Source organism: Pseudoalteromonas sp. L23 (assembly GCF_021728455.1).
In the GTDB taxonomy this organism is placed as follows: Bacteria; Pseudomonadota; Gammaproteobacteria; order Enterobacterales; family Alteromonadaceae; genus Pseudoalteromonas.
This window is the reverse complement of sequence record NZ_JAKKCW010000018.1, coordinates 1-57,671: the sequence shown is the minus strand read 5'-3', so window position 1 is coordinate 57,671 and position 57,671 is coordinate 1. Positions and strand designations below refer to the sequence as shown.

At 44.5% G+C, this 57,671-nt stretch carries 54 protein-coding genes (1 of these 54 running past the window's edge); 22 read left to right on the top strand and 32 right to left on the bottom strand.

Annotation, left to right across the window (positions count from 1 at the left end):
• On the bottom strand, nucleotides 1–131 hold the 5' portion of the coding sequence (locus L3V43_RS20995) for a hypothetical protein (protein ID WP_017219379.1). 16 nt of this gene lie to the left of the window's left edge; 131 of the gene's 147 nt are visible here — the first part of the coding sequence; the start codon lies at nucleotides 129–131; its stop codon lies off the left edge, out of view.
• 285 nt (nucleotides 132–416) lie between these two features.
• On the opposite strand from L3V43_RS20995, the gene L3V43_RS20990 reads away from it, so the two are divergent.
• On the top strand, nucleotides 417–1,259 hold the full coding sequence (locus L3V43_RS20990) for a YegS/Rv2252/BmrU family lipid kinase (protein WP_237117337.1): 843 nt from the start codon (nucleotides 417–419) through the stop codon (nucleotides 1,257–1,259).
• Between the two features lie 41 nt (nucleotides 1,260–1,300).
• Here L3V43_RS20990 and L3V43_RS20985 read toward each other — a convergent pair whose 3' ends face one another.
• Nucleotides 1,301–2,215, bottom strand: a complete 915-nt coding sequence (locus tag L3V43_RS20985; protein ID WP_237117336.1) for a DMT family transporter — start codon at nucleotides 2,213–2,215, stop codon at nucleotides 1,301–1,303.
• A 106-nt stretch (nucleotides 2,216–2,321) separates the two neighbouring features.
• Here L3V43_RS20985 and L3V43_RS20980 point away from each other — a divergent pair, with 106 nt between their 5' ends.
• A complete protein-coding gene (locus L3V43_RS20980) occupies nucleotides 2,322–3,773 on the top strand; it encodes a PLP-dependent aminotransferase family protein (RefSeq protein ID WP_026345634.1) in 1,452 nt (483 codons plus the stop codon).
• A gap of 38 nt (nucleotides 3,774–3,811) precedes the next feature.
• Here L3V43_RS20980 and L3V43_RS20975 read toward each other — a convergent pair whose 3' ends face one another.
• Entirely contained in the window at nucleotides 3,812–4,597 is a 786-nt protein-coding gene (locus L3V43_RS20975; protein WP_102055818.1) for a YggN family protein, read from the bottom strand.
• A 288-nt stretch (nucleotides 4,598–4,885) separates the two neighbouring features.
• Between L3V43_RS20975 and L3V43_RS20970 the strand changes: the two genes are divergently transcribed.
• Nucleotides 4,886–5,071: a hypothetical protein gene (locus L3V43_RS20970; RefSeq protein ID WP_010604204.1), complete on the top strand. Its 186-nt coding sequence runs from the start codon at nucleotides 4,886–4,888 to the stop codon at nucleotides 5,069–5,071.
• 178 nt (nucleotides 5,072–5,249) lie between these two features.
• Here L3V43_RS20970 and L3V43_RS20965 read toward each other — a convergent pair whose 3' ends face one another.
• The 3 genes from L3V43_RS20965 to L3V43_RS20955 all read right to left on the bottom strand — a co-directional run bounded on the left by L3V43_RS20965 (nucleotide 5,250) and on the right by L3V43_RS20955 (nucleotide 6,787).
• Nucleotides 5,250–5,696 carry a cytochrome c gene (locus L3V43_RS20965; RefSeq protein ID WP_102055819.1) on the bottom strand — a complete coding sequence of 149 codons (447 nt, stop codon included), beginning with the start codon at nucleotides 5,694–5,696 and terminating at the stop codon, nucleotides 5,250–5,252.
• 101 nt (nucleotides 5,697–5,797) lie between these two features.
• Nucleotides 5,798–6,262: a DUF2721 domain-containing protein gene (locus L3V43_RS20960; RefSeq protein ID WP_017219384.1), complete on the bottom strand. Its 465-nt coding sequence runs from the start codon at nucleotides 6,260–6,262 to the stop codon at nucleotides 5,798–5,800.
• Between the two features lie 12 nt (nucleotides 6,263–6,274).
• Nucleotides 6,275–6,787 carry a thioredoxin-like domain-containing protein gene (locus L3V43_RS20955; protein ID WP_235368783.1) on the bottom strand — a complete coding sequence of 171 codons (513 nt, stop codon included), beginning with the start codon at nucleotides 6,785–6,787 and terminating at the stop codon, nucleotides 6,275–6,277.
• A gap of 106 nt (nucleotides 6,788–6,893) precedes the next feature.
• Between L3V43_RS20955 and L3V43_RS20950 the strand changes: the two genes are divergently transcribed.
• Entirely contained in the window at nucleotides 6,894–7,322 is a 429-nt protein-coding gene (locus tag L3V43_RS20950; protein ID WP_235368784.1) for a YqaA family protein, read from the top strand.
• Between the two features lie 44 nt (nucleotides 7,323–7,366).
• On the opposite strand, the gene folX is transcribed toward L3V43_RS20950, so the two are convergent.
• From folX to L3V43_RS20920, 6 genes are all read right to left on the bottom strand, one after another.
• Entirely contained in the window at nucleotides 7,367–7,729 is a 363-nt protein-coding gene (folX, locus tag L3V43_RS20945; RefSeq protein WP_095727082.1) for a dihydroneopterin triphosphate 2'-epimerase, read from the bottom strand.
• 7 nt (nucleotides 7,730–7,736) lie between these two features.
• Nucleotides 7,737–8,291: a GTP cyclohydrolase I FolE gene (gene folE, locus L3V43_RS20940; RefSeq protein ID WP_010604208.1), complete on the bottom strand. Its 555-nt coding sequence runs from the start codon at nucleotides 8,289–8,291 to the stop codon at nucleotides 7,737–7,739.
• 6 nt (nucleotides 8,292–8,297) lie between these two features.
• The gene (gene folM / locus L3V43_RS20935) at nucleotides 8,298–9,014 is read right to left on the bottom strand and encodes a dihydromonapterin reductase (protein WP_235368786.1); all 717 of its coding nucleotides are present in this window, start codon (nucleotides 9,012–9,014) and stop codon (nucleotides 8,298–8,300) included.
• Nucleotides 9,015–9,086: 72 nt separating this feature from the next.
• Nucleotides 9,087–9,923 carry an ammonia-dependent NAD(+) synthetase gene (nadE, locus tag L3V43_RS20930; protein WP_010604210.1) on the bottom strand — a complete coding sequence of 279 codons (837 nt, stop codon included), beginning with the start codon at nucleotides 9,921–9,923 and terminating at the stop codon, nucleotides 9,087–9,089.
• Between the two features lie 60 nt (nucleotides 9,924–9,983).
• Nucleotides 9,984–10,613, bottom strand: coding sequence for a DUF480 domain-containing protein (locus L3V43_RS20925; RefSeq protein WP_102055823.1), 630 nt, complete (start codon nucleotides 10,611–10,613; stop codon nucleotides 9,984–9,986).
• Nucleotides 10,614–10,708: 95 nt separating this feature from the next.
• Nucleotides 10,709–14,065, bottom strand: a complete 3,357-nt coding sequence (locus L3V43_RS20920; protein ID WP_237117335.1) for an ATP-binding protein — start codon at nucleotides 14,063–14,065, stop codon at nucleotides 10,709–10,711.
• 188 nt (nucleotides 14,066–14,253) lie between these two features.
• Here L3V43_RS20920 and L3V43_RS20915 point away from each other — a divergent pair, with 188 nt between their 5' ends.
• Nucleotides 14,254–16,539 (top strand): penicillin acylase family protein, encoded by a 2,286-nt coding sequence (locus tag L3V43_RS20915; RefSeq protein WP_102055825.1) that lies wholly within the window; start codon nucleotides 14,254–14,256, stop codon nucleotides 16,537–16,539.
• 27 nt (nucleotides 16,540–16,566) lie between these two features.
• Here L3V43_RS20915 and L3V43_RS20910 read toward each other — a convergent pair whose 3' ends face one another.
• Nucleotides 16,567–17,637: a GGDEF domain-containing protein gene (locus L3V43_RS20910; protein ID WP_237117334.1), complete on the bottom strand. Its 1,071-nt coding sequence runs from the start codon at nucleotides 17,635–17,637 to the stop codon at nucleotides 16,567–16,569.
• A gap of 405 nt (nucleotides 17,638–18,042) precedes the next feature.
• Here L3V43_RS20910 and L3V43_RS20905 point away from each other — a divergent pair, with 405 nt between their 5' ends.
• Together L3V43_RS20905 and L3V43_RS20900 are read left to right on the top strand one after the other, a co-directional pair.
• A complete protein-coding gene (locus tag L3V43_RS20905; protein WP_010604215.1) occupies nucleotides 18,043–19,569 on the top strand; it encodes a bifunctional GNAT family N-acetyltransferase/carbon-nitrogen hydrolase family protein in 1,527 nt (508 codons plus the stop codon).
• A 1-nt stretch (nucleotide 19,570) separates the two neighbouring features.
• Nucleotides 19,571–19,885 carry a multidrug efflux SMR transporter gene (locus tag L3V43_RS20900; protein ID WP_010604216.1) on the top strand — a complete coding sequence of 105 codons (315 nt, stop codon included), beginning with the start codon at nucleotides 19,571–19,573 and terminating at the stop codon, nucleotides 19,883–19,885.
• Here L3V43_RS20900 and L3V43_RS20895 read toward each other — a convergent pair.
• Nucleotides 19,872–20,741: a DMT family transporter gene (locus L3V43_RS20895; protein ID WP_235368789.1), complete on the bottom strand. Its 870-nt coding sequence runs from the start codon at nucleotides 20,739–20,741 to the stop codon at nucleotides 19,872–19,874. The genes L3V43_RS20900 and L3V43_RS20895 overlap by 14 nt on opposite strands.
• Nucleotides 20,742–21,045: 304 nt before the next feature.
• On the opposite strand from L3V43_RS20895, the gene L3V43_RS20890 reads away from it, so the two are divergent.
• Nucleotides 21,046–21,432, top strand: coding sequence for an MAPEG family protein (locus tag L3V43_RS20890; protein ID WP_010604218.1), 387 nt, complete (start codon nucleotides 21,046–21,048; stop codon nucleotides 21,430–21,432).
• A gap of 23 nt (nucleotides 21,433–21,455) precedes the next feature.
• Here the strand turns inward: L3V43_RS20890 and L3V43_RS20885 are convergent, their stop codons facing one another.
• Entirely contained in the window at nucleotides 21,456–22,148 is a 693-nt protein-coding gene (locus tag L3V43_RS20885) for a pseudouridine synthase (RefSeq protein WP_029215736.1), read from the bottom strand.
• Nucleotides 22,149–22,229: 81 nt separating this feature from the next.
• Between L3V43_RS20885 and L3V43_RS20880 the strand changes: the two genes are divergently transcribed.
• Nucleotides 22,230–22,535: a DUF6482 family protein gene (locus L3V43_RS20880; RefSeq protein WP_010604220.1), complete on the top strand. Its 306-nt coding sequence runs from the start codon at nucleotides 22,230–22,232 to the stop codon at nucleotides 22,533–22,535.
• Between the two features lie 3 nt (nucleotides 22,536–22,538).
• On the opposite strand, the gene L3V43_RS20875 is transcribed toward L3V43_RS20880, so the two are convergent.
• On the bottom strand, nucleotides 22,539–23,408 hold the full coding sequence (locus L3V43_RS20875) for an SDR family oxidoreductase (RefSeq protein WP_102055828.1): 870 nt from the start codon (nucleotides 23,406–23,408) through the stop codon (nucleotides 22,539–22,541).
• A gap of 115 nt (nucleotides 23,409–23,523) precedes the next feature.
• Here L3V43_RS20875 and L3V43_RS20870 point away from each other — a divergent pair, with 115 nt between their 5' ends.
• On the top strand, nucleotides 23,524–24,858 hold the full coding sequence (locus tag L3V43_RS20870; protein WP_102055829.1) for a hypothetical protein: 1,335 nt from the start codon (nucleotides 23,524–23,526) through the stop codon (nucleotides 24,856–24,858).
• Nucleotides 24,859–24,887: 29 nt separating this feature from the next.
• Here the strand turns inward: L3V43_RS20870 and L3V43_RS20865 are convergent, their stop codons facing one another.
• The 7 genes from L3V43_RS20865 to L3V43_RS20835 all read right to left on the bottom strand — a co-directional run bounded on the left by L3V43_RS20865 (nucleotide 24,888) and on the right by L3V43_RS20835 (nucleotide 31,119).
• A complete protein-coding gene (locus L3V43_RS20865; protein ID WP_237117333.1) occupies nucleotides 24,888–26,399 on the bottom strand; it encodes a peptide MFS transporter in 1,512 nt (503 codons plus the stop codon).
• 84 nt (nucleotides 26,400–26,483) lie between these two features.
• Entirely contained in the window at nucleotides 26,484–27,185 is a 702-nt protein-coding gene (locus L3V43_RS20860) for an HAD-IA family hydrolase (protein WP_237117332.1), read from the bottom strand.
• Between the two features lie 2 nt (nucleotides 27,186–27,187).
• Nucleotides 27,188–28,111, bottom strand: a complete 924-nt coding sequence (locus L3V43_RS20855) for a tyrosine recombinase XerC (RefSeq protein ID WP_039491009.1) — start codon at nucleotides 28,109–28,111, stop codon at nucleotides 27,188–27,190.
• Nucleotides 28,108–28,734, bottom strand: a complete 627-nt coding sequence (locus L3V43_RS20850) for a DUF484 family protein (RefSeq protein WP_235368794.1) — start codon at nucleotides 28,732–28,734, stop codon at nucleotides 28,108–28,110. Before L3V43_RS20850 ends, L3V43_RS20855 begins: the two co-directional genes overlap by 4 nt.
• Nucleotides 28,731–29,561 carry a diaminopimelate epimerase gene (dapF, locus tag L3V43_RS20845; protein WP_039491011.1) on the bottom strand — a complete coding sequence of 277 codons (831 nt, stop codon included), beginning with the start codon at nucleotides 29,559–29,561 and terminating at the stop codon, nucleotides 28,731–28,733. Before dapF ends, L3V43_RS20850 begins: the two co-directional genes overlap by 4 nt.
• Nucleotides 29,562–29,687: 126 nt before the next feature.
• Nucleotides 29,688–30,941 (bottom strand): diaminopimelate decarboxylase, encoded by a 1,254-nt coding sequence (lysA, locus tag L3V43_RS20840; protein WP_102055833.1) that lies wholly within the window; start codon nucleotides 30,939–30,941, stop codon nucleotides 29,688–29,690.
• Nucleotide 30,942: 1 nt separating this feature from the next.
• Nucleotides 30,943–31,119: a lipoprotein gene (locus L3V43_RS20835; RefSeq protein ID WP_010604229.1), complete on the bottom strand. Its 177-nt coding sequence runs from the start codon at nucleotides 31,117–31,119 to the stop codon at nucleotides 30,943–30,945.
• 155 nt (nucleotides 31,120–31,274) lie between these two features.
• Between L3V43_RS20835 and cyaY the strand changes: the two genes are divergently transcribed.
• From cyaY to add, 7 genes are all read left to right on the top strand, one after another.
• A complete protein-coding gene (gene cyaY, locus L3V43_RS20830; protein WP_010378141.1) occupies nucleotides 31,275–31,595 on the top strand; it encodes an iron donor protein CyaY in 321 nt (106 codons plus the stop codon).
• Nucleotides 31,595–32,251, top strand: coding sequence for an alpha/beta fold hydrolase (locus L3V43_RS20825; protein WP_237117331.1), 657 nt, complete (start codon nucleotides 31,595–31,597; stop codon nucleotides 32,249–32,251). The genes cyaY and L3V43_RS20825 overlap by 1 nt, the downstream gene beginning before the upstream one ends.
• Nucleotides 32,252–32,296: 45 nt before the next feature.
• Nucleotides 32,297–33,184 carry a DUF2914 domain-containing protein gene (locus L3V43_RS20820; protein WP_237117330.1) on the top strand — a complete coding sequence of 296 codons (888 nt, stop codon included), beginning with the start codon at nucleotides 32,297–32,299 and terminating at the stop codon, nucleotides 33,182–33,184.
• Between the two features lie 103 nt (nucleotides 33,185–33,287).
• Nucleotides 33,288–34,226, top strand: coding sequence for a hydroxymethylbilane synthase (hemC, locus tag L3V43_RS20815; protein WP_102055836.1), 939 nt, complete (start codon nucleotides 33,288–33,290; stop codon nucleotides 34,224–34,226).
• A complete protein-coding gene (locus L3V43_RS20810; RefSeq protein ID WP_237117329.1) occupies nucleotides 34,227–36,044 on the top strand; it encodes a uroporphyrinogen-III C-methyltransferase in 1,818 nt (605 codons plus the stop codon). It abuts the gene before it with no gap.
• Nucleotides 36,041–37,144 (top strand): heme biosynthesis HemY N-terminal domain-containing protein, encoded by a 1,104-nt coding sequence (locus L3V43_RS20805; RefSeq protein ID WP_237117328.1) that lies wholly within the window; start codon nucleotides 36,041–36,043, stop codon nucleotides 37,142–37,144. Before L3V43_RS20810 ends, L3V43_RS20805 begins: the two co-directional genes overlap by 4 nt.
• Before the next feature lie 132 nt (nucleotides 37,145–37,276).
• Complete coding sequence (gene add, locus L3V43_RS20800; RefSeq protein WP_237117327.1) at nucleotides 37,277–38,272, top strand: adenosine deaminase; 996 nt, start codon at nucleotides 37,277–37,279, stop codon at nucleotides 38,270–38,272.
• A gap of 20 nt (nucleotides 38,273–38,292) precedes the next feature.
• On the opposite strand, the gene L3V43_RS20795 is transcribed toward add, so the two are convergent.
• The 3 genes from L3V43_RS20795 to ubiD all read right to left on the bottom strand — a co-directional run bounded on the left by L3V43_RS20795 (nucleotide 38,293) and on the right by ubiD (nucleotide 41,119).
• Entirely contained in the window at nucleotides 38,293–38,700 is a 408-nt protein-coding gene (locus L3V43_RS20795) for a CBS domain-containing protein (RefSeq protein WP_010604237.1), read from the bottom strand.
• A gap of 155 nt (nucleotides 38,701–38,855) precedes the next feature.
• Nucleotides 38,856–39,569, bottom strand: coding sequence for an NAD(P)H-flavin reductase (gene fre / locus L3V43_RS20790; RefSeq protein WP_095727054.1), 714 nt, complete (start codon nucleotides 39,567–39,569; stop codon nucleotides 38,856–38,858).
• 77 nt (nucleotides 39,570–39,646) lie between these two features.
• Nucleotides 39,647–41,119 (bottom strand): 4-hydroxy-3-polyprenylbenzoate decarboxylase, encoded by a 1,473-nt coding sequence (ubiD, locus tag L3V43_RS20785; protein WP_174170991.1) that lies wholly within the window; start codon nucleotides 41,117–41,119, stop codon nucleotides 39,647–39,649.
• A 316-nt stretch (nucleotides 41,120–41,435) separates the two neighbouring features.
• Between ubiD and L3V43_RS20780 the strand changes: the two genes are divergently transcribed.
• Nucleotides 41,436–44,048, top strand: coding sequence for an EAL domain-containing protein (locus L3V43_RS20780; RefSeq protein WP_102055840.1), 2,613 nt, complete (start codon nucleotides 41,436–41,438; stop codon nucleotides 44,046–44,048).
• Here the strand turns inward: L3V43_RS20780 and L3V43_RS20775 are convergent.
• Together L3V43_RS20775 and L3V43_RS20770 are read right to left on the bottom strand one after the other, a co-directional pair.
• Nucleotides 44,045–44,815, bottom strand: coding sequence for a tetratricopeptide repeat protein (locus tag L3V43_RS20775; RefSeq protein WP_102055841.1), 771 nt, complete (start codon nucleotides 44,813–44,815; stop codon nucleotides 44,045–44,047). The genes L3V43_RS20780 and L3V43_RS20775 overlap by 4 nt on opposite strands.
• A gap of 89 nt (nucleotides 44,816–44,904) precedes the next feature.
• On the bottom strand, nucleotides 44,905–46,299 hold the full coding sequence (locus tag L3V43_RS20770; RefSeq protein WP_010604242.1) for a M20/M25/M40 family metallo-hydrolase: 1,395 nt from the start codon (nucleotides 46,297–46,299) through the stop codon (nucleotides 44,905–44,907).
• Nucleotides 46,300–46,491: 192 nt separating this feature from the next.
• On the opposite strand from L3V43_RS20770, the gene dbpA reads away from it, so the two are divergent.
• Nucleotides 46,492–47,874 (top strand): ATP-dependent RNA helicase DbpA, encoded by a 1,383-nt coding sequence (gene dbpA / locus L3V43_RS20765; RefSeq protein ID WP_237117326.1) that lies wholly within the window; start codon nucleotides 46,492–46,494, stop codon nucleotides 47,872–47,874.
• Here dbpA and L3V43_RS20760 read toward each other — a convergent pair.
• Nucleotides 47,863–48,447 carry a DNA-J related domain-containing protein gene (locus L3V43_RS20760; protein ID WP_010604244.1) on the bottom strand — a complete coding sequence of 195 codons (585 nt, stop codon included), beginning with the start codon at nucleotides 48,445–48,447 and terminating at the stop codon, nucleotides 47,863–47,865. The two genes, dbpA and L3V43_RS20760, sit on opposite strands and share 12 nt — an antisense overlap.
• Before the next feature lie 71 nt (nucleotides 48,448–48,518).
• Between L3V43_RS20760 and L3V43_RS20755 the strand changes: the two genes are divergently transcribed.
• Nucleotides 48,519–51,350: a response regulator gene (locus L3V43_RS20755; RefSeq protein WP_237117325.1), complete on the top strand. Its 2,832-nt coding sequence runs from the start codon at nucleotides 48,519–48,521 to the stop codon at nucleotides 51,348–51,350.
• On the opposite strand, the gene L3V43_RS20750 is transcribed toward L3V43_RS20755, so the two are convergent.
• The 3 genes from L3V43_RS20750 to trxA form a co-directional block, all read right to left on the bottom strand.
• A complete protein-coding gene (locus L3V43_RS20750; RefSeq protein ID WP_102055845.1) occupies nucleotides 51,347–52,609 on the bottom strand; it encodes a methyl-accepting chemotaxis protein in 1,263 nt (420 codons plus the stop codon). The two genes, L3V43_RS20755 and L3V43_RS20750, sit on opposite strands and share 4 nt — an antisense overlap.
• A gap of 138 nt (nucleotides 52,610–52,747) precedes the next feature.
• Nucleotides 52,748–54,007, bottom strand: a complete 1,260-nt coding sequence (gene rho, locus L3V43_RS20745; RefSeq protein ID WP_010604247.1) for a transcription termination factor Rho — start codon at nucleotides 54,005–54,007, stop codon at nucleotides 52,748–52,750.
• Nucleotides 54,008–54,212: 205 nt separating this feature from the next.
• Nucleotides 54,213–54,539, bottom strand: a complete 327-nt coding sequence (gene trxA, locus L3V43_RS20740) for a thioredoxin TrxA (RefSeq protein WP_010378172.1) — start codon at nucleotides 54,537–54,539, stop codon at nucleotides 54,213–54,215.
• A gap of 91 nt (nucleotides 54,540–54,630) precedes the next feature.
• On the opposite strand from trxA, the gene rhlB reads away from it, so the two are divergent.
• Nucleotides 54,631–55,911, top strand: a complete 1,281-nt coding sequence (rhlB, locus tag L3V43_RS20735) for an ATP-dependent RNA helicase RhlB (protein ID WP_010604249.1) — start codon at nucleotides 54,631–54,633, stop codon at nucleotides 55,909–55,911.
• A 52-nt stretch (nucleotides 55,912–55,963) separates the two neighbouring features.
• Nucleotides 55,964–57,472 carry a guanosine-5'-triphosphate,3'-diphosphate diphosphatase gene (gppA, locus tag L3V43_RS20730; RefSeq protein WP_010604250.1) on the top strand — a complete coding sequence of 503 codons (1,509 nt, stop codon included), beginning with the start codon at nucleotides 55,964–55,966 and terminating at the stop codon, nucleotides 57,470–57,472.
• Nucleotides 57,473–57,671: the final 199 nt, after the last annotated feature.

Here is a 57,671-nt window from a genome sequence, read left to right as displayed (position 1 = left end):
ACGTCTTTTAACGCTAAGTGTTGACCACATACTGCCAACCACTTCGTCCAATTGATACGACGTTGTTTAGTTGGTTGTGTTTGGTTAAACGTGTTTTGTGATGGGCTGCAAGGTGCAGCTGAATTAAGCATGTCTGGCTCCTAATAAGCTATGATTGAAAACAAGGCTATTTTGCACGCAATTTGTTTAAATTTAAAACGATAAAAATTGATGTTTTCGGATAAAAATAACTAATGAATTAATGGTTTGTTCATTTTTGTTTTAATGGGTTCTTTGCATGTTTATGCATGGTTGCGATTGTCTTGATTAGGCTGCAGACCAATTAATATGTGTGTTTGTGGTTTTTGTTTTTGATTTTTGGTTTTAGTTTTGGTTTTTTATTCATATAAGTTGAGTTTTTGTATTTAAGGGTTTTTATGCTGGTGGTGGTCAACCCTTTAGCGGGTGCTGAGGGGAAAGCGCAAATTGCATGGTTAAAGCAACAATTAACACAACAACAGTTGACGGCAACTTGGTTTAATACCACTGGAAACTTTGTCGCAGATAGGGACGCAATCGCTCAAGCTGCTACGGCGGGAGTTAGCGTGGTGGTGATTGGGGGAGATGGCACTTTGCACCTAGTCGCCAATGCCATTGCTGAACGGGATAACACGCTTGCGCTGCTGCCAGCGGGGACTGGCAACGATTTTGCTCGGCAGTTTCATTATTCCAAAGCACAGTGGCGAGCAGCTGTATTTGCAGATCAGGTCACAACTATTGATTTGGGTAAAGTGGACGGGCGCTGGTTTGTCAATGTTGCTGGGATTGGCTTTAACGCGCATGTCATGAATAACTTAGGACAAACCAAACGGCTAGGAAAGCTGAGCTATACCTATGCGGGATTAATGTCGCTATTTACTGCCAAACTCATTCGCTATCACGGCAATACGTGGCCTGAGCAGGGTATGATGTTGTTACTTGCGAATGGCAAACACTTTGGGGCAGGGTTAACTCCTGCTCCTATGGCTTGCCTTGATGACGGTCAGCTGGAGCTACTATGGTTCACGCCGCAAACGCATTGGCAGCGGATGGTATTGTTTGTCAATATGCTACTTAAACGCCATATGGGTACAAGAAATGTGCACCACGGCCGCATTGCAGAGCTTTATATCGCACAAGAGGGGTATGACATTGAGGCTGATGGCGAGATTGTTGGGCGCACGCCTGCGACGATAACTTGCTGTCGCCGAGCTCTGAACATAAAAAAAGCGCCATTATAAAATGGCGCTGAAAAGTAAGAAGCTAAAGCATTGGTAAGACTTCAACTTCTAACTGGGGACCGAATGGACAACCAAGCGTAGACGCGATCTAAAGGCGTGAGTACAATCGCATTACCTAGGATGACCAAAATAAATCCAATAAAGGTGTTTTGCTGCCACTCAAAGCCTTCAAATAAGGTACTCAAGGCCACGGCAACAAAAGGAAATAACACTATCAAATAACTCGCTTTCTCAGGCCCAATATTCTTGAGTAGTGAGAAATAACAACCAAAGGCAATGACGGTGCCAAACACGCTAAGGTAAATCAGAGACCACCAATATGATGCCGGCGCTTGGTTGATAAACTGATGTTCACTAAAGGCGACATAGGTTGCTAACATGACAGCGCTGTAAAGCATGCCCCACGCATTTCCCGCCATAACATCAATTTGCTGATTAGAATTGCGTACGCTCACCATATTACCGAGTGACGCGACCACCGTTCCTAATAGAGCTAATGATAATCCCAAGAAGGCCTCGCTTTGCAAATCAAATGCGACCAAGTCGTGCCAAAACAAGCTGACTATCCCAAGCGTGCCCAGTGATGCACCAAAGTAAATTCGCTTAGCAATAGGTTTGGCAAAAAACAACTTAGTGTTGACGATGTTAACGACCAATAATAATGAAAATGCAATTGATGCCATCGCTGACGTTAAATGTGCCTGAGCCCAATATAAGAAGAGATAGTTAGCACCAAAATTACACAGCGCTAAGAGGATGAAAAAGCCGTGATCTCGGCGAGAAAATCGCATTGGCACACGCTTATAGATGACAAACGCCCACATACAAACCGCGGCGAGGCCAAAGCGGTAAAACAGCGACACAAACTCGTTGATGCTGCCAAGTTGGTATTCAATGGCAAGCCATGTTGATCCCCAAATCAACACAGTGATGGCGTAAAGAAATAGATTTTTCATGATCGGCTCTAGATTCAAACAGCAGTGGAAGTCTGTAGTTTACGCTGTTATTCTGTATAAGCTATATACAGAATTTGCTAATTTATACCTATACAGATGATTGCTTATGAGTACCGTTATTCAACGCCAACATTCCGCCTTTCTCTATCAGCAGGTGATCCAAATGATCTTGTCGATGGCAGAACAAGAGTCTATTTTACCGGGCGAAAAGCTTCCCTCATTGCGTGTTATGGCGCAAAACTTAAATGTCAGTATCCCAACGGTAAAGCAGGCCTATCAAGCACTTGAAGATCAAGGAAAAGTCATTGCCAAAGAGAAGTCCGGCTACTTTTTATGCCACAGAGCTTCGCACAACGACTCACCGAAGCGTGCACGATTGCCCGCCAAACCTGTGGTGGTGAACAAGCAGGCGTTGATTGAACAAGTGTATAAGGGGATCCATCAGCCACATGCAATCCCCTTAGGTATCGCCAACCCCATCGCCATTGCTGGTACTGAGCAGGTTCTTGCCAAAATTATGCGCCGCGCAATGAAAGAAGCAGGGAACGAACTCATTAATTATGGCCCTATGGACGGTTTAGATAGCTTAAAAAAGCAAATCGTGCGGCGTTATTTGGATATGGGTTTAGCAATAGACATGGATGAAGTGGTGATCACCAATGGCGCGCAAGAAGCATTGGCGATTGCGTTACAAGCGGTAACCAAGCCCGGAGACGTGATAGCGATTGAATCTCCCTGTTATTTTGGCATTGTTGAACTGGCTGAAAACTTAGGGTTAAAGGCCATTGAAATACCTGTTTGCCCAGATGATGGCATTTGGCTGAGCGACCTTGAACGGGCACTTGAAAAGCATGATATTCGAGCGTGTGTGTTTTCTACCAGTATTAGTAACCCGCTTGGTAGTTTTATGCCTGATACGAGACGTGCGCAGCTGGTGGCGCTATTAGAGCAACGTGACGTGGTGTTGATAGAAGACGATGTGTATGGCGATTTATATTTTACCGAGCAGCGTGGCATTCCGGCACAAGCATTTAGCCAAAAGGGCTTAGTGATCACATGTGCGTCATTTTCAAAAACCGCAGCGCCTAGCTATCGGGTGGGTTGGATGGTCGCCAGTCAATTTAGTGCAAAAGCAAAGCGCATAAAACGTGCGTTGAGTTGCTCATCATCTTTAATGAATCAATGGGCACTAGCGGATTTTCTCAGCTCCGGAGGCTACGAGCGCCATTTAAAGTTGGTCCGTAAACGGTTAATTGAGAATCGAGACCGTATGATCCAAGCGGTGAATGTTGCATTTGGTAGTGAGGTAAGAGTCAGTCGCCCGCAAGGCGGTTGTGTGCTGTGGTTAGACTTAGGTAAGCACGTCGATGGTGCCTTGTTGTTCCAAAAAGCCCTGGAGTGTGGGATCAGTATTACGCCTGGTACGCTATTTAGTGCCAGCAAAAAGTATCAAAATTGTATACGTATCAGTTATGGCTTGCCGTGGGATGCGTCGGTAGAGCAAGCGATTAAAACGCTGGGGGAGCTGGCTGATGCACAAAGGAAAGGGTTGGCATAACGTACCCTTAATTAAATGTAAGTTATGCCAACGTCAGATTATTTAAATTTAAACAGTTGGTACTCTGACATGGCGGGGATAGACTTTGCGACAATGGCTTCGTTTTTCGCGATTTGTTCAAAGTCGCCACACAGTGCGTCGGCTTTTTTCTCAATAGATTCTGCCTGTTGTTCAACTTTGGTTTCGATTTGTGTTGCGAAGTTTTCCATACGTTGTTCAAAGCTGCTCATATCACCGTTTGCATCTGACATTTCGTTGCCAATCGCAACCAGTAAGCTACCTATCGATTGCATCATGGCACCTTGTACTGCGGTCTCGATTTTTTCTTCAAACTGATTATCAAAATTTTGGCCAAACTCATCAAAGGTTTGCTTGCCCATCACAAACGCACCTTGCTGATAAAACGTATTTTGCACTTCTGTTTCAAGATCATCGATCACAGCATGGATGCTATCTAAACTGGTTAAATTAAAGGTGTGTGCCACTTCATTAAGGGCGACGCCCGCTAGTTTTATGCCTTCAAAAGCAATATCAGCCACTTGTGGTAGGCGGCCTCTTAGTTCATCACCATATTGCGTGAGCATCGTTTTTTGCTGTGTATTAAGTGCGATGCGCTCGCCATTGAGTGTCAGTTCGCCAAGGTTGTTGATCTCAGCTGTTTTGTTTTTGGCCGTTGTGATCACCAAGTTATCAGGTGTGATCCTAACGTCATTCTGAAATTCTACTTCACAATTGTCACCGCTAAACGTGATGTTATTTTTTTCGTGTGCAGCGACGGTGGTTGTCATCATTGTTGCTGCTGTTAGTAGTAAAATTTTATTCATGGTCGATCCTTATTGGCTCAGTTTCATGATTGTTGTTACAAGAACAGTGCCAAATATAAACCCAAGTAAAATCAATATATTGTGTTATATTGTTGAAAGTTAATGTGCTCTAAAAGTGATGAAATTGACTAAAATATAGTTGTTTTTGTCAAAATGAATTAGGCGATAAAAAATTTTTATTGTAAGGATAAGAAACTCTCACTTTTCAGAATGACAATTTAGCGCTAAATAGTGATCTTGAGAGACGGCTCTCATTTTATTAATGACTATTTTATTTTGGAGTTAGTTGTGGGTAAGACATTCTCTTACGATGCGCTTGATGATGATTTTGCAGACGATGAATTTGAAAAGTTGGGTCGTAACCAACATGACAAGCAAAAGCGTAAAGTCAAAAGAAAGCTAGACGACTACTTAGAGCAAAAACGCCTACGTAGAAATCTAGGCGATGATGATTTCGACTATATTGATGACTGATCATTAAACGTCATCTACGAGTCTAGCACTGACAGTAATTCAATTTGGCTGTGTGATTAAGCAGGGCTGTGGGTTACTCAATGCGATGTCTGAGTTATTGTGTCGTTGGTGATAGCCAAGCAAGTGACGAGATATTCAGATAGTAAGCAGCCGCAAATATGCGGCTGTTTTGTTTTGATTAATCTTTAAAAGATTTATGGCAGTCTTTACAGCCTTTTGCCCAATCTTTAAATGCAGAAGCAATCAGCTTTTTGTCGCCAGAGTCAGCTGCAACAGCCAGTGCTTGAGCATACTCGGCAAATTGCTTGGCTTTACCATCGAACTCAGCTCTGTTTGACCAAACGGCTGGTAGGGCATCAGTATTGCCTTTGTCAGAACCGTCGATAAATGCTTCCCAAGGCATTTGCGATAATTGCGCAGCATTGTGAGCACGTTGTTTAAATACTTCGGCATCAAATGGTACTTTGCCTTTTAGCATGTCGCCCATATTGCCAATTTGGAAACGGATCAATTGGAAAGACGCTTTGCGGTATTCAATTGCATCATCAGCCGATTCAAACATAGTGTTAGCTTGCGCTGTTGCTGCAAGACAGCTAAATAGTGTGACGGTAAGTAGTTTCTTCATAGTAAACCCCTAATATTTTTCCCTATTTTCAATGTAAATTACAAATATAATCAAACAATTGCGATAAGTGCCCTGTGACGGAGGCAACTAGTTTTAAATAATCAACTCTCGATGTCTTTGAATATCATGCCCCTGCGCATACTGCGGGTGGCTAAAAAGATTTCTCCAAGCAAAGAGACAAACGCGCCAATAAGCAGCACCATAGCCGCGATAAAACAAGACGATAAAGTAATACCCAATGGCATACTGTACAAGTGGGACATGAACAGCAGCATAACCACTGCACACACAAGCAACGCACTGAGTACACTCATGCTAAATGCAACGTGAATAAAACGAGACCGTTTTAACAGTGCGCGCATTTCACGGCTAAAGTGCATTTTGAGTTCTTCATCTTGCGTGGTATTGATCTTGCGATCGAGTAAACGCGCCCTATCCGTGATCCGTGCTAAGCGGTTTGATAGTACCCCTAAGGTCGCAGCAATACCCGTAATTAAAAATACAGGGGCAACGGCGGTTTGGATAACTTTGGCCATCGTGAGAATGCTAACGACTTCTGGATTCATATAGTTACCTCGTTAATTCCAGTTTAGTTTTGATAAGGTGTTGGGTTGCTCACCGAGGAGGGTTTGCATCACTCGGTTGCGTTCATCAAGCAAGATGACTCTAGGAATGCCTTTGTTGGCATACGTGTTGTAGATATCTCGATTGGGATCGGCAACAAAATGGATGGGCAATTGCATGGTTTCGTTGAATTGCTCAAGTGTAGTGTTAGTTTCTTCTCGGCCAATAGCAACGATGGTTAACTCGGCCTGGGTGAGTAATTCAGATTGTTTTAGTTCACTCAATAAGCGTTGCGAATCGGAGCACCAAGTCGCGAATAAAATCACCAGCTTTTTGTGATTAGCATCGAACCTAATAGCTTGGTTTTTGATATCCGTAAATCGCAAATGTTTAAAGGAGTCGCCGGTGTGGATATAGGTCTGATAGCCATCGTCTGCCTGTGGTAGCGCTTCGTTTGAGGCCTTGCAGTCACTAAATCCGGTGGTGAGAACGGTACTAAGTAGTAACATTTTTATTGTTGTTTTCATGTCTATTCCTTGTTTCCGTGTCTGTGTTTTTGAACTCTTGCGCGCATTTCAGTATATTGCCCCACTTAGATGATTTCTTAAAGTCCAATTTCTTATAGCCGTTGATATGATTTACCTTTCTTTATTTGGGCTTGCTTTTATTGCCGCAACACTATTACCTGCGTCGTCGGAGCTGGCGCTGAGTGGGCTCGTTGTGAAACAACAAGGCGAACTGGTTTGGTTATGGCTGGCTGCGACAATGGGTAATTTACTGGGTAGCTGTGTGAACTATTATCTTGGTTGGTTTATCGCTAAGTGGCGGGATAAGCGCTGGTTTCCGGTTTCTCAACAGCAATATGATAAGGCTTGTGGACTATTTAATCGTTACGGCAAGTTTTCATTGCTATTTGCTTGGCTCCCCATAGTCGGAGATCCTTTGACTGTGGTAGCGGGGTCTCTACGAACCTCTTTTGGGTGGTTTTTTGTGTTAGTCGCGCTCGGTAAAGGCGCTCGTTATGCACTGGTGATTTACCTTGCCTTACAGATGATTTCTTAACACCAGAAGGCAAGGAAGTGAATATCAGAGTCTTATCGCTTAGTTTAGCTTCTGTACCAATCAAGCGTGAGTGACACTGAGTCAGCAAACCGTAAAGCGTGCGGTTTATCTACAGTGACTTTCGCATACGTCACGTCTCGATGCTGGTGACATTCTGCAAGTATGTCAGCCACTAATTTCTCAAGTAACAAAAAATGCCCTTCTTCTACTAGCGTGATGATTGCCTTGGTCACGGTTTTGTAGTTAAGCGCGTGAGCCACGTTATCATGATCTAAACATGCCGTATCCGCTGGGTAGTGAATCTCAATATTGATCACGACATCTTGCTTTTTCTCCCGCTCCTCGGGATTAAAACCAATAAAGGTACGTAGCCTTAAATTCGTCACCTTAATAATGGCATTCGACATAGCGTGCTTATCCTTTCACTAGCTGTAAAAATTCGTTGCGGGTTTTGGGGTCGCTTCTGAAGTTACCAAGCATGACAGACGTTCGCATACTAGAGTTTTGTTTTTCAACGCCACGCATCATCATACACATATGTTTGGCTTCAACGATCACGCCAACGCCTTTTGCACCGGTGACTTCCTCAACGGCCTTGGCGATTTGATGAGTTAGCTGCTCTTGGATTTGAAAACGTCGGGCAAACATATCAACAATGCGGGCAAATTTAGACAAGCCGAGCACTTTACCGTTAGGTATATAAGCGATGTGACAACGGCCAACGAAAGGCAGAAGGTGATGCTCACACATAGAGTACAACTCTATATCTTGGATCAGCACCATGTCATCGGCATCCGAGCTGAATACCGCGTTATTGGTGATTTCATCCAGTGTTTGACGGTAGCCCTGAGTCAGATATTCCATCGCTTTCGCTGCGCGCTTGGGTGTGTCTAATAATCCTTCGCGGTCTGCATCTTCACCCACGGCTTCAATAATCGTTTTATAACTCTGTTGTAATTTATCTTGCATAATGCGTTACCTCAAATGGCGGCCACCGTCGATTTGTACCGTGCGTCCTGTCATATAGTTGCTAGAGAGTATCATGTCGACACTATTGATAACTTCTTTGCTACCAGGCTCAATTCCCATAATAGACTTTTTCAAGGTTTTTGCCTTGTACTCGTCACTATCGTCTTGATTAAAGATGATAAGAGAAGGTGCAATGCTATTCACTTTGATGTTAGGTGCAAACTTAGCGGCAAATGACCGAGTTAAGTTATCTAATGCAGCTTTACTCGCGGCATAGGCAATGTGTTTTGGACTGCCTTTTTCTACTACATAGTCAGTAATATGGATCACATCGCTGGCGTTATTGCTAGCTGTCAATAAGTCGCTCAAGGCATGATTGATCAAATAAGGGACTTTAGCGTGGATCCGCATCATATTGTCGAATAATGCTGAAAAATCAGGGTTATTGGCTTCACAATCCCAGCTCGATGCATTGTGGATGATGGCACTGAGTGCGTCGGTATGGGCACGAATTTGGTTGTTGAGTTGTGTGATTGCTTCTGGCTCGTCAAAATCGGCCTTGATACAAATGGCACCTAGCGATGCTAGTTCATCGATAACTTGATGTTTGGTGCGATACGTCAATATGATGGCTTGCTGTTTAGCGAGAAAGTGTTTCACCAAAGCAAGTCCAATGCGCTGTGCGCCACCAGTAATTAAAATAGGTGCAGCTGCGGGGCTCATACGTTAATCACCTTGTGAATTGAGAAATTAGGGTTGGCAGGATGAATAACTGGTTATCTCCTGCCAACAAGACTATTGTTCGTCGTATACCGTAGGAATTGGTTGACGCTTGTGTTGGGTGCGCTGATAAATGGCAATAAGTTTGTCGTTTACTTCACTGCTAACGGGCTTACCTTCAAGGAAATCATCAATATTGTCATAGCTTAGTCCTAGCGCTTCTTCATCGGAAAGGCCTGGACGGTCACATTCGAGATCGGCTGTCGGTACTTTATGTACTAGTCCCGCAGGTGCCCCGAGAAAAGCCGCTAGTGCGCGAACTTGGCGTTTTGACAGGCCAAACAAGGGCGCTAAGTCGCAGGCGCCGTCACCAAACTTGGTATAAAAGCCCGTGATGTTTTCAGCGCTGTGATCGGTACCGACTACTAAACCGCGAGTCAGGCCTGCTATTTCGTACTGCGCTACCATGCGCTGGCGTGCTTTTACGTTTCCTTTAATAAAATCCACGTTGGCTTGGGAAGGCAGTGGCACGCTTCCACCCGCCATGGCAGCAAGTGCTTGCTCGTGCATAGCATCGGCCGCAGGCCTGATGTTGACTGTTAAGCGCTGGCTAGGTTGGATAAATTCGAGTGCAAGCTGCGCTTCATCTTCATCAGCTTGAACGCCATACGGCAAGCGCATGGCAATAAATTTATAAGCCCCAGTACCATGTTCAGCATTGAGTTCATCGATAGCTAGCTGGCATAGGCGCCCACAAGTTGACGAATCAACGCCTCCGCTGATGCCAAGCACAAGAGTGAAGCAGCCAGAGGCTTGTAATCGTGCTTTTAAAAATGAGACACGTCGTTTGACTTCAAATTCCGGGTCAATAATTGGCTGAACTTTCATTTCGGCCATGATTGCTTCACGCATACTGGTTCCTCAATACTATCGGGGCGATAAACTTCTATTATGTTGGTGCTGACGCGCTTTTTAAAGCCCTAAATGTGCTTTGATGGTGGCGAGCTCTTGCTTTAATTGCTCAATCTCGGCGATCAAGCTCTCGATTTCGCTGTCATTTTGTGTGTAGGTTATGGGTTCTGCCGATGTTGTTGTTGGTTCAACGACTTGGTCACCAAACAAGTGTTGATAACGACTTTCTCGTTTTCCTGGTTCTCGGGCAAGCTTAACCACATAATCATGTTCTTGCATCGCACTTAATGTCGACTCAACGTCCTGTACGGAACTGAATTCTGCGAGGCGGCTGCTGCGGGTACGCAGTTCACCTAGGGTTTGTGGTCCACGCAGTAACAACAAACAGATAATCGCTTTTTGTTTCGCGTTGACTTTAAGGTGACCAAAATCACTGTTACAAAAGCGCTGGCTGTACTTGTCGACGCGACCAGACAGTGCTTCGTCGCAGGTAATTAAGCGTTTTTCTTGTAGGCGAGTCAATGTATCTAGCACATCATTTTGAGAGAGTTCCATCACCGGCTCGCGATTTGACTTTTGATTACACGCATTGGTGAGGCCGTTGAGTGACATTGGATATTGTTCTGGGGTGGTGACTTGCTTTTCGATTAAGCTACCCAGTACACGTTGCTCTTGAGTATCTAATTGCATCACTTTCCTTATTTTTGTTGTTGCTGATGAGATTTATAACATCATCTTGATAATAGCAATATAATACCAATATTTACTGTAGCAAAGTGTGCGAGCTAACTTTGTTGGGCCGTAGACGAAGGTGCCTGCATTGTTTGCTGTGGTTTTACTTGCAGAAGTTTGGCTTTTAGCTCATCAAAGTCAATGGGTTTGGTGAGGTAGTCATCCATACCTGCATTGAGGCATTTTTCTCTATCACCTTGCATCGCGTTGGCGGTTAGTGCAACGATCACGCTATTCTGATGGTTTTTTCCGGCAACACCTTGGCGGATCTGCTGTGTTGCCTGATAACCATCCATCACCGGCATCTGACAATCCATTAGAATAACATCGTAAGGTTTGTTAATCGATTGCAAGTGTGCAAGTGCTAACTCTCCATTTTCTTGGCAGACTACTTTTGCACCTAAACGTTCTAACATGGTTATCGCAACGGTTTGGTTTATCCGATTATCTTCCACTAATAAGATTGAGCGTGCTAACAAGGGTTCAGCACTGACCGGTGAATCGGCTTTGACGGATTTCGGCTTGTCTGGATCTTGATAATCAGAGTTGAACACCTGAAGTGCTGCATATGGCGTAATGGGGTAGTACACCCGCTCACAAGAGGAAAATAGCGAGAGCGTTTCACTACTTTGTTCTTCAACGGCAACCACATGAGCGATCTGTTGTTGTGTTAGCTGCGTTTTGAGTGCTTGTTGCTTTTTCCGTGGTATGGCATTGAGTAACTTGGCATCCAAAATAACAGCAAGATGTGAGGATGGTTGTTGTAGCTGAGTCATGAGCATATCAAGTTGCTGCACGTGTAAGCACGTGATATGCCAAGGCTTCAGTAGTTTACTATAGTCTTCATTGATTTCGCTTAATATATATAACGTTGAATTATCAGACTTTTCATGCTCGGTAATGGGTTTGGCAGCAGTTAGTAGCACATTACAGGAGAACGTGCTGCCAACGTGTTCTTTACTAAATGCTTGTAGGTCGCCACCGAGCAATTGAGATAATTGCTTTGCAATGGTGAGACCAAGCCCTGTACCGCCATATTGCCGAGTGGTTGATATATCTGCTTGGGTAAATGAATCAAAAACTTTATTGAGCTTTTCCTTTGATATACCGATACCTGTATCTTCTACACTGCACCAAAGCCGAGTTTGCTCGCCCGTTTGTTCTGTATGGCAGCTTAATGTCACTGAACCATCATGGGTGAACTTAATTGCATTGCTTAGCAAATTATTGAGAATTTGTTTGAGGCGATTCGGATCAGTTTGCGCGGTATGGACTTTCATACCTGATAAATCGATATGCAGCCGGTTATTGTTGGCATCAGCGGCGCGCACAAACCCAGACAGCATATTACTGAGCATCTCGATAAGATCGCACTCAACAAATTCTATCGTTAGCTTACCAGCCTCGATTTTGGAAAAGTCGAGAATATCATTAATTATAGTGAGCAAAGATTTCGCTGAACTATGTGCCAAGGAGAGCTGGTGGTGTTGAGTCGAAGTGAGTTGTGAGTGCATGACAAGCTCAACCATACCCATTACACCATTAAGTGGGGTGCGTATCTCATGACTCATGCTGGCTAAAAACTCAGCCTTCATTTTTGCGGATTGCTCTGCTAAATCTTTATCAATGATGGCTTGATTTTTTGCCTTTTGGTGGGCTTTATTGATAAAAAGGCTTCCTAACATGGCGGCGATAGACTTCATTAAACGGAGATCGCTTTGACCCCAAGCTGGACTTATTATGTCGTACTCTGCACAAAGAACGCCTAAGGTTTGGTTTTTATGACTGATAGGGCAGCAAAGCATCGCCTTAATTTCAAAAGGCTCAAGGTACGTTGTGGTGAGGGCCATTGTTGTTGGGTGGTTTTCAGCTTGTTCCGCGGCAATTATTTGGCCACTCTCAATTTCATTGAATAACGCAGGCGCTATTGCTTTTCGCCAAGGAGGAAAGTGCTCTAAGTTATCCATCGCTGCATTTGAAAAACACACTGGGATCAGCTGGTTTTTATCCTCATTAAATTGCCAAATGCTAACTTTATTAACCTCCACTCCTTTGCTACAGGTATCTGCACAGAGTGTGAGTGCTTTGCTGAGATGGTTATTTAAGATGGCTTCGTGAGAGCTCAAATGGGCAAGGAGCTCATTATTTTTGGCGAATTTATCATGTTCCATCTCCATGATTTTGCGTTTATGAATATTTTGAATGGAACCAAAAATGTGGTTAGTGCGTTTGCCACTGCGAATAGCGCGTGCTTTCACCAGCACCCATAAGTCATCCATCTTTTGGGTTTGGATGATAAATTCTTCTTCGAACTCATGGCCGGTTTTTATAAGTTCATCAATACAGTCTTGCAAGCGCTTTCTGTGCAAACCTGCTTTGAAAAACTCTGTCGTATTCATCCAAGTAGGCTGAAATTGCCTTGACACGCAGAAAATACTACGGGTGACGTCCGACCAAATAATATCACGGGTTTTGACGTTAATTTCCCACGCGCCAACTTCTGCGAGTATGCCCATATTGGTCAGTGATAAGGCATTGCGTTGAAGTTGCGATAGCAGTCGAGTGATAAAGATAAATGCGGCAATAAAGATGACAATCAGCGCGATGATTGCTAAGCGAAAAGGCCATACCGCAGTTACTGCTGGTTGCCAGCCAATGCGGGGCACGGCGTAGAGTTCCCACTCACCGGAGGGCACATTAACACTAAATGCGATGGGGGCAAGCGAATGTATATTACTGTTGCCATAAAAATAATCACCTTCTCGGCCTTTGCCATCCACGCCTTGAATCGCAATCAGGTATTGACTTTCTAATGCGGTAAAGTTTGCTTGTTGATAAAGGTTATCCATATCGAGCACGACAGAGAGTAACCCCCAGAAGTGGGTTTTATCAGTGTAAACTGGAACTCTTGCGATTAAACCAGTCCCGCCCTGAAGTAATTCTAGTGGCCCTGCCATCACGATTTCGCGACTTTCTTTGGCGAGTAATGCGCCGTATTTTTGCGTCGGATGGGTTTGATAGTTTAGGCCTATGGCTTTTTCATTGCCTTTTAAAGGATAAATATAGTCGAGCCGCATATTTGGGGCTGCTCCGATATTGCGAAGGGTTCGGCTACTATCGAATAAGGGTTTTGCGAGCTGTTCGAAGCGAGCTTGAGATAGCTCGGATTGACCTGAAAGGGCAATGCCTAGCCCTCTGACAAGTTGTACATTTTTTGCCAGAATACCCTCTATTTTAGTGCGGTAGACATTCACTTCCTCGGTCGAGCGACTCTTTTCTATTGCGATTAAGCGGCGATAGTTTACTTGATCGACATACCATGCCACCGCAATGATCACGACCAGCAGAAGCCAGAAGCTATATTTCACAAAGCGAAATTTAAGTGGTGATGTCGATAGTTCAGAAATCATGGTGCTTTTGTGTTGAAGACGATGATTTAACTATAGTTCAGTCCTCACAAAGCGAAATCTAATTGAGCAAAATAAAACGTTTTAACTTGATTGTCTTATAACTGTGACACAGTCGAGAATATTGGTTTATTGGCCGATGACATGATATACCTTCCAGCTGTATATTTAGCACATTGTAAAGGATAGCCATGCTTACTTGGATTAAACGAATTGTTGTCGTACTGCTGTTGCTCGTATTACTAGGGACAGCGACCATCTATGGTCTGTTGGCATTGAGCTTGCCAGCTCTCGATGGAAAAGGTAGTGCTACGACAATTGAAAATACCGTGACGGTAGCGCGAGATGCGATGGGACAAGCAGTGGTATCGGCGGACTCGCGAGCAGATGCGTCCTATGGTTTGGGCTTTGCGCACGGCCAAGACCGATTTTTTCAAATGGATTTATTACGTCGTAATGCTGCGGGTGAGTTGAGCGAGTTATTTGGTTCCGCTGCAATAGGTTTAGATGAAAGGATGCGATTTCATCAGTTTAGAAAGCGAGCTGAGTTAATTGTACGGTCCTTACCGAGTGCTTATCGATTAACTCTTGAGCGTTATACTCGTGGAGTGAATGATGGTCGAGCGCAATCTGGGTTCACCAGTTTTGAATATTTGCTATTGGGATCAAAACCTAAACCTTGGCAGCCAGAGGACAGCTTGCTAGTTATTTTCAGCATGTATCTAGATTTACAAACAGCCAACTATGAGCGTGATGAAGCCTTGATAGCCCTTAAGCAGCAATATGGTCAAGGTATGCTCGATTTCATTTTGCAGCCCAGCCACCATCAAGCCGCATTAGATGGTAGCGTAATAACGGCACCAACTGCCGCTATTCCAATCTTAGAGCCGCATCTGGCGCAAATTCAGCCCCAGCATATTGAAGATGTACCGTTATATGGCAGTAACAACTGGGCGGTAACCGGTGCGCTGACGAAAACAGGAGCGGCTATGCTATCGGACGATATGCATTTGGGTTTAAGCGTACCATCAATTTGGTATCGCGCGCAGCTAAACTATCAGGAACAGGGTAAAGAGGTACAAGTCACAGGCGTGTCGTTACCTGGCGCGCCTGCCATCGTTGTTGGTAGCAATAATCACATCGCATGGGGATTTACGAATGGCTATCTAGATGCTGCTGATTGGATAGAGCTTAATAGCGACACCAAAACACAGCAGATCGCTGAAGAGATTATGTTACCTAGCGGTGAGGTGCATACCTATCAGTTGGAAATGAGTGCGTTTGGCCCAGTAAAGCAGTTGGGTGATAAAAAGCTTGCGCTGAGTTGGGTTGCTCACCAGCCCTATGCAGTCAATCTAGAGCTCATTCAGCTTGAGCTGTTCTCTGAAGTTGGAGAAGCGACTGCACATGCCAAAAATGTGGGCATTCCAATTCAGAATTTGGTCGTGGTGGATAGTCAAGGTAGTGCAGCGTGGACGCCGATTGGCGCTATTCCTGCTCGCAAGTTTGCTCATGATACTGCGGTGAAGCAGGAAGAGTATGAATCCTCTTGGCAAAATAACGAGAGTATTCGCCCGGTGGTACAAGACCCTGAAAGCGGTAAGTTATGGACTGCAAACGCTCGAGTCGTGTCTGTCGCGGATAATCAACGCTTTGGTGATGGCGGTTATGCGCCAGGTGCACGCGCAGCACAAATTCGTGATGGCCTGATTAGTAAGCAAGTTTTCACCGAAGCAGATTTCTATCAGCTGCAACTAGATAACCAAGCGAAGTTTTTAACGCCTTGGCATGAGCGTTTAGTCACGCTATTGCAAACGCAAGACCCAAGCTCCTTTGATAAAGACTTAAAGTTACTTAAAGACTGGCAGGGCTGCGCGTGTGCTGATTCAGTTGGCTACACTTTGGTGAAAGCTTATCGCAATGCCTTGATAGACACATTATATGCGCCGTTAGAGCAGTATTTACAAACGCAGAGCCTGTCGCTGAAGTCTGTTAAAGGTTATTTCGAACCCGGTCTTTGGCAGCTTTTAACTGAGCAGCCAAATAGCTGGCTTGGCAGCTATAGCAATTGGAATGAACTTGAGCTGGCGGCATATCAACTAGCCAAACAAAAACTCAGTGAACGCTATGGCAGTAATATGGCCGCTTGGCGTTGGGGAGATGTGAATGCACTTAAGGTGCAGCACCCATTCTCCAAACAAATGCCTATGCTAAGTGGATTGTTAGATATGCCAACCACACAAGCCTTTGGTGATACCTTTATGCCAGCAGTGCAAGGTAAGTCATTCGGTGCATCACAGCGCTTTATTGCACAACCTGGCCATTTAGAAAATGCGATTTTAACGGTTGCTGGTGGCCAAAGTGGACATCCGCTATCACCATTTTATCGTACGGGGTTTAATGACTATGCTGGAGGAGGTAACACCCCTTTGTTACCGGGCAAAATAACTCATCAGATCGTCATTTCACCTAAGTAAGGCTTTGCACTGAACGTATCGGAGGGGTTAACTTACGCCCTCCGATACACGCAAAATCGGTGCTGCGGTAACACGGTTTCGACCTGAATGTTTGCTGTCGTAAAGCGCAGCATCTGCATGTTGAATGACGACCTCAAAAGTTTGACTAGGGTCCCAATTTGCAACGCCAAAACTCATGGTGACTTTAAGTATTTCGTTTTCAAAACTGGTGGCTTCGACGGCTCGTCGTAATTTTTCCATGCGCTGCATTGCCTCTCCACTAGAGCAAGGCGCCAGCACAATTAAAAACTCTTCACCACCCCAACGAACGGCAATGTCTGCAGGCTGAATATGTGCTTTGATTGTTTCGGCCACGCTTTTTAAGATTTGATCTCCTTTGTCATGGCCAAAGGTGTCATTGATTTTTTTAAAGTGGTCGATATCCGCCATCACCAAACATAAAGGAGAGTGAGTAGAGATACAGTTTTCTTTAGCATGGGTGATTAATTCGCGCGCATAGCGACGGTTGAACATTTGAGTGAGCGGATCGTGTGCAGCGAGTTCTTCTAATTTGTCTCTTTGTTGCACCGTCATTTTACGTATGTGGCTGATTGTGTAGATCATTGGAATACCACATATGAGCACATTGGCAAAATGGACATAGGGAATTAACTGTTGATAGCGATATTGATAGGCAACATCACCAAACAATAATTCTAAGACTGCGAATAGCGTGATCAACACAACGGAATAAATCACGGCATTGCGTAACCTGAGTTGGTAGTCTAACAACATGAGGCAAGACACTGTCCAGAGATAGTACTGAAACCCGAGTGACATGCCGAGATAGGCACACACCAGCGTCGCATGGACGGCGACTTCAAGGCAGAAAACCCGCAGTGCAATAGAGGGCTTACTCGCATCAATGAGTTTAATGCCAACGTACCACATCAGCACACTACCCACGTTGACCCAAGCAAGTATGTTCACCTCTAAATGCCAAAATACACCAATGAGGCCAGCGTGTAGCCACATGCAATACGCGGCCACACGTCGTAATAATGCAAATTTTAATGCTTCTACTTGGTCTGGTTTGCTATAAGGGTGGTATTTAGTCAAACGTAAGCTCTTGTGGTATTCACAATAAAATAAAGTATAGAAGCTCTATTGTGATTTGCCGTCTATTTGACCTAAGCTCTGGTTATCCGCTCAGCATCCAGCAAGGTTGGCTGTAGTAGAGTGAGAGATAGGTAGATAACCTGAGCTGTGGATAACTAATGCCTTTCTAGCAGCCAGTTTTAGTGCTAACTGCGTTGAATTCACTTCCAATAGCCAGCTATTGGCGCGTAAATTCGCCTTGCCTACAGGATGTAGGTACCTTAGCGAGAGCAGGACGCGGAAGCGGTGTTTTCCCTAAAACTCTCTGGCTAGACAAGGAAAAAACTAAGTTGTGCTTTAGCAACAATGAGTTGGAACATTCCTTATCCAAACCTCAGGTTAGATAATAAAAGCTTTGGAGTTGATATGTCTGTAGAAAAAGCGCGGATCACGCTATGTAACCTAGAAAAGCCTGACTACGATCAGGTTAAGTCATTAATGGATGAAGCCTACCCAGATCTCGGTGGAGCGTGGCCTAGTCATACGATATTTAGGTTGATTGACCAGTTTCCTGAGGGACAGATCGGTGTCAAAGACGGTGAGCGTCTCGTCGGTATCGCGCTGAGTGTTCAAGTTGACTATCAAACCTTTTCTAACCCGCATACCTATGAAGACATTGTTGACGCGCATAGCCGAATTTTTAGTGATAGTAATGCTGATGCGCTGTACGGGCTGGATGTAGTGATAGCCAAAAGCCATCGTGGTCTACGCCTTGGTCGGCGACTGTATGATGCCCGTAAAGAGCTTTGTCGTCAGTACAACTTGCGTGCGATTTTAGCAGGTGGCCGTATTCCGCTTTATAAGCAATTCCGTGGCAGTATGTCGCCGATGGAGTATATAAACAAAGTCGATCATAAAGAATTACACGACCCCATTCTAAGCTTCCAACTTGCCAACGACTTCCAAGTAAAGCGACTGCTTAAACAATATCTACCGGAAGATCAGGACTCCGAAGGCTATGCGACCCTACTTGAGTGGAATAACATTCTCTTCGAGCCCACCGATACCGTGATCGAAAGTAAGAAAACCATCGTCAGAGTGGGGGCTGTACAGTGGCAAATGCGCCGGGTGGAATCGGTAGAGGAGCTAATGAAACAAGTTGAGTATTTTGTGGACACGGTTTCGGATTACCAAAGTGACTTTATCCTGTTCCCTGAATTCTTTAACGCGCCACTAATGGGTCTCGGAAGCTATAGAAATCAGACCGAAGCTATTCGTGCGTTGGCGACGTATACCGAGCAGTTTAGAGCCGCTATGTCGCAAATGGCGATTGAGTACAATGCCAATATTATCACGGGCTCTATGCCGCTACTTGAGGGCGACAAGCTCTATAACGTCAGTTACTTGTGTCACCGCTCTGGCAAAGTGGATGAACAACGTAAAATTCATATCACCCCTCACGAAGACTACGATTGGGTTATCAAAGGCGGTGATAAAATTGAAGTGTTCGATACGGATGCGGGCCGAGTAGGGATCCAAGTATGCTACGACGTGGAGTTTCCAGAGTTATCACGGATCATGGCTGAAAAAGGGCTGGATATTTTGTTTGTACCATTTTGGACTGACACGAAAAACAGTTATTTAAGGGTGAGGCACTGTGCGCAAGCTCGTGCGGTTGAAAACGAATGCTACGTTGTTATCGCAGGAAGCGTTGGCAACTTGCCACAGGTAGAAAGCCTAGATGTGCAGTACGCGCAGTCAGCGGTGTTGACGCCATCGGACTTTGCTTTTCCTCATGATGCTGCACTCAACGAAGCAACACCAAATACGGAAATGCTGTTATTTAGTGACTTAGACTTAGATAAACTAAAAATATTGCATAGTGAAGGAACGGTGCGTAATTTACGAGACCGAAGAAAAGACCTGTATTCTGTGGAGTTGAAACAAAAATAGTATGGCGTGGGTTTATTTAATTATGGCTGGCTTGTTTGAAATAGGTTGGCCCGTTGGTCTGAAAATGGCTCAACAAGCCGATACTCGTTGGTTAGGCATAGTGATAGCCGTTGGTTTTATGGCCTTGAGCGGCTGGATGTTATGGCTGGCGCAAAAGCAAATTCCACTGGGTACCTCGTATGCGGTGTGGACGGGTATTGGCGCGGCAGGCACATTCTTAGTGGGTATCTTTTTCTACGGTGACCCAAGTAGTTTTATGCGCTACTTGGGCGTGTTACTTATCATCAGTGGGGTTGTGGTACTTAAGTTAGCATAACCAAAATAGCCGCAATGGCGATGAGTAAGAGTCCCATTGAGTCGCGCTTCTTTACCGGCGCTTTGAGCCATAAAAATGAGATAAGCAAAGTGAAAAACACTTCGATTTGGCCGAGTGTTTTCACGTAGGCTACATGCTCAAGGCTCATTGCGCTAAACCAACCTATAGAACCGATGCAACTGCTAACACTAATTGCCAGCGTCAGTTTACGGCGTTGCCACAGCACGCGCCAAGAGTGTGGTTCGCGTATCGTCAAATACATACTCAACATCACAGTTTGGCAAACCAGCACTAACAGCAACACCCAGGCTGCACTGTGGGGGAAAGGTAGGCCCGATGCGATACTGGCTTCACGCACCCAAAGAGAAGTAAGCGCGAAGCTTGTTCCACAGGCAAGTCCTACTAGAGCAGTTTGACCATTGAAAGCACGCAGGCTAAACCCACTCAATAACAACACCGCGATGGCGCCGATAAAGACACCAAACCAACCGAGTAAAGTTAAGCTCGAGCCAAAAAAGAGTACGCCCAAAATCGCCGCCACGAGTGCCTCACTCTTCGCAAGTCCAGCACCTATGGCGTAATTATTTTGCTTAAACAGCACCACCATTAACCCCGTCGCGATGATCTGCATGACACTGGCCCCCAGCACAAAGGCTAAAAAGTCATCGTTAATGACGAGCGATTCTGCAGGAGCGATCTGATAAAGGCTCCAAAGATATAAGCCCGCAAGTGGGCTGGCTAAAATAAATCTTGCTAAGGTGACGCTGGCTGTGGAGGCGCTTTCACTCAATTTGCTTTGAAAAGCATTTCGCCAAGCCTGAGAAAAAGCAGCTAGTAAGGTGAACAAAATCCACATGAGAGGTGACTCTACAATGCTCGAATGTGTATCAGCATACCGGATAGGAGCGAGTCTGAATAAATGAATTATCGTGATAGTGAAAATAATTCAATGTTTATTCAAGGTGCTAGGGAAGCAACTCTTGTGGTTGGCGTACTGCGACAATTTGCCACATGTTCAATTTTCAGTATCACGATATGATTAGGTCGATGCTACAAGATTGGGCCATAGGTTAGGGTATTACGTATTCACTTATGGCTTTTCTTTTTAACGCTATTCTGCTCTACTGAGTTGAATAATCAAAAGGTTGAAGGAGTATCTTGTGGGTATACTAATCATCTGTGCAATTCTTGCTATCTTACTACCTTATTTTGCCAAAATTCCTGTGGCAGTGGCGATGAACAAAGAAGGGGGCTATGACAACAAGCTCCCGCGTGAACAGCAAAAGAAGCTGACAGGGCTGGGGGCAAGAGCATTAGCCGCACATCAAAACTGTTTTGAGTCATTAGCTGTTTTTGCTGTCGCCTTAGCCGTTGCGTTTGGCACCCAAACCTACACTTCTCTAGTCGAATGGCTAGCCATAGGCCATATTGTCGCTCGAGCATTATATTGTGTGCTGTATTGGGCGAATATTGACGTGCTGCGCTCCATCGTATGGGCGCTAGGACTCGGCTGTGCTATCGCCATTATTGTGGTGTGTGGTTTATAGTTGTCCTTTGCGTGACTCTACACTCAGGTCAATTTAATTAACTCTGCTGAAATCTCTTTCACTTCAGCGGAGTTAACCTCTAGCTGTGTCAATGCTAAGTTTGCGATACGCACTCGGTATAAGTCGATAACCCGATAACCACAGTGATGTGCCATTCTTCTGATCTGGCGATTAAGTCCTTGGCGTAACACTATTCTAAAGCGGTCATGTGCGATTTGTTCAACGGTACAGGGTAGGGTTATTTGGCCCTTCACTGGCACGCCGGCTGCCATTTTAAGGCAAAAACCTGGATCTAGAGGCTTGTCGACTTGCACCTCATATTCTTTCTCTTGATGATGGTCTGGGTGGATTAACTGCTGACACAGTGCCCCATCGTTGGTGAGTAGTAGTAACCCCCGGCTGTCTTTGTCTAACCGACCTATTGGATAAACACGACACGATTTAGGTAGTACATGATAGATACTAGCCGGGTCATCTGGATTCACTTTGCAGTCTATACCAACAGGTTTATGGTAAACAAAGAGCCTTCTCGCTTGCGGGGGCGCGACCAGTTCACCATCGACCATAATGGAATCGGTCAAATTGATGTGATCTATGTGATTGGCCAAGCGACCATTTACGGTCACTCTTGCGCTGTCAATTAAGCGAGACGCTTGTCGCCTAGAGCAAACACCGCAGTGGCTGAGATATTTAGCCAAACGCATCGGATAGGACATAGACATTCACATGATCAAAATGAGATAACAGCGCGTATTGTAGGGCAACAGACTGTTTGGATCCATGTATGGGGAATATCAATGGCCATTGCGTTTTCAAAGTTAAAACAACATCAGCCGCTGCAAAAGGTAATAGTGCATTCCATTGATTTAGCGCTTTATCAAGTCAGTGTGCTTATTAATAACGTGGAATATTATGTCACGGAAGAAAATGGTGAGTTTTTAAAAGCACATAACCCGCTGCAAATTCAAAAACGCCTGCTTGATATTAGCTACATGGAAATGGTGATTAGACATCAAAGTGCTTATGACGAGATGATAGGGCACCCAGTGTCAGCCAATGACAATACATTAGAAGTGCCCTTTGGTCGTAATAACCTCTTCTAAGCGTTATTTGTGGTTCGTGAGTACTTCACTCACCGCGGTTGCAAAATCGCGTTGGTGGGCGATCCCCATGTTAATCAATCTAGTGTCTTTTAGAGCACAATTTTTTGGTCTTGTTGCATCGTCACTCGGTTGGCTCAGCGGCATGAGATCTTGCGTCGGTAGCTGCAAAGCCTGCGCCATGACCTGCGCCATTTCATATTTAGTGAATGCTTGATTGCCACTGATATGAATAATTCCACCAAGGCTAGGCTGTGCGATAACATCCTTGAGGGTTAGGGCAATATCATTGACATGGGTTGGGTAGCGAATGGCCCAATGATCGTGACTTGAAGCAGGGTTGGTCAACAGCTGCTTGGCAATAACGGTTACCGCAGATTCTTCCAGCGTTTTTACCTCGCCATATAATACAGGCACTCGCACTATGGTGTGTAGTGCGCTGTCTGCCAGTATTGCACGCTCCGCAGCTTGCTTGGTTTGGCCGTAGAAGTTCACAGGATTAGTGATATCTGTTTCAACATAAGGTGCTGAGGTGCCATCAAACACATAGTCGGTACTAATAAAGAAAAATCGAATATCTCTTTCGCGGCAGGCTTGGGCTAAGAACTCGGTTGCTGCAACATTAAGTGCAAGCGTTGCCGCTTGGTCTCGCTCACAATGCTCAGGCCTGCGCTCTGCGGCTGCGTGAATAAGTACTTCTGGGCTGTGACTATCTAAGAAGTCTAAAACCGAATTGTGGTCAGCCAAATCAAGTTTGTGAAGTGGCGCGGCAGCTCGGCTGAAGCCACATCCTAAAATTTCATGGGTACTACTTAGCTCTTGGCAAAGCGCGCGGCCAAGTAGACCAGTTGCGCCGGTGATCATAACTTTAGACATAGATAACAGCATCCTTTTTAAATGTGCTCGTACAGTAACAAAGGCAAATGAAAAACTACAGGTTTGTGTCGATTTCCGCTAGGTTAAATGAGGAGCAATTAAACAGAGAGTAACGATGAATAATAAAGTTCTGTTGGTCAGTATGTGGATGCTGTCTACATCAGCAAGCGCAACGCAAGTATTTATGAAAGGAAGTAACTGCCTGCTTACTGAAAAAACACAACAGATAGAATTAGTTGCGCAAAGTTCAGGCTCGATTTATGCGGTTGCTGGAAGAGAAGCAAGTAGTGAACAAGTCCGAAAAGTAGCGGGTAAACTGAGCGATGATGTAAAGATGAAGCTATTCGAAGCGCTGTCAACTAAAGCACAAGCTTATTCGTACGGCGTCATTGTTGATAGAGTGGTACTCAAAGAGCGTATCAAAGACACCTCAAAAGAAGTAAGTGTCTCTGGTCGGATTGTAGCTTACCCAGTCACTGCCTGTGAGACTTCGGAAGCCATCACGGCTAAAAACTATAACATGATAACCGCAACATCGTTTTCTGGTAAAACTCAGCGGATTGCCTTTAACGTGGAGATAGACCCAAACCCTAATGTACATGTGCCTAAACAGACGCAAGTTGATGATATGGTAATTTCACAAAAGCAAATCTTTGGTATTAGGTTAGGCTATACCTATACTGAAGCAGAGAAAAAAGTGGGGCGCTTTACCCTTGTCTGGCCACTTAATGAACGGCAAAAGCTAGCAATCATTGGTAGAAATCATGCGTTACTATTCGAAAACAATCTGTTTGTTGGTTATCAATATGCTTTCAATTTGTTGCCTGTAAGTCTTGCTAATCTTATTAATATTTACGACATTAACCTAGCCATTCATATTCAAGATGAAACCGTTGAAATCACGAAGGTTACATTGAGTGGGAAGGTGATGATGGCTATCAAAAACACTTTTCCTAGCGTGACGTTTTATCAAGAAGGAAAATACACCAAAGAGCCAAAAACTAAGCTTTCTGGCTTACAGATTGGTGAGTTTAATGTCACCAAACCAGCCGCACTTAGTTGCTATAAAGGTCAGATCGAGATAGACGAGTTTGTACAACATCACCAGCAAAGCCTAGTTCAATGGCAAAGCGTGGATGCGAAAACGGTGTTTTACACTGGTTGTAACCAGTTAATCGAATTAAATAAGCTTGGAAAGGTGACTTCGCTCAAGTTACTTGAGCCTTGGTCGCTAAGCAATGCAAATCTAATTGGGCTTGCTGATATGACAAGTGTGCTCTCACCCTGGGAGTTTTATGGAGTGCATTATTTAGACCCTGAAAATAAAGCTTCTTTGATAGGAGAGATTGAGGACTTTTACGGCACAATTGAGGTCACAGCCGAGCTGTGGGCTGGCCACTTCAAATCTTATGATGGTCAGCTTGTTTCTGCTGAATTTGAGAAGATGTAGAAGTCATCACTCCTACATCTCCAATTCGTTTAAGCCGTTTGTTCTGTCAGTGGCTTTTCAGATTGTTTTTCCCAATGCTTGGTTTTAAGACCAAGCACACCGACAAATACACCAATACCGATCGTAAATAATGCAATTTGCAGATAAAGGTTGGGCAAGTCTTCGATATTATTAGGATCAAAGCTACCAGCGAGTAGACCCGAGAAGATATTACCAATGGAGTAAGTCAGTACGAAAACCCCCATCATTTGCCCTGCAAAACGTTTGGGAGATAACTTACTTACTGCGCTTAATGCCACAGGACTTAAGCAAAGCTCACCCACGGTGTGCAAAAAGTAAGTGGTGATCAACCACATCGGTGCTACTTGTAGGCCTTGAGCTGCATATTGGGAAGCGAAAAACATCACAATAAATCCGCTCGCCATGATGATCAGACCAATCGCACATTTCACGCTATAGGTTGGCGTGATCATGCGCTTAGCCAAGTTAATCCATAGCGCAGCAAAGAAAGGAGATAACACGATAATGAAGAAAGCGTTGGCTGATTGGAACCAAGCGGTTGGAATACTAAAGCTGCCTATTAAGCGGTCCGTATAATCGCGGGCAAATAGATTAAGCGATGAGCCCGCTTGTTCAAAACCAGACCAAAAACAAGTGGAAGCAACGCAAACCAAAAAGAGTGCCCACATCCGACGCTTTTCATCGGCATCAAGATTACCGCCAAAGTAGATATAACCGTAATACAAAAAGAATGTGACAGTAAAAGCAATCGCGACATATTTGGCGAGTTCTACTGGGTTAATCACAAAAACACCTGCAAACGCCGCTGCCGTTATTGCTGCAATAGCCGTAATGACTAAAACAATCGCACTCCAAGCTTTAGCACTTTGACTCCCCGTCATTGGGTTAGTTGGCGCATAGCCAACGGTAGCGATGTGTTTGTCTGTTAGGCGATAATTGACTAAGCCGATTGCCATGCCTACCGCGGCTGCACCAAAGGCCCAGTGCCAACCAACATTTTCCATAAAGTAGCCACATACCGCGTAGCCGATCACTGACCCTAGGTTAATCCCCATATAGTAAATCGCGTAGCCGCTGTCACGGCGGTTATCTTCATCGGTATAAAGCTGGCCAACCATAGCGCTAATATTGGGTTTTAATAAACCGGTGCCACTGGCAACAAAGATAAGACCAACAAAAAAGGAAAATTGACTTGGGATGGCAAGAATGATGTGGCCGCACATGATGATGATACCACCGTACCAAACCGCGCGTTGACCACCTAATAAACGGTCTGCTATCCAACCTCCCGGTAGACCTAAGAAATAAACCGAACCAGTGTAGAGGCCATATATTGCGGCGGCGGAGGCAACGGTGAAGCCAAGGCCTTCTTGCTGTAAGGTGGCTGTCATGAAAAGTACTAACATGGCGCGCATGCCATAATAACTCATTCGTTCCCACATCTCGGTGAGAAACAGAGTTTGCAGGCCTTTTGGATGACCAAAAAAGCCTGTATCACTTGTTGTGTCCTGTGATGACATATTTCACTTCCATTATTATCGTTTTTTGGAAGTCAATATTAGTACGTTATTCAAGCACCGAATGCAACCGCATGAAAGGAAACATTACATCATCTTTTTTAACATTTGTATGTCATCGATTTCCACATTGGCTAATCCTTTGTACTGGTATGGTGTAAAGTGGTTGCGAAGCCAAACACTAGGGCAGCCAGCACGGTGCGCTCCTTGTACATCGGTATCCAAGCTATCGCCGACATGTAAAAGTTGATGTGGTTTAAGGTTAAAATGTTGACAGGCAAGCTGATAAAGCTCAGGGTGAGGCTTGGCGCGGCCATCAATTCCGGCGCGAAGCACTAAGTCAAAACTATCGCGAAGATTAAATTTATCTATCTCGACATTACCATTAGTGATAGCAATAATGTGATATTGACTGCGTAACTGAGCAAGCAGGCTGATGACGGCGTCGCTGACCGTGATATTACTGCGGGCATCGGCAAAGGCTTGGTAGGCACGTAGTGCGTGCTGTCTACTTGTTGCGGTATCAAAGCCCAGTGCCGTGAAGCCCCATTCAAGTGCCACTTGACGCCACTTTGTCACATCTTCTGCAAGCGCACTGTTTTGTTTGAGCGTTTCGTTTCGACATTGAGACCAGAATGATCGCCCTTTCGCTTGCCACTCGGGAATAGCATCCAGGTGCGCTGTCATGGCGTTAACGGCCGCAATGATAACAGGCCTGTTGTCGTATAGCGTATCGTCTAAATCAAAACTGATGGCGGCAATGTCTGAAATGGGCTTATTGAATCTCATTGTTACTCGTCTTTTTGCTTTTTCGCTCTTGGGTGAGCGCTATCATACACTTTTGCTAAATGTTGAAAATCTAAATGGGTGTAGACCTGTGTGGCTGATAAGCTGGCATGTCCAAGCATCTCTTGTACCGCGCGCAAGTCACCGCTGGATTCTAGCATGTGGCTGGCGAACGAGTGCCTCAGTTTATGGGGGTGAATAGGTGTACTAACCCCTTGTTTCAAACCCCATTCTTTCATTCTTGCGCGGACATGGCGAGGGCTGATCCGGCGCTTCAATTTGCTCACAAAAAGCGCAGGTTCTTCCAATGTTGCAAATTGCGGCCTTATTTTGAGCCAATCAGCTAGTGCGTTTAGCGCTTTACCACCGACAGGCACAACACGCTCCTTGCCGCCTTTACCAAGCACGCGTATTTCACCGTCTTTGACATCCAATAGGTTTGCACCAACCAACTCGCTTAATCGCAAACCACTAGAGTACATTAATTCCATCATGGCTTTGTCACGAATGGCAAGCGCATCATCTGCCTGTATTTCAAGAAGTTGTCCCATTTGGTCAACATCAAGGTTCTTTGGGAGTGGTTTTTGAAACTTAGGCCCTCGGATCCCCTGCGCGGGATTGACAACAGCCTGTTGCGATTGTGACTTGAGCTTGAGAAATTTATATAAGCTCCGAATACAACTGAGCTTAAGGTTGATGGTTCTTGGGCTGTAATTTTGACCGCGAAGCTTCATGCTGTAGCGGCGAATTTGCTCGCCACTGACTTCTAGCCAAGAAGAGGCGTGGTCACAAAAATACTGCGCTGCTTGAATAAGCTGAGTGTTGTATTGGGTTAGTGTATGTTCTGAGTAGTGCTTTTCGTGGCGCAAGTGTGCCATAAAGGCGGTTACTGGTTGCGTCCAATCTTCCGATAGTGGTGTTAGGCTCATGCCAGCGCTTCGAGCTTAAGCGATAATGTTTGAATAAAAGCCGTGATCAACATATTGTCATGCTGTGGCGAAAAGTGTTCTGGTGAGCGGCTGGCAAAAGCCAGAATAAAGCGACCTTTGTCTGACGCATCAACGCGGTAAAGTGCTACCGATCCTACTTCAATATCGGCAAACAAGAGTTCAGCTTGTGACTGACTGAGTCGTCCTAAGTAGCAGTTGTTACTGCTCAGTTTAGCTGACACTAGTTCCAAAAGCGTATCATCGATGTTGATGAGTTTACATGCTTGGATGTCCGGATGGTCCTCAAAGCGCTGTGCTAACGTATGATTGATAGCACTCAACTCAGTACAACGCATGATAGCCAATTGGCATTCACTCAGCTGTTTGAAAACCAGTTCGTTGGCTTTTGCGTAATGGACCATGTCTTTGATCTGTTGCTGTAGTGAGTTGACTTCGTCGCGGAGCATCCGCTGTTGGTGCAAAGCAAGGTTTGGAAGCCCTTGCTGCTGGTGGTGTAGCTGCAAATCCAATAGCACATAAGGGTGCCTGAGCAAAAAGTCAGGATGCTTGCGCAGGTACTCAACGACTAATTGTTCAGTTGAATTTGCTTCTTTTATGGTCATATTGCGATTTGCCCATCAAAAACATGCTCCGCCGGTCCGGTCATTTTCACTACTTGACCTTGACCGCCCCAACGCACTTGAAGACTGCCACCTGGTAGGTCGACCCTAACGGTTTCTTCTAACTTGCCTTGCATTATGCCTGCAACTACGGCGGCACATGCTCCTGTGCCACAGGCAAGCGTTTCGCCAGCGCCGCGCTCCCAAACACGTAGCTTAACGTATTCACGAGAAACTACTTCCATAAAGCCAATATTGGCCTTTTGTGGGAAACGTTCATGGTGTTCAAGGAGTGGTCCAAGTGTAGCTACCTCAGCGGTTTCTACACTATCGACAATAATCACGCCATGAGGATTGCCCATAGAAACCGCGCTACAAAACACCGTATGTTCGTCGGCTCTTAAAATATAGGTGTTTTCTTGTTTGTTTGCACGAAACGGAATGGCTTGTGGGTTAAAATTTGGTTTGCCCATATTCACGGTAACTTGGCCGTCTTTTTCGGTATAAAGGGTGATATTGCCGCCCTTTGTAGAGACACAAACCTTGTGTTTGTTCGTTAAGCCCTTCATGCGGACAAAACGAGCAAAACAGCGAGCACCGTTACCACACTGCTCAACTTCGTTACCATCGGCATTGAAAATACGATAATGAAAATCTAAGTCCGGGGAATAAGGCGCTTCAACCATCAACAGCTGATCAAAGCCAATTCCAAAGTGGCGATCTGCTAACTTCTTAATTTGGTCTCGAGACAAAAACACATTTTGGGTGACATTATCTATCACCACAAAGTCGTTGCCTAAACCATGCATTTTTGAAAAGTTTATAAACATAGAGTGGTTATCTTTTGGTATAAAACCATGGCCTCACTTTACTAATACTTTGCCATGGATACCTCGACTAGGGAAGCTGCTTGGCATTAAGCCTTGTTTTGCACCCCTAGGATGTATCCAAGTCGATTATTGTGGCAGTAGTTGCTCAAATTGCCACAGAGATTCTAACGGCTCTCTTTGGCGGATTAGATGGTGTTGATTGTTATCAACCATGACCTCTGCACAGCGGGGGCGTGAGTTATAATTTGAACTCATGGTAAAGCCATACGCGCCTGCACTGCGCTGTACTAATAAGTCACCAGCCTTAATTTTAAGTACTCGGTCTTTACCTAGAAAGTCACCCGTTTCACATACTGGACCAACCACGTCGTAATTTATCGCGTCAACGTCGTCTCGCGGTGTGACTGGTACGATATTTTGCCAAGCCTGATAAAGCGATGGTCGTAACATGTCGTTCATGCCAGCATCAACAATGGCAAAATGCTTATGCTCGGTTGGCTTAATAAATTCGACTTTAGTCACCAGCACACCGGCATTGGCAGCAATCGCTCGACCAGGCTCAAAAATGAGTTCTAGATCATTGAACTGCGCCAATCGCGCTTTAATCTCTGCAGCGTAAGCACTCGGATGCGGCGGCTTTTCACCGTCATAAGGCACGCCAAGACCGCCACCGATATCGAGGTGATGCAAGTAAATTCCCGCTTTTTCAAGTTGAGAGATTAGAGCCAGCACTTTATCTAACGCCGCTAAAAATGGATTAACCTCAACCAACTGAGAGCCGATATGAAAGTCGATCCCAACCACTTTTAAACCCGGTAGGGCATAAGCGAGCTGGTAAACATCAAATGCGGCTTTGATATCAATACCAAATTTGTTCTCTTTTAACCCGGTTGAAATATAGGGGTGAGTTTTTGCATCGATATCTGGGTTTACACGCAATGAAATTGGCGCAATTTTATCCAGTCTGGTTGCCACTTCACTGATCCGATGAAGCTCTGCAATCGACTCAACATTAAAGCATTTAATCCCAGTCTCAAGCGCAAACGCAATTTCATCTTCCGTTTTCGCAACACCAGAAAAAACGACTTTTTGAGGATCTCCCCCTGCTTTTAGCACTCGCGCAAGTTCACCTTTCGACACGATATCAAAACCAGAACCAAGCTGAGCCAAGACGTTCAGCACGGCGATATTTGAATTCGCCTTTACTGCGTAGCACACTAAGTGGGGATGACCGGCTGCGGCATCCGTAAAAGCGTGATAATGCCGCGCTAAAGTCTTCTTCGAGTAGATATAGCAAGGAGTGCCATATTGCTCGGCGATTGTGGTTATGGCGACATCTTCAGCGAATAGTTCGCCATCTTGATAATTGAAATAATCCATTTTAACGCTCCTGTTGCTCTGCTTCAGGCTGGTTTGCTTGTGCTGCTTTCGGTTGGTTTGATTTTTTAGCCTGTTGTTCAGGCAAATAAAGCGGACCGCTTTGACCGCAACCCGATAATCCGATTAAAGTAGTAAAAACAAGTGCCGTTACGCTAAATTTATAAGGTGTCGCTTTCATTAGATAATTCGTGTCAGTGCCTTTATAATCGCAGAGTAACAGAATTGATAAAAAAAGCAGCTTTTCGCTATTGAAATTTCGTCTTCATCAAATTGCTCAAATAGCGAGTTAAGCTTAGGCACCATGCCGCAGTGCGTCAGTAAGAGGAAATCACGATGACAGAAAGTGAATATCATGAGTTAGCCGATGCGCTAATGTTGACTATTGAAGAGCAGATCGATGATTGTGACGCTGATTTAGATTACGAATCAGCATCGGGAATTCTAGAAATTATATTCCCTGACAAGAGCAAAATTGTTATCAACAAACAAGCACCATTGCACCAAGTCTGGGTGGCGACTAAGTTTAATGGTCATCACTTTGAGTTGCGTGGCGATCAGTGGATTGATAATCGTTCTGGTGCTGAGTTTTGGCAATTTATGAGCGACGCGGCGACTAAACAGGCAAATATCGCAATAGAGTGGCAGCACGATTAATGTTGGAGTTTGTAGATTATCCTGCCAAAGGACAACATAAAGCGAGTATTATTTGGCTTCATGGTTTAGGCGATTCAGGTAACGGCTTTTTACCCATTGCCTCTGAGTTAAACTTGCCTGACGAATTAGGTGCACACTTTATTTTTCCACATGCACCAGAGCAGCCGGTCACCATAAATGGTGGTATGGTGATGCGTGCATGGTATGACATTAAATCATTTGATCTGGATAAAAGAGCGGATGAACAAGGTGTGCGAGACTCATCAGCTCAGGTTGAAGCGTTGATTCAGGCAGAGTTAGATAAAGGTATTCCAGCTAACCGCATTATCTTAGCTGGATTTTCTCAAGGGGGCGTGATCGCGCTCCATCTTGCACCGCGTTTAACTGTTAAATTGGCTGGTGTCATGGCACTATCAACTTATATGTGTGTGCCTGAAAAGCTCAGTGCAGAAGCACAGCAAAGCGAGCTCACTATTTTTATGGCGCATGGCAGTGCTGATCCTGTCGTGCCGATGTTTGCAGGTGAGCACGCATTTAACACGTTACAACAGCAAGGCTATGAAGTGAGCTGGCAAGACTACCCAATGGAGCATCAGGTCTGTCTTGAAGAGTTAAAAGCCATTCGCGCTTGGTTAATTACGAGACTGAGCGATTAATATTAAGTGGTATAAGATACTGGTGACAGATACAGGAGCAAAGCAATGTCACAAAAGATTGTCATAAAAACGTCGGTGAGTAAGCAACCCTCAGAGCCCTCAGCGGTGACCTATCAATGGCACTGGAAACGCATTTTTATGGCAACGGCAGCGTTTGCTGGCATTGCAACCGCGGGGGTTTATGGTGTCGTGGATAACGTCAATGCAGATGAAGGTGATACCCAAGTGGCAATATCAATGCATGCCACCATTGCGCAAACCGATACATCGCTGAATGACTCTCCTGCATCAGTAGACTCTAATGAAGAGCGTGAGGGCGAGCAGCCAAGTGCGGATACCTCACCCGATAGCGTTTTAACGACGCCCGAACTCACCCCTGCTGGTGCCGCGACGACCTCAATAGAGGTTGCTCAAGTCATTGCGTTAGACCAAGTGCAACAACAAACTTCTGAAGAAACAGAAACAGAAACAGAAACAGAAACAGAAACAGAAACAGAAACAGAAACAGAAACAGAAACAAGGGCTGAAGCTAAAAATCAATTTGATGCTGAAGCGCGCATCGCCAGTGTCGCGCTAGGGGCAAAAATCGACACGCAATTTATCAGCCGCGCTGTACTCACTACTATGATTGACGACCGCGAACCAACGAACGTGTTGAAAGACGTAATTGCGACCACTCAGTTTAGTGACAAGCTGTACTTTTTCACTGAAGTGCACGCGCTTAAAGATCAAGTGGTGTCGCACCTGTGGTTTCATCAAGACGAGTTGATGGCAGAAGTGGAGCTGCCGATCCAAGCCGCGCGCTACCGTACTTATTCAAGTAAGAACGTCATGCCGAGTCAAACCGGAGATTGGCGTGTTGAGGTGGTGACGCAGTCTGGACAACTGCTTGCCCAAAAGACGTTCCGCATTGTGGATAATAGTCAGCAATAATCTTACTCGCAGTATTGTGTATGGCAGCATGTGACTGACTGCCATCACCACATAGTTAACTATTTGCAGCGGCAATAACGCTGCAATAAATGAAAGGCAAATCATGACAGAACAAGTTTCCATATTACGTATTGCAACGCGCAAAAGTGCTTTGGCGCTATGGCAAGCCGAATTTGTTAAGGCAGAGCTTGAAAAACACCATGCGAATCTAAAAGTAGAGCTCGTGCCGATGTCGACGAAAGGCGACAAGATCTTAGATACGCCACTGGCAAAAATTGGCGGTAAAGGGTTGTTCGTCAAAGAGCTTGAGCAGGCCATGTTAGAAGGGCGCGCAGATATTGCAGTGCATTCAATGAAAGATGTACCTGTTGATTTCCCAGAAGGGCTCGAGCTGCATACTATTTGCGAACGCGAAGACCCAAGAGACGCGTTTGTGTCTAATACTTATACCTCACTGGCAGAGTTGCCTGAAGGTGCTGTGGTTGGCACATCAAGCTTGCGTCGCCAATGTCAAATTCGAGCGGCTCGTCCGGACTTAGTCATTAAGGATTTACGTGGTAATGTGAATACTCGCCTAGCCAAGCTAGATGCGGGTGAGTTTGATGCCATTATTTTGGCCGCGGCGGGACTTATCCGGTTAGAAATGGTGGATAGAATCGCAAGTTATATTGAACCTGAAGATTCATTACCGGCCAATGGCCAAGGCGCTGTCGGCATTGAATGTCGTAGCGATGATGCTCAAACTAAAGCATTCCTTGCACCACTGGAGCACACTGATACACGTATTCGTGTACTTGCCGAGCGGGCAATGAACCGCCGTTTGGAAGGAGGATGTCAGGTTCCAATCGGTGCTTACGCCGAAGTCTCGGGCGATCAGGTGCACTTGCGCGGTTTAGTAGGTGCTGTCGATGGCAGCGAAATTTTGCGCGGCGAATGCTCAGGTATGGTTGCAGAGGCTGAGCAACTTGGAATTCAATTGGCAGAATCCTTACTTGCGCAAGGTGCAGATAAAATTCTTGCTGAGGTTTATAGGGACGCTTAAATGAAAGTTGTGCTAACTCGACCCGTTGGCAAATCAGAACCTTTATCGGAGTTACTGACACAGCAGCAAATTCGCTCAGTGATTTGCCCAGTATTGCAGCTTAACGAAGTGGCGGTGAGTGACACCGCCAAAGCAATGATAAGCGAAGCCGAGTTAGCTATTTTTGTCTCGCCAGATGCGGTGCGATACTTTCACCAATTAGAAGTACCATTAGCCGGACATTGCGCAGCTTTTGCTGTTGGCGAAGGCACGGCCGATGCTATCCAGCAGACCCTAAATATCAAGGCTAAATACCCTAAACAACCTGATTCCGAAGGCTTGCTTGCACTCCCGCAGCTGTCCTCTGTTGAGGGCAAGCGTGTATTGTTGGTCAAAGGGAAAGGCGGGCGTCCCGTCATTGCGCAAACTTTAAAAGCGCGGGGGGCCATCCTTGACAGTCTAGTGGTTTATGAACGCGTTGCCGTAAAAGACAATGCAGATGGCTGGTTAGACCACTGGCGAAGCCAGCAGATTGAAGGTATAGTCATTACCAGTAATAGTGCAGCGGATGCGATTTTTAATACGCAGTCGTCAGCAAGTAAAGATTGGTTGGCTCAGCGCACTTTCTTTGTTGTGAGCCAACGTATTGCTGAGCATGTACAGCAATCCTATAACATCGAACAGTCTCAAATTGTGGTATGTCATGGCCCTGATAATCGTGCCATCGCAGGGAGTATCATCGACTATACCAAGCAGCAAGGGCGCAAAATGACTCAGTCTGAATCGCAAACAAAGAATACAAATACCCAGCAAGCTGCAAAAGCAGCAGAGCAAACCGTAACGCCACATCACGCGAAGGCTGGTGTGAGTAAGGTTGCGCTCCTTGCATTATTAGTGGCGCTGGGTAGTGGCGCTGGTGCTGGCTATGTTTATTTGCAACAGCAACAACAGTTGCAACAAGCGTTGCTAGCTAACCAAGCGATTAACGCTGAAAATCAGCTATTAAACACGCAGCTGAGCGGCGCTAAGTCGCAACTTCAACGAGTAGAGAATGTGCTTGATTCGCTGCAAGACAATGTCGCAAAGCGATTGGCTGAGCAGCAGCAACATGTGGAAACCCAGCTAACGCAGACGCTTGCCAAGGCGCAGCAGCAAGTAAGCGGTGCAGTGGCCTCTGAAGCATTGTATTTACAGCGCCTTGCTGCATTTAAGGTTGCGGCAGAGCAAGATTATCTTGGCGCAATCGCTATCCTGCAGCGCTTGCAAGAGAGCTTAGAGTCTGAGTCAAACACGGCTGCTGTTAAGCAGGCGATTGCTAAAGATATTGCGGCTTTGAAGGCCTTGCCTAAGCCACAAACGGAGTCACTTTACTTTGAGCTTCATGGTTTATTGTCTCAAGTCGATACGCTAACGATCAAAACCAAGCAAATTCCGCAAAAGGCAGCGAGTGAAGATGCTGCGCTATCGCAACAGGTTGATGATTGGCAAGCGAACTTAAAGCGCTCTTGGCAGGGATTGGTTGATGACTTTATTACCATACGTCACCATGATGAAGTGGTGATAGACCCACTGCTAGATAAAAATGAGCAGCTGCTTATACGCACGCAGCTGCGTGCGTATTTAACCCAAGCACAAACCGCATTAATAGATCAACAAGCGAGCATTTACTTCAGTGCGCTTGATAGTGCAGCCGACACGCTGGCGCGTTATTTTGATACGCAACACGCGCCTGTGAGCGCGATGCAGCAGGCTTTAAACAAGCTGAGCCGCAGTGAAGTTCAGCGCCAAGAGCCGATTGAACTTGCCACCCCAGCAGCAGTAAAAGGGTGGCTAAAATGATGGCAAAAATCATCACCTTCGCGCTTATTTTTATCGCGCTAGCCGCCAGTCATTTGCTCATTGATGAGAGAGGCTATGTGTTGATCTCTTTCAATCAAACCACGATTGAAGGCAGCATAGTGTCTTTCACTATCTTGCTGTTGCTTGCCATCACCGCTTTAGTGTTGTTGGGTAAGGTAGTGCGTTGGTCGTGGCATCGCCTAGTCAATACGAAAGGTCATTTTTCCAGAAAGCGTAAACTAAAAGCGCAACAAACATGGAACGAAAGTTTGTGGCTATTTATTAACGGCGAAGTGGAACAAGCCGCAACCTTGTTGACGAAAACGCCGCAGCCGGATGAACGCCAAGACTATGTACGTGCCATCGCAGCCAAAGCGGCGTTAAAGCAAGGAGATATTGTCAAAGCGAATACGGAGCTAGAAGCAATATCGGATGTCAACCAAGGACAGCTTGCGGCACTATGGTTAGAGGCAAATAATAGTGAACAGGCGTTGGCTTTACTTGATGATAAAATGTCTGCGGCTAAACCAACTTCAGCGGTGCTTAGCGGTTACATTTTTGCTTGCCTACAGGCTAAGCAACCCGAGCTGGCTGCTGCACAAATCGCGAAGTGGCATAAAAAGCTTAACTGGAGTGATACACAGTGGCAGAGTGTGTTCGAGCGCATGTTTGTGATAGCCCCAGAGCAAGCAGACACTTTGTTCAATATGCTACCTAAGGCAGTAAAAGCGCATGCAATGCCAGCCCTTAATAAGGTAAAGCTGCAACAGGGGCGCATAGCGGAAGTGTTGGATGAGCTCAAGAAGCTGCTCAAACAAGGTCAATATCACCAGCTGGCCGACTATCTGCAACACAGCACGCAAAGTAGTAATGAACTCAAGTTAGCACTGCAGCAGCAATTGAAAAAACATCCCGATGACAAGGAGTTGCTGTTCTCATTGGCTTGCCTTTGCAATGCTGAGGGGGATTACGAACTTGCTGCGAAGATCTTTGATTCTTTAAGCGCAAACCCTTGGGAAGCGCGCTGGAGTAAGCAAGCTCAGCTCGCCTACGAAAAAATGCATACCTACGAGAAAGCGTATTTAATCGCAAAATCGTAACGAAAAGCCTGCGCAGCAATGTGCAGGCTTTTTTGTATTAAAGTTAGCTATACTCAATTCTGACATATGTCCTTGCTATCTCAGTTTAGGTGCGTATGATCCCAAAAATTTTAACTGCAAATCGAGTCTCTTATGATCAATAACACACTCCCACTATTAGATTTACATCGCCACTTAGATGGTAACGTTCGTGCTACAACGATTTTAGAACTTGGCCAGCAGTTTAATATGGATTTACCAGCAACGGATCTCGAAGGTCTACGCCCGCATGTTCAAGTGTTGGACAATGCACCTAATCTAATGGCGTTTCTTGAAAAACTAGATTGGGGCGTAAAGGTACTAGGTGACTACGATGCTTGTCGCCGTATTGCGATTGAAAATGTTGCCGACGCAGTTGCACAAGGTATTGATTACACTGAGCTAAGGTTTAGCCCTTACTACATGGCAAAAACCCATAATCTACACCCGCAGGGCGTTGTTGAAGCCGTAGTCGACGGTGTACAAAGTGCAGTTAAAGGCCAAGACATTAAGGTTAACCTGATCGGGATTATGTCACGCACATTTGGTGTTGAGAAATGCCAATATGAGCTAGACGCGCTACTTGCCTTTAAAGAGCAGTTGGTTGCGATTGACCTCGCGGGTGACGAGCTGGGCTTCCCAGGCGAGCTGTTTATTGAACATTATAAGCAGGTTCGCGATGCTTACCTTGGGGTGACGGTACATGCTGGTGAAGCTGAGGGCGCGGTAAGTATCTGGCAAGCCATTAAAGAACTAGGTGCAACACGTATCGGTCACGGAGTTAAAGCAATCCATGACCCAGCTCTGATGGACTATTTACGTGATAATCGTATTGGGATCGAGTCTTGCCTAACCAGTAACATTCAAACAAGCACTGTCGAAAGTTTAACCACGCATCCATTGAAAGCATTTTTAGATCATGATGTGTTGGCAACCATCAATACCGATGACCCTGCGGTTCAAGGTATCGAGTTGGATAACGAGTATAGCCATGCGGCTGCGGCGGCAGGTTTAGATTTGAGTGATATCCATAAAGCGCAGCGCAATGCGGTTGAGATTGCCTTTTTAAGCGAAGCTGATAAAAAAGCGTTGCTTACAAAGAAAGCGTAGACTGAAATTGCTGTGTGGGATCACCCCGCACAGCTAAGATAACTCTCTTTTAACGCCGCAACGACTTGGCTGCGTGTCACAATTCCAATCACTTTGCCTTCATTGAGTACGGGATAAACCTTAGGACTATTTTGCTGCATACGTTGTGCAAGGTCGACAACGGTTGTTGCAGCTTCAATGCTGAGGGCAGGCGTAGCCAGTAAGTCTCTCAGCTGTACTTTACCATCACAAAAGTAGCTGGAATTAAGCAAAGGCTTGAGTAGCTGCTGCTCTGAAATAAATCCAACAAGATGACGCTGTGCATCTATCACTGGCGCACCAATTAAATGATGCTTTTGTAGCAAACTAATCGCGTCGGTTAGTTCGGTCTCGGCGGTTAACTGTGGGAAATCGGGTGACATGATGTCACGAACATAGAGTTTACTCATCATATTTCTCGCGGTGTTTGTGTGTAATATGAGAGTAGCGGGTGAGAGTGTTTTGGTAAAATGGATTGTTTTGATTGGTTCGTTCTGTTTTTCCAATGTGTGACTAAACACCTGCCACACATTGGGTAAATTGCTATTAAATAACTTGGCTTAAGTTACTTAATAAACGCAAAAGCGTCGGCGTACATAAAGTCGCGCTCAGCACCATGATTGATAAAGTCATCACGCACGATACCTATCATGTCAAAGCGGCCAGCCATATAAATACTGTACGGTTCTAAAGAAACGATATCTTTCATCACAGCCTGATGAACGAAGCCGCGATGGCCTTGCCATGCTTCACTGGCATTTTCTACCACAGGAATAAACTGAAAGTGTTTATTTGAGGCGGCCCAAGCTTCCATCTCCGCTTTTGCATATAGCGCAGATTCTTCTTTTACACCCCAATAAAATAAAACAGGTTGGTCGTAACCTGTTTCAGCCAAGTGATCGGCCATAGATTTGACATAAGAAAACCCAGTGCCGCCGGCAAGTAGAACCAGTGGACGCGCTTGATCAACACGGATCTGAGATACGCCAAGGCCAACTTCTAATGTAACGGTTTGCTTTGTATCAAAAGCGTTACGTAGGTGATCTAGTGATTGCATGGCATAAGAGTCTGCGCCAGAAGCACCGATATGTAACTCTAACTGCTCTGTTTTTGAAGGGCTGCTGGCAATCGAGAAAGCACGTTTGTCTTTTTCACCAAGTACCAATTGCAGATACTGGCCGGCTTCGAATTGCACCGCTTCTTCAGGTTTTAATATAACTTTGTGAACAAATTCCGTAAGAGGTGTAATTGAGACAACCTCTGCTGCTAATACTTGCATGTGTTACCTTTATTAAGCACGTGGCTAAAGTCTGTGCACTCTAGCATAGCTGAGTGCACAATGTTAGATGATATATGTCATTTGATGGTGATCCCTAGGGTATCCCAAATTTCGTCAACGCGTTGTTTAACCTTGGGATCCATAACGATAGGCTCGCCCCATTCACGGTCGGTCTCACCCGGCCACTTGTTGGTTGCGTCCATACCCATTTTAGAACCAAGTCCGGACACAGGGGAAGCAAAATCGAGATAATCAATAGGCGTGCTTTCAACTAAGGTGGTGTCTCTTGCGGGATCCATACGTGTTGTTATCGCCCAAATCACATCATTCCAGTCGCGAGCATTTACATCATCATCACAAACAATGACAAACTTGGTGTACATAAATTGTCTAAGGAAAGACCATACGCCCATCATCACGCGTTTAGCATGACCCGGATACTGCTTTTTCATGGTGACGACCGCCATGCGGTATGAGCAGCCTTCTGGTGGAAGGTAAAAATCGACGATTTCCGGAAATTGCTTTTGTAAAATCGGCACGAATACTTCGTTGAGCGCAACACCAAGAATAGCTGGCTCATCAGGCGGGCGGCCCGTATAAGTGCTGTGATAAATAGGATCTTTGCGATGTGTCATATGAGTGACAGTCATTACAGGGAAGTCGTCAACTTCATTGTAGTAGCCGGTGTGATCGCCATATGGGCCTTCTGGCGCGAGCTCGCCCGGTTGAATATATCCTTCTAAGACGATTTCGGCACTCGCTGGTACTTGCAGTTCGTTTGAAATTGATTTAACAACCTGCGTCTTACTACCACGCAGTAGACCTGCAAATGCGTATTCGCTTAGCGTATCTGGAACTGGGGTTACCGCACCTAAAATCGTCGCGGGATCAGCGCCAAGTGCAACAGATACCGGATACGGTTCGCCGGGGTGCTCTTTGCACCACTCCTGAAAATCAAGCGCACCGCCACGATGTGATAGCCAGCGCATAATAATTTTGTTTTTACCCAATAGCTGTTGACGATAAATCCCTAGGTTCTGACGCTTTTTATAAGGACCTTTGGTTACCGTTAACCCCCATGTAATTAAAGGTGCGGCATCACCAGGCCAGCAATGTTGAATAGGTAGTTTAGTGAGATCAACCTCATTATCGCTCAGTACAACTTCCTGACATGGGGCTTTTTTCACTTCTTTGGCTGGCATATTCAACACTTGTTTGAATACCGGTAGCTGGCCAATGGCTTCTTTAATTCCCTTCGGTGGATCGGGTTCTTTTAAAAAAGCGAGTAACTTGCCGACTTCTCTTAGTTCACTGACATCGCTTTGTCCCATCCCCATTGCGACGCGCTTTGGTGTGCCAAAGAGGTTAGCCAGTACCGGAATGTCATAACCAACAGGGTTTTCAAATAGGATAGCGGGTCCACCTGCTCGCAGCGTTCGGTCTGCAATTTCAGTCATTTCTAGTTTGGTGGAAATGGGCTGCTTGACGCGAACAAGTTCTCCTTGTTTTTCAAGCTGGGCTATAAAATCTCGTAAGTCTTGGTATTTCATCGGCGCACTGTGAGTTGAGTTTGGCCTAGTATATCAACTAGGCATATTTTTCCTAGCTGTACGGATGGGATGGTGAAAAGGTTTAGTGACTCACTTTTGCGTCTACACTATTGCGAAATAGACTACACTTTCAGAGCGTATTGGCTTGTCAGTACGCCGGAGCAAGTGTATAAATTGTTATAAAAAGATGTGTGTGTTGAGTTGTTTTGATATGAAACAAGCAAAAATCGACTTTCGATGTAGCTCACATACCCTTTGCGCTATAGTCGCCGCGGTTGCATAAAACGATATCCTGAGGGGTCTGAGTTTGAAGTTGATGTCAAAATTGCTCGGGGGGCTGCTGTTGCTGTTTTGTATTTCAGCACCAGCTAACGAGTTACCATATTATACTTTTTCTAATCATAGCGCGGTGATGTTGATCATCGAGCCCACGTCTGGAAAAATTTTGGATGCCAATAAGACTGCTGCCGCATTCTATGGTTATAGCGAGGCGGTACTAGAATCAAAAGTCATTCAAGATATCAACTTATTTACCGCCGAGCAGGTTGCCAATGAGCGTCAAGCGGCATTAAATGAAGGCCGCAATTATTTTATCTTCCAACATCAAACTGCAGACGGTAGTACTAAAACAGTGAGTGTTCACTCAACGCCGTTTGAAGATAGCGATGGTAAACCAAGGTTACTTTCTATCATTCAAGATATGAGTGAGCAGCGTAAGCTACAGCAAGATCTTTGGCATTACCAAGCCAATCTTGAACAACAGGTCATGCTGCAGACTGAAAAAATCAAGCAAGCCAATATGGTACAGGTCATTTTGTTAACTGCGGTAATTGCTGTGCTTATTCTATCGATGGCGGTATTGATGACCGTTTTGGTCAGGCTAAGGCGCTCCAATCAGCGAGCACAAGACCAAGGTGCGAAGCTCAGTGCCATTTTTGATGGTATTAAAGCATATCTGGTGTTTACGGATGAAACTCATCACATTGAAGCCGCTAATGGCTCAGTGTTAAAGGATTTTGATAGTTTAGAAGCGTTAAAATCAAAATCTATTTATACCTTATTTGATGTGCTTGATAGTGAAAAGCTGCTAACGGAAGGAACGCTTGAGTGCCAACTTGATGCGCGTTTTGGTTATCGCAATGTGCGGGTTTCTTGTGCCCCGGTGGTAAGTGAAACACAAGCAAAACTGGGTTTTATCTATGTTATTCAAGATATTACGGAAGAGCTTGAGAACGAAAGAGAACAGCGCTTGGCAAGTACGGTATTTTCGACAACCTCTGAAGGTGTGTTGGTCTCCGACAAACATAATCAAATCCAAATGGTGAATCGTGCATTTAGCGAAATTACAGGCTTTGGCATGGATGAAGTGATAGGGGAGACTCCATCAATCCTGAACTCTGGACGTCACGATGAGCGCTTTTTCAACGCGTTATATGATGACTTGGTTAACAAAGGCCATTGGGAGGGAGAGATTTGGAACAAGCGCAAAAATGGTGAAATTTATCCGAGTTGGCTGCAAGTATCTGCAGTATTTAACGATGCTCGGGAAATTGATATGTATGTTGCGTTATTCAGTGATATTACCTCGAGAAAACGTAACGAACAGTTGATGTGGCAGCAAGCCAACTTTGATAGTTTGACAGGTCTTGCAAACCGCCATCATTATCACGTTAAATTTGATTTAGCGTTAAAACGAGCAGCTCAGCTAGAAGAGCGCTTTGCAATTTGTTTTATCGATCTTGACCGCTTTAAAGCAGTGAATGACACGCTTGGACATCATATTGGTGATCTACTACTCAAAGAAGCTGCAAACCGTATTAATGAGTGCGTGCGCAGTTCTGATACCGTTGCAAGATTAGGTGGGGATGAGTTCGCGTTATTGCTACAAGATATAAGTTCTATCAGTGATTTAGAGCAGGTTGCGACTAAGATTTTACGTGCTCTAGCCAACCCTTTTCATTTGGAAGGGCACGAAGCTTATGTATCCGGTAGTATGGGGATCACGCTTTACCCAGATGACGGCACCGATCGAAAAATCTTGCTACGTAATGCCGATAGTGCAATGTATAAAGCGAAGGAGCATGGTCGCGACTGTTTTCAATTCTATACTTCAGCGATGCATCAACATGCCAAAGCGCGTAGCGTGTTAGAAAGTGCCTTGCACAAAGCGCTGTCTAATCGAGAATTATCACTGGTGTACCAACCTATTTTTTCACAGCTTGGTAGAGGCGACCTCGTTGGCTGCGAGGTGTTGTTAAGATGGAAAAGTGAGTTGCTAGGCCATGTTTCTCCAGAGCAATTTATTCCCGTTTGCGAAGAACTAGGGCTTATCTTACCCATTGGAGAATGGGTGCTGTATCACGCTTGTTCTCAAGTTAAAGCTTGGCAAGACAACTACGGTAGACCCTTATTTATTGCAGTTAACGTTTCTAGTATCCAGTTTAAACGCCAAGATATGGTTGCATTAGTAAGAAAAGTACTTAAAGACACCAGACTAGAAGCTAAATATCTGACATTGGAAATCACAGAGTCAGTACTAGTTGAAAACTCAGACAAAATATTGTCACAATTAAAAGCATTAAGAGAAATCGGTGTAGAACTGGCGATTGACGACTTCGGTACTGGATATTCGTCGTTGAGTTATCTCAAGCGCTTCCCGCTTTCTAAATTGAAAATTGATAGAACCTTTATTCGTGATTTACCTGAAGATGAAGAAGATAAAGCGCTCGTCAGTGCGATTATATTGATGGCGCATAAATTGAACTTAAGGGTCATTGCAGAAGGGGTTGAAACCCCCGCACAATGCATGTTTTTAAAGAATTTACTGTGTGATATGACACAAGGCTATTTTCATTCTAAACCGGTGGCACAACAAGAGTTTGAAGCAAACGTTTTGACTGTGCAGTATCACAAGCAAAGTCACAGTTAACAGGGGTGGTCTTGGCATAACTTAGCCAGAGCTGTCTGTGCTTTATGATTACCTTGCTCTGCGGCAAGTTTAAGCCAGTGGATCGCTTTTTTAATGTCTTTTGCACCGCCTTCACCGTCGCGAAGCATTGTCCCATAGTTATATTGTGCCCAAGGGTTGCCGGTTTTAGCTGCTGCTGCAAATCCCGTTTTTGCTTCTTCAAAGTTTCCTTGGCTGTAAGCGTGAATTGCTTCTTGGTTCTGTGCAGAGATCTTAGGTCCATTATATAGTGGCTTCGGCTTTTTAAATCTTTGTCTAACAACGCCGCCGAGTACATGGATCCCTACAGGCCTGTATACGGAGACTATGGTTTCATCGTCAAGTAAGTCTAATAGATTGTCTTTTTCTAGCGTCAGCCTTTGTGGCTTAAAATAATGATCGGTCATTAGCATGCTGACACGGATATCTCGGGTGATGTTACGCATTGTTCGATAAGTGTAGGCACTTTCCTTCACTTCAATGTTGTCATCTGTCAGCTCAGTAATTTGTAATATCTGAAAAGCAGGATCATAAACTTGCCCAGTGTTTTTGCCAGCGTCAAAAATAATCAGGTCATCGATTTGTGGGGATGCTAAGTATGTTTGATAACTAGCGATTTGTTGTTGATGCTGGTTATAAAAGTAAAATGCAATAGTGACCACAATTAGTGCCGACACGGCAACTTTATATTTACTGATGAAGTTGAATATTGTGTCGTAAAAGGAAAAAAATACGCTTTTGATTTCCATATTCTATTAGTTAGTTAGGTGTGGGTATGTCTAAGGTAGGCAACTTGAGTGTAGGGGACAAGTGTACTTGTCCCCATAAGTGTAAGATTTTATTTCCCTGCCATTTTCGTTTTGGCATCGGCTGCCATTAAGGCAAATACGGCGTATGCCGCGGTATTTTGCTTTAGTTTTTCTGGATCGACTTTATCAAGCGTGTCATCAGCTGTGTGGTGATAATCAAAATAATCGGTTCCATCTTGGTGTAAAGCGAAGATTGGCGCTGATGTAGCATTTTTCAGCGGAATTAAGTCAGGACCACCATGTGCGCTATTCTTGCCAATATAAGTAACGCCAAGTGGCGCCAATTGTTTTGCAATCTCACGCACAACCGGTAAGGAAGCGGCATTTACGTTTGATTCAAACGCATACACTACATCTGCACCAAAATCGGACTCGGATGCGGCTACGATGCGGTCTAATTCTGCCTGATGCTTTTTAAAATAAGCTTTTGCTCCCCAAAGACCGAGTTCTTCTGCTGCAAATAGGACTACGCGGACACTACGTTTAGGGCGTTTTACATCGGCAATATGCTTAGCTGCCGCCATCGTTAATGCAACACCAGCACCATCATCGAGTGCACCAGTACCCAGATCCCAAGAGTCTAAGTGACCACCAATCAAGACATATTGCTCTGGAAACTCAGTACCCGAGAATTCACCGATGACGTTATAACTGGTTCCTTCACCTAAGTCCTCAGTTTGAATATTTAGCGCGACTTTAACTGCATGACCAGAGTTGATAAGGCGTGCTAGCTGATCCGCATCTGGGTTCGCAACTGCAGTGGACGGGATCTTTGTCACTCCCGCTTTATAGTGACTGCCGCCAGTGTGCGCGAAGCGGTGGTGGCTGGTGCTGACTGAGCGCATCATATAGGCGATAGCGCCTTTTTTAGCCGCTTCTACGGCGCCGCTATTACGAGCTCTTACTGCCGGTCCATAGCCATTACCATCAATATCGCGGTTCATGCGGTAATTAATAAAAGCTATTTTACCTTTTAAGCTGTTGTCTGGCGCAGCAATCAGCTCATCGAGAGTTTCAAACAACACTACTTCGCCACTTAAGCCATCTTTTGGTGTACTGACACTGTTACCGAGCGCTGTAAGGTGTAGCGGTTGTTCGCTCGGTATCAGGATTTTTGCAGACTCATGGTAGCGGCGCCATTCAGGAAAGGTTGCTTCCTCAAGCCAGACTTTGTCAAAGCCCAATTGCTCAAGTTGTTTCTTTGCCCAAGCTACCGCTTTTTTATCATTTTCGGTACCCGGTAAGCGTGGGCCTACTTCTGTGGTGAGGGATTCTAGTAATTGCCAACTTAGGTTGCTGTGGCTTGCGGCTTCTCTAACTTGTTTAACTTGTTCTAATTGTTGTGTAGTAAATTCTTCGGCTTGCAGTGCTGTACTCAAACCTGCGCTTAATAAACCAAATGCCAATAGTGATTTAAACTTCATGATAATCCTTGGTAAAAATGGAGTTACCGAGAGATTAAAGCATAAATTGTGATGTAAGTCCGTGTATTGCGATGAGGATAATTCATCCACAATCTAGGGGGCGCTTTATCTTGGAATAATAGAGTAAAGCGGTTAGCGAATTTACACATTTGGTATAAAATACGCGATTAAGATAGCGAATAGGAAAGCACTGTGTCGATCACTTCATTTTCTCAATTACCTCTAAACCAAGCGCTTGCTCAGCGCCTTGTAGATCTTAACTACATGGTGCCAACAGCAGTACAGTCTGTGAGTTTAACGCCGGCGCTGACTGGACGAGATTTAGTCGTGAAAGGGAAAACCGGATCTGGTAAAACACTGGTGTTTTCACTTGCGCTGCTGAATAAGTTGCAGCCCGAGTGCAATGAGGTTCAGGCTTTGGTGTTATGTCCAACGAGAGAGTTGGCTGATCAAGTCGCACAAGAGATCAGAAAAATTGCGGCTTTAATTGGTAACGTCAAAGTGCAAACACTCTGCGGAGGAACGCCAATTGAACCTCAAACACGGGCGTTGCAACACGGTGCGCATATTGTTGTTGGTACACCTGGTCGAGTTGAAGAGCATGTTTTTAATGGCTCACTCATGCTAACTGAAACGCAGACTGTGGTATTCGACGAAGCTGATCAGATGCTGGATATGGGCTTTACTGAAACGCTAGAAAGCATTTTAGTGTATGTCCCTGAAGTTCGACAAACACTAATGTTTAGTGCGACTTACCCAGATAAGATCATGAAACTGGCGAAGCAATATATGCGTGAGCCAGAGTTTGTTGAAGCAAAAGAAGAACAAGCACACCACAGCATTAAGCAAACCTTTTATAAGTTAGACAACAATAAAATGCGCTTTAACGCGCTGAGAGTGCTGTTAATGCAGCACCAGCCGCAAAGCTGTATCGTTTTTTGTAATACCAAAGCTGAGACTAAGCGACTATTCGAAGAATTACGCCAAACCGGACTTGCTTGTGTCGAGTTACATGGCGATTTAGATCAAGGTGAGCGTGAGTGGTCATTGCTCACCTTTGCTAATAAGAGTGCCAATATTTTGGTTGCCACTGACGTGGCCGCTCGAGGGCTCGACGTTGAGGAAGTTGAGCTTGTGGTTAACTATCATTTGGCGCTTGAGCCACAGACGCATATTCACCGTGTTGGTCGTACGGGCCGGGGTGAGCACAAAGGTATCGCAGTATCTCTTTATGGAGAAAAAGAAGCCTTCAAAATAAAACAGTTGGCGGAAATATATGGTCAAGAGCTAAAACATGGCACGTTGCCGGGCCATTCACTGCTCGAAAAACCAGCCTATAAGTCGAATATGGTGACCCTCATGATTGAAGGTGGAAAGCAACAAAAGCTTCGCAAAGGAGATATCGTCGGCAGCTTGACAGGTGAAGAGGGCATTAACTTTAAACAAATTGGTAAAATCAATATATATGATGTACAAACCTTCGTAGCTGTAAAACGCGAGGCAGTTAAGCCTGCACTACGAAAGCTTAACAATAGCAAAATTAAAAATAAGCGCTATAAAGCCCTACGTGCTTAAGGTCTGCTTAAGTATCTCATACTCGTTCATTAAGCGTTTGAAAGTCTCCTCATCACCTGATTTATCTGGGTGATGAGTCAGGGCCAGTTTTCTCCAACATTGACTTAACATCCTGCGATCATATCCGTTAGGCAGTCGCCAGCGTGTTTTAATCGCGTTTAATTCGTCAGCCTTGATATTAATTCGCTGGCGAGCGCCATTGAATGCAAAGCGCTGCCAAAAGTTATCCAACAGAGCACTCACTTCTTCACTGCTGGTTTCATAGTGTTGCCAATCTAAATAGTAGCTTCTGAGCGGATCATCTAATGCTAATTGATGTTCACCTAGTCGTGGAGCTAGATAAACATTGAGCGCTTCAACATGCAGGTATTGACCCTCAGCGAATACTTCTTGCTGAAGTTGGTACAGGGCATTCATGATCAGAAAGTTGCGCTTGAAGAGATTTTTATTTTCATCTTCATCAAGGCGAGGTAGTTGCTGTTGTTCCATCAGAGCGGCGGCAATAGTGTGTACTTTTAAAGATTGATTTTGACAAATTAATTTAAAAATAACATCTGTAAGCGGATTGAACATTGTCGCCTCTTTAGTCTTGGTGTATCTTCACACTACCACGCAGACTAAATGATAAGCAATGGAGAGCAACAATGAATTTATCGAGGCTACTAAAGCCCAGATCTGTGTTTGCGTGTTGTTTTTATCTCTCTACTACTTTTCATGCGGAATATGCAGTGAGTAATACTTCACTCACTGAACGCATTACGGAAATGAAGCTGATTACGAATTGGCAACAAAAACAAATTCTAGGCAAGGAACTTCTCGCTGAGAAAAAGCTCGGAAAAGAGAAAAAAGTGGACATTTTGTTTAGCCTTGGTAAGTCTGCTTATAGTCACAATCAGTTTAAAGATGCACTAGCTTTTCTTAGCCAGCTAGAATTAATCACCCAGTCAGAGCCCTTAACTGACAACCACTTTACTGCTGTTAAGCTACAAGGGATCTGTAATTTCTATCTCGGTCAATACCAACAGGCAATAGAGTTTTACTCTCGTGCTTTAGCGCTGGCTGAACAGCGTAATATCCCTATTGAAATGGCTAACTTACACAGCAACCTAGGGTTGGCCTACTTTAAAAACTTTACTTTAGATCTTGCACTACAAAACTATTTAAAAGCGGACGAGCTCTATCAGGAGTTTGGCAATGCTCAAGATCACGCTGACATTCTACTCAATATTTCAGGGGTTTATATTCGTCAAGCTGCCTACGATAAAGCGGAGGAGATGCTACATACCGCGCTTAAAGCTTTTAATGAATTGGGTGATGAATATGGTGTCGCGCTTGCTCATGCAGATCTTGGAGTCCTGTATACGGAAACGAAAAAGCCTGAATTGGCTAAAGCTTCTTATCAGGCCGCCATTACGTATTATGAAGCTCAAAATGATGTTCGCCATTTATCGTACGAATACGTTAACCTCGCACTTCTTAGCTATTCCTTAGATCAGCTTGACGTTGCTGAAAAAGAGGCGAATTTTGCACTTTATTACGCTGAAAAGGCTCAAAACCCCGCTAATGTTATGGAGGCGCAATATACATTAGCACAAATATTTTTTGCACAAGGCAGACTTGTAGAAGCCTTAGCGAATGCTGAGCAAAGTTTAGCTGCCAGCCGATTGATGCACGAGCAGAAGAAGGAGCGAATGTCGCTACGTTTACTAGCGCTAATTGAGGCTGCTCAAGGTAATATACAACAAGCTAGAGAATATGACTCGCAAAATCGGGAAGCGCAAAAGCGCTTAATGAATGATGACGTGCTTAAGCGAATCAATGATTATCGTGCTAAGTATGAAGCGAGTGAGCTTTCTCGAGAAGTTGAAGTGCTCAAGCAAGAACAAAAATTACAGCTACTGAAAGAAGAGCAGCGCAGCCAGTTACAATTGTTGGGTGTTATCATTGCACTATTAACCTTACTGACAACTTTCGCACTTTACCGACGTAAGATTGAGCAAAGAGCAAAACTGGAGCTAAGTCAAAAAGTCGCACTCAGAACATCTGAGCTTCAGCAAAAAGCGGATGAGTTAAAAGCGGCAAATCAAGTGAAAAGTCAATTTCTAGCAAACATGAGCCATGAAATCAGAACGCCACTTACTACGGTGCTGGGACATGCAGAAGACTTGTTGGTCGAACAAGATTTAAATGCTCAGGCACAAGCTTCAGTCAGAACTATCTATAATCAAGGGTTACACTTACGAGATCTCGTCAATGATATTCTTGACCTAAGTCGAATCGAAGCTGAGCGCTTAGAGCTTGAATCAACAGAGTTTTCGGTAAGCAGCTTACTTGCGGACTTATGCGATATGTTTCAACAAAATATCCAGAGTAAGCAATTAGAGTTTATCGTTTGTGACCAGGTCAGGGCTAACGCTTACGTGCGTTTAGATTACATTCGAGTAAAACAAATACTAATAAACTTGCTAAGTAATGCCCTAAAGTTTACCGAAAAAGGCCGTATTGAATTAGAAGTATCTGAAACGCACCATGGCTTACAGTTTGTGGTGAAGGACACAGGTATTGGCATGACTGAGCAGCAGATAGGCCGAATTTTTGATAATTTCCAACAAGCTGACAACAGCATAACAAGGCGCTTTGGTGGCTCTGGGCTCGGATTAAGTTTGTCGAGCCAGCTTGCGCATATGATGAATGGTGAAATAAAAGTTCAAAGCATTATTGATAAAGGCAGTATCTTCTCTTTTCATGTACCTTGTACTGTGTATCTCAATGTCGCGGCCACTGAAGCGCAAGAACCTCAGCTAAAGCAACCTTTGTTATCAGGTACTGTGTTGGTTGTAGAGGATCACCCTGAAAACCGCCAATTATTCTCTCGTATGATCGAGCGGACGGGGGCGACGGTCATTGTAGCCGAAAATGGTGCTCGAGCGGTTGAACAGTGTCTTAGTGACTTTCCTGATTTGGTGCTTATGGACATTCAAATGCCAAGAATGGATGGTGTCGAAGCATTAAGGATTATTCGTTCTGCTGGCTATTCTGGGCCGATATACGCGCTAACCGCTAATGTACTGATGGAAGAAGTCAAATCATATATTGATTCTGGATTCAATGGACATATTGGCAAGCCGATTAATAAAAATGAATTGCTGGGAGTTCTGAATACGCATTTGAACTTTGAGCATGGCAAAGCATATGAGCTTAATATCGATTTATCGGACTTAAGAGATAGCTTCGCAAGTACTTTTGAACAAGAGCGTTATTTACTAATTGATGCTTGGCAAAATAAAGAGCTGCTCACACTTCAGGCTATTTGCCATAAGTTGGCGGGGGCGGCATCTATGTTTGAATTTCCCGAACTGGCAAGTATAGCCATAGAATTTGAAAAAGTGTTAAAGCAAGGAAATGAAGATCAGTTTCAGTCTTTGTTCTTAGCGATGTGCGATCAGCTAAAATCTAAAGAGTCTTTAGCGTCCTAAAATAGTTCTATATCATCAGCATTCCCCACATTTGAGTTTTCAGGTTGCTCAATATTACTGATTGATACCCGTGAACTGTCTTTTCTGGTGTCTAGTTCCGGGGTGTAATCTGAAATCTTAAACATGGATAACTTGGAATGAATACTTTGCGATAGTGCTATGAGGTCACGATTGGAGACAGCCTGTATTCTTGTACTTGAAAGTGCATCTGAATTCAGGTGCACCATTGACTCTATGCTCTCTTGAGCTTCGTCAGAGGCTTGCTTCTGTTCTCCAACTTGTCGATGAATATCGTGAGACATTTGGTTGATAGAGAGCATCGCGTTTTCTATTTCATCAACCTCTTTTGTAGAGGCTTCGCTTAATTTTACCGTGTTATCTGTTTCCTCTAGTGCTGCTTGCATGAGTGCGTAAACAGAATCTGTACCGGATTGAATTTTTCTGATAACCAGACTTACTTCTTTTGTAGATTGGCTTGTTCTTGCCGCTAAATTACGAACTTCATCAGCAACGACGGCAAAGCCTCTGCCTAGCTCGCCAGCTCGTGCTGCTTCAATCGCAGCGTTTAGCGCAAGTAAATTGGTCTGCTCTGCAATAGCATTAATAACTTCAAGCACTGAGCTAATTTCGTTGCTGTCTGTTTTGAGCAACTCTATTTGTTCATTGGTCTTTTTGATGTTATCTGCAAGAGTTAGCAGGCTTTCTTGGCTTTTGTCAGTATCTAATCTGGTCTGCTTCACTGCCGTTGTAGCGTTTTCTACAGATGCGTAGATCTGCTCTAAGCTAGTATCTAAACGCGCGGAAATCTCTAACATAGACTGTATCGAGGTGGCTAAGTATTCTCCGTGAGTATGTTGTAGCGTCGCTTTTTGCGTCATGGATGCGTAGGTATCTCTTAAACTATCTGCCATTGGGTGAAGTCGAGAAGAAGATGCGTATACTTCACTAATTATATGTTCTATAACGGCGAAGCAATCATTCATTAGTAGGCAGGACTTAGAAATATTTTTATCTTGTTCGTTAAAGCGATACGTTAGGTCGACACCATTGTCGTTGATAAAGTTGCGAACGAGATGTTCCATATGCTTTTCAGCGGAAGAGGTTTTCTTAAAGCATAAAAGCTGGAAGAGCGCCCCCAGTGCTAGAGCTCCGAGAGCAACAGCTATTTTGGCTGTATCAGAAGATAGCAAGGTGATTGCGAGTGTTACCGAAGCCAGATTAAACAGTGTGACAGCGGCAATAATACGACTCGGCTTCATTCTATATCCCTAGGTTCATTATTCAAACTTGGTTTAAATTCACTAGGTAAGGTATAGAACAAAAACAGGTAGTTGGCGAACCTGAAACGCAAAAAGCCAGCATAAGCTGGCTTTTCAATAATTAGACTCAGAGTCTACTTACTTACGACGCATTGAGTCGAAAAACTCATCGTTTGTTTTGCTCATGGAAAGCTTATCAATAAGGAATTCCATGGCATCGATCTCACTCATTTCATGCACAATCTTACGCAAGATCCACATCTTTTGAAGCTCATCAGTCTTCGTCAATAGTTCTTCACGACGAGTACCAGAGCGGTTGAAGTCGATAGCTGGGAATACACGTTTTTCCGCAATCTTACGGTTTAGGTGTAGTTCCATGTTACCCGTACCTTTAAACTCTTCGTAGATAACTTCATCCATCTTAGAGCCGGTATCGATAAGTGCCGTTGCGATGATGGTTAAGCTTCCGCCTTCCTCAACATTACGTGCAGCACCAAAGAAGCGCTTAGGTTTGTGAAGTGCATTGGCATCAACACCACCAGTTAATACTTTACCTGAGGAAGGAATAACCGTGTTGTATGCTCGAGCAAGACGTGTGATTGAGTCAAGTAGAATAATAACATCCTTCTTATGCTCAACTAAGCGTTTTGCTTTTTCGATTACCATTTCTGCTACTTGAACGTGGCGGTTGGCAGGTTCGTCAAACGTAGAAGCAATTACTTCACCTTGAACAAGACGCTGCATCTCAGTTACTTCTTCCGGACGTTCATCGATTAGTAGTACCATCAATGTTGCATCTGGGTTGTTGTATGTGATGGACTGAGCAATGTTTTGAAGCAACATTGTCTTACCCGCTTTTGGTGGTGCAACGATAAGTGCACGCTGACCTTTACCAATTGGAGAAGCAAGGTCTAATACTCGAGCGGTAATATCTTCTGTACTACCGTTACCTCGCTCCATTACCATACGCTCATTAGCATGAATAGGCGTTAGGTTTTCGAATAGGATTTTGGTACGAGAGTTTTCAGGCTTATCGAAGTTAACTTCATTAACTTTCAATAATGCAAAGTATCTTTCGCCATCTTTTGGTGGTCTGATTAAACCACTGATGGTATCACCGGTACGCAGGCTGAAACGTCTAATCTGGCTCGGAGAAACATAAATATCATCAGGGCCAGCTAGGTAAGATGCTTCTGAAGAACGTAAAAAGCCGAAGCCATCTTGTAAAATTTCTAAAACACCGCCGCCGTATATATTCTCGCCGCTTTTCGCGTGCGCTTTCAAAATAGCAAAGATAATATCTTGTTTTCTTAAACGAGCTACGTTTTCAAGTCCCATGGACTCAGCAAGTTTTACAAGTTCATTGATTGACTTGTCTTTTAATTCGCGTAAATGCATATTGGTGGGTTCTTTATTACAGTTGTCATTCTCGTTAGTTTCACGAGAGAGGTTGATTTGATAAAGCTTAAAGGTTTGTGGCTTTATAAGTTAGCAGCTAGGCGTCAGGTCGTCCAGTGTTTATACAAATTTTATTCTATTAAAAATGATATAGATCAGGTCTACAACTGCGGCAGTGATGCCGCAGAGTATGTAACAGCCTGAATTACAGGTTGTTTTCTAGGAACTCAACAAGTTGAGTCTTAGATAGAGCACCAACTTTGGTTGCTGCTACTGCACCATCTTTAAACAGTAATAGTGTTGGAATACCACGGATACCGTACTTAGGTGGAGTTCCTGCGTTTTGGTCAATATTCAGTTTGCCGATCGCAACGCGGTCACCGTGTGATTCTGCAACTTCATCAAGGATAGGCGCAATCATCTTACAAGGGCCACACCATTCTGCCCAGAAATCTACTAGTACAGGCTTGTCAGATTTGATTACGTCAGCTTCAAAGCTGTCATCAGTTAGTTGGATAATTTTGTCGCTCATTACGCTCTCCGTTAGAATTAGGCGAAATATTTAATGCGTATTTAAACACTCTTGTTTCTTATTGCAAGTTTAAACGTTATGCTTTATTGCTATGACTAAGACACATTTGACCAATAAAACATTCAACGACTTTGCTTTAGCGCCGGAAGTGGTCGCCGGTTTACAGGAAAATGGCTTCGAATTTTGTACGCCAATCCAAGCAAAGTGTATACCTTACATCTGTGAAGGCCGCGATATCGCGGGTCAGGCACAAACTGGTACGGGCAAAACCCTTGCGTTTTTGACCGCGACCTGTCATCGCCTATTGCAGACTAAAAAGGATAAAAAAACGCAACCTCGTGCAATTATTATGGCACCGACTCGAGAGTTGGCTATCCAAATACATAAGGACGCGCAAGTCATTGCGCCACGTTGTGATCTTAAGCTTGCCCTTGTATATGGTGGCGAAGATTACGAAAAACAACGGGCTCAACTGGAAAAAGGTGCGGATATACTAATCGGAACGACTGGGCGTTTAATCGATTTTTATAAGCAGGGTGCTTATAACCTCAATGATATCGAAGTGGTTGTGCTAGATGAAGCAGACCGAATGTTTGATTTAGGTTTTATCAAAGACATTCGTTATTTGTTCAATCGCATGCCAGGTCGTGAAGAGCGATTAAATCTATTATTCTCTGCAACACTGTCATACAGAGTGCAAGAGTTAGCATTCGAACACATGACCAATCCTATTCATGTGCAAATTGAGCCAGATGTTAAAACGGGCAAGCGTATTCAAGAAGAGCTATTTCACCCGTCAACAGAGGACAAAATACCTTTACTGCTGACTTTGATTGAGGAAGAGTGGCCAGAGAAGGCAATCATTTTTGCTAATACTAAGCACAGCTGCGAAAACGTATATGCATGGCTGAAAGCGGATGGTCACCGTGCTGGTTTGCTTACTGGCGATGTGAACCAAAAGAAACGCCAATCAATATTAGCGCAGTTTACGCGTGGTGATGTTGACTTGCTGGTTGCGACTGATGTTGCAGCACGTGGTTTACATATTCCTGAAGTAAGTCATGTGTTCAACTTTGACTTGCCGGATGACAGAGAAGACTACGTTCACCGCATTGGTCGTACGGGTCGAGCTGGTGCATCTGGACATGCGATTAGTTTCGCGTGCGAGCAATATGCCTACAATTTACATGAGATAGAAGAATACATAGAACATGCAATTCCTGTTTCTCATTATGATAAAACAGCACTATTAACTGACTTGCGTGCGCCTCAAGTAAATAAACGTCGTCATTCAGGCCATGGTAATAGTGGTAACAAGCAACGTGGTGGCGGTCGCCGAACTGGTGGCTATAGAAAACCACAATCCAAATAAACTTGGATAGTAAAGTAGTAAGCGCTTAATGCGATTTGTTGAGGTTTGAAAAGTGGCAAAGACTGCTTCGAAGGAAGATATTTACGCTGTAATAGACTTAGGTTCTAACAGCTTTCATATGTTGATAGCGAAACATATGGCAGGCGGTATTCACACAATCGGCCGTGTGAAAAGGAAGGTGCGGCTGGCATCTGGGCTTAATGACCAAAATGAATTGTCGCTTGAGGCGATGCAAAGAGGATGGGAATGCCTTGCTTTGTTTGCTGAGCGCTTACAAGATATCCCCAAGCAAAATGTCAGTATTGTAGCGACTGCGACATTGCGTTTGGCTATTAACGCTCACACATTTATCGAAAAAGCGGAGCAGATCCTTAATCATCAGGTAAATGTGATCAGTGGAGAAGTGGAAGCTAAAACGATTTATAAAGGTGTCGCTCACACATCCGCCTGTCAAGGTAAGCAACTCGTTATTGATATTGGCGGCGCGAGTACCGAAGTTGTGATCGGAAAAGGCTTTGATGCCTTACTGTATAAAAGTTTAAATATGGGTTGTGTGACTTATCTTGATAGATATTTCAGCGATGGCCTATTAAGTCTGAAAAACTTTGACGCTGCAGAGCTGGCTGCAAAACAGGTTATTCAGCCTATTCAAGCCAAATATAAAAAGCTTGGCTGGGAGTTAGCCATTGGTGCGTCAGGTACTGTTCAAGCCATTCAGGAAATTTTCGCTGCGATGGGCGAGAATGAACAACTGACTCTGAGCAAGTTGGAAGAAGTAAAGCTTAAAGCAATTGAATGTGAAACGGTGGCTGCGCTAACTTTACCTGGGCTAATTGAAGAACGCCGCTTAGTCTTTGTATCGGGCCTTGCAATTTTGATTGCACTATTCAAGTCATTGGATATTCAATCTATGGGTCTTGCCGGTGGCGCACTTCGTGAGGGTGTACTTTATAGTATGATCCCTGATTTTCAGGCTGTCGATATCTGTCAGCGCACATTGGATGGTTTCACTCAGCGTTATCATGTTGATACCGAGCAGGCGCTGCGAGTATACGAAGTGGTGTCTGATATTATCGCCCAAGTGTCATCAAGCTGGGGTCTCGATGAACAAGCGAGTCTTCACTTGGCAAAGGCAATCGCATCTCTTCATGAAGTAGGCTTGCTGATTGACTATAAACAGTACCATAGACACAGCGGCTATATATTGGCGAATACTTCAATGCCTGGATATAGCAAAGCGCAAAAAGATATTATCGTTGCTATCGTTAAAAATCATAGAGCTGACCTTGTTGCCAAAGATTTTGATCGATTAGGTTGTCACTTTGGATACGCTAAGTTGTTATGCGTCGTAGTTCGACTTGGTGTTTTGTTATCTATGCGTAGAAAAGACGATGTTCTACCTAAAGTAACAGTGCAAGCCAACAATAAAGAGAATAAGTCCCTGACTATGCAAATGCCCAATCCTTGGCTATCCCTTCATCCGTTGATGTTAGCGGAGCTCATTCAAGAAGCAGCTTACCTATCAAAATTCGGTTGGGAATTAAAAATAGAGCGCATTTAGCGCTCTTTTTGTTTGTAAAACATGCAAAAACAACTGTCTTAGAGTGATTTCTATCCAAACGATCTGTTTTTCGCAATTTTCTTTAAAAAAAGGGTTGCACTAAAATCGGATCGCCCTATAATGCGACCCCACTGACACGGGGCGCTACGCTGAAAAGCAAAGCAGCAACGAGTTAGCGTCAAGTAAAACTTAAGTTCGA

Coding starts and splice junctions, on each gene's coding strand:
- L3V43_RS20990 (WP_237117337.1), top strand. CDS start 417: ATGCTGGTGGTGGTCAACCCTTTAGCGGGTGCTGAGGGGAAAGCGCAA.
- L3V43_RS20985 (WP_237117336.1), bottom strand. CDS start 2,215: ATGAAAAATCTATTTCTTTACGCCATCACTGTGTTGATTTGGGGATCA.
- L3V43_RS20980 (WP_026345634.1), top strand. CDS start 2,322: ATGAGTACCGTTATTCAACGCCAACATTCCGCCTTTCTCTATCAGCAG.
- L3V43_RS20975 (WP_102055818.1), bottom strand. CDS start 4,597: ATGAATAAAATTTTACTACTAACAGCAGCAACAATGATGACAACCACC.
- L3V43_RS20965 (WP_102055819.1), bottom strand. CDS start 5,696: ATGAAGAAACTACTTACCGTCACACTATTTAGCTGTCTTGCAGCAACA.
- L3V43_RS20960 (WP_017219384.1), bottom strand. CDS start 6,262: ATGAATCCAGAAGTCGTTAGCATTCTCACGATGGCCAAAGTTATCCAA.
- L3V43_RS20955 (WP_235368783.1), bottom strand. CDS start 6,787: ATGAAAACAACAATAAAAATGTTACTACTTAGTACCGTTCTCACCACC.
- L3V43_RS20950 (WP_235368784.1), top strand. CDS start 6,894: ATGATTTACCTTTCTTTATTTGGGCTTGCTTTTATTGCCGCAACACTA.
- folX (WP_095727082.1), bottom strand. CDS start 7,729: ATGTCGAATGCCATTATTAAGGTGACGAATTTAAGGCTACGTACCTTT.
- folE (WP_010604208.1), bottom strand. CDS start 8,291: ATGCAAGATAAATTACAACAGAGTTATAAAACGATTATTGAAGCCGTG.
- folM (WP_235368786.1), bottom strand. CDS start 9,014: ATGAGCCCCGCAGCTGCACCTATTTTAATTACTGGTGGCGCACAGCGC.
- nadE (WP_010604210.1), bottom strand. CDS start 9,923: ATGCGTGAAGCAATCATGGCCGAAATGAAAGTTCAGCCAATTATTGAC.
- L3V43_RS20925 (WP_102055823.1), bottom strand. CDS start 10,613: ATGCAATTAGATACTCAAGAGCAACGTGTACTGGGTAGCTTAATCGAA.
- L3V43_RS20920 (WP_237117335.1), bottom strand. CDS start 14,065: ATGATTTCTGAACTATCGACATCACCACTTAAATTTCGCTTTGTGAAA.
- L3V43_RS20915 (WP_102055825.1), top strand. CDS start 14,254: ATGCTTACTTGGATTAAACGAATTGTTGTCGTACTGCTGTTGCTCGTA.
- L3V43_RS20905 (WP_010604215.1), top strand. CDS start 18,043: ATGTCTGTAGAAAAAGCGCGGATCACGCTATGTAACCTAGAAAAGCCT.
- L3V43_RS20900 (WP_010604216.1), top strand. CDS start 19,571: ATGGCGTGGGTTTATTTAATTATGGCTGGCTTGTTTGAAATAGGTTGG.
- L3V43_RS20895 (WP_235368789.1), bottom strand. CDS start 20,741: ATGTGGATTTTGTTCACCTTACTAGCTGCTTTTTCTCAGGCTTGGCGA.
- L3V43_RS20885 (WP_029215736.1), bottom strand. CDS start 22,148: ATGTCCTATCCGATGCGTTTGGCTAAATATCTCAGCCACTGCGGTGTT.
- L3V43_RS20880 (WP_010604220.1), top strand. CDS start 22,230: ATGGCCATTGCGTTTTCAAAGTTAAAACAACATCAGCCGCTGCAAAAG.
- L3V43_RS20875 (WP_102055828.1), bottom strand. CDS start 23,408: ATGTCTAAAGTTATGATCACCGGCGCAACTGGTCTACTTGGCCGCGCG.
- L3V43_RS20870 (WP_102055829.1), top strand. CDS start 23,524: ATGAATAATAAAGTTCTGTTGGTCAGTATGTGGATGCTGTCTACATCA.
- L3V43_RS20865 (WP_237117333.1), bottom strand. CDS start 26,399: ATGTCATCACAGGACACAACAAGTGATACAGGCTTTTTTGGTCATCCA.
- L3V43_RS20860 (WP_237117332.1), bottom strand. CDS start 27,185: ATGAGATTCAATAAGCCCATTTCAGACATTGCCGCCATCAGTTTTGAT.
- L3V43_RS20855 (WP_039491009.1), bottom strand. CDS start 28,111: ATGAGCCTAACACCACTATCGGAAGATTGGACGCAACCAGTAACCGCC.
- L3V43_RS20850 (WP_235368794.1), bottom strand. CDS start 28,734: ATGACCATAAAAGAAGCAAATTCAACTGAACAATTAGTCGTTGAGTAC.
- dapF (WP_039491011.1), bottom strand. CDS start 29,561: ATGTTTATAAACTTTTCAAAAATGCATGGTTTAGGCAACGACTTTGTG.
- lysA (WP_102055833.1), bottom strand. CDS start 30,941: ATGGATTATTTCAATTATCAAGATGGCGAACTATTCGCTGAAGATGTC.
- L3V43_RS20835 (WP_010604229.1), bottom strand. CDS start 31,119: ATGAAAGCGACACCTTATAAATTTAGCGTAACGGCACTTGTTTTTACT.
- cyaY (WP_010378141.1), top strand. CDS start 31,275: ATGACAGAAAGTGAATATCATGAGTTAGCCGATGCGCTAATGTTGACT.
- L3V43_RS20825 (WP_237117331.1), top strand. CDS start 31,595: ATGTTGGAGTTTGTAGATTATCCTGCCAAAGGACAACATAAAGCGAGT.
- L3V43_RS20820 (WP_237117330.1), top strand. CDS start 32,297: ATGTCACAAAAGATTGTCATAAAAACGTCGGTGAGTAAGCAACCCTCA.
- hemC (WP_102055836.1), top strand. CDS start 33,288: ATGACAGAACAAGTTTCCATATTACGTATTGCAACGCGCAAAAGTGCT.
- L3V43_RS20810 (WP_237117329.1), top strand. CDS start 34,227: ATGAAAGTTGTGCTAACTCGACCCGTTGGCAAATCAGAACCTTTATCG.
- L3V43_RS20805 (WP_237117328.1), top strand. CDS start 36,041: ATGATGGCAAAAATCATCACCTTCGCGCTTATTTTTATCGCGCTAGCC.
- add (WP_237117327.1), top strand. CDS start 37,277: ATGATCAATAACACACTCCCACTATTAGATTTACATCGCCACTTAGAT.
- L3V43_RS20795 (WP_010604237.1), bottom strand. CDS start 38,700: ATGAGTAAACTCTATGTTCGTGACATCATGTCACCCGATTTCCCACAG.
- fre (WP_095727054.1), bottom strand. CDS start 39,569: ATGCAAGTATTAGCAGCAGAGGTTGTCTCAATTACACCTCTTACGGAA.
- ubiD (WP_174170991.1), bottom strand. CDS start 41,119: ATGAAATACCAAGACTTACGAGATTTTATAGCCCAGCTTGAAAAACAA.
- L3V43_RS20780 (WP_102055840.1), top strand. CDS start 41,436: ATGTCAAAATTGCTCGGGGGGCTGCTGTTGCTGTTTTGTATTTCAGCA.
- L3V43_RS20775 (WP_102055841.1), bottom strand. CDS start 44,815: ATGGAAATCAAAAGCGTATTTTTTTCCTTTTACGACACAATATTCAAC.
- L3V43_RS20770 (WP_010604242.1), bottom strand. CDS start 46,299: ATGAAGTTTAAATCACTATTGGCATTTGGTTTATTAAGCGCAGGTTTG.
- L3V43_RS20760 (WP_010604244.1), bottom strand. CDS start 48,447: ATGTTCAATCCGCTTACAGATGTTATTTTTAAATTAATTTGTCAAAAT.
- L3V43_RS20755 (WP_237117325.1), top strand. CDS start 48,519: ATGAATTTATCGAGGCTACTAAAGCCCAGATCTGTGTTTGCGTGTTGT.
- L3V43_RS20750 (WP_102055845.1), bottom strand. CDS start 52,609: ATGAAGCCGAGTCGTATTATTGCCGCTGTCACACTGTTTAATCTGGCT.
- rho (WP_010604247.1), bottom strand. CDS start 54,007: ATGCATTTACGCGAATTAAAAGACAAGTCAATCAATGAACTTGTAAAA.
- trxA (WP_010378172.1), bottom strand. CDS start 54,539: ATGAGCGACAAAATTATCCAACTAACTGATGACAGCTTTGAAGCTGAC.
- rhlB (WP_010604249.1), top strand. CDS start 54,631: ATGACTAAGACACATTTGACCAATAAAACATTCAACGACTTTGCTTTA.